This is a genomic window from Rhizobium sp. GR12 (genome assembly GCF_036596185.1).
Classification (GTDB): Bacteria; Pseudomonadota; Alphaproteobacteria; order Rhizobiales; family Rhizobiaceae; genus Agrobacterium; species Agrobacterium nepotum.
In genome coordinates, this window is the sequence record NZ_JASXTH010000015.1 from 55,325 (window position 1) to 112,995 (window position 57,671).

At 59.7% G+C, this 57,671-nt stretch carries 51 protein-coding genes and 1 tRNA gene (2 of these 52 running past the window's edge); 29 read left to right on the forward strand and 23 right to left on the reverse strand.

Annotated features, from left to right (window positions below; translation table 11 throughout):
* The 3 genes from QSK43_RS22630 to dps form a co-directional block, all read left to right on the forward strand.
* On the forward strand, positions 1 to 369 hold the end of the coding sequence (locus QSK43_RS22630) for a tripartite tricarboxylate transporter permease (RefSeq protein ID WP_332305365.1). 1,149 nt of this gene lie to the left of the window's left edge; 369 of the gene's 1,518 nt are visible here — the last part of the coding sequence; its start codon lies off the left edge, out of view; it ends in the stop codon at positions 367 to 369.
* 130 nt (positions 370 to 499) lie between these two features.
* Complete coding sequence (locus tag QSK43_RS22635) at positions 500 to 760, forward strand: hypothetical protein (protein WP_332305366.1); 261 nt, start codon at positions 500 to 502, stop codon at positions 758 to 760.
* A 180-nt stretch (positions 761 to 940) separates the two neighbouring features.
* Positions 941 to 1,429, forward strand: a complete 489-nt coding sequence (gene dps / locus QSK43_RS22640) for a DNA starvation/stationary phase protection protein Dps (RefSeq protein ID WP_045023435.1) — start codon at positions 941 to 943, stop codon at positions 1,427 to 1,429.
* Positions 1,430 to 1,503: 74 nt separating this feature from the next.
* On the opposite strand, the gene QSK43_RS22645 is transcribed toward dps, so the two are convergent.
* A complete protein-coding gene (locus QSK43_RS22645; RefSeq protein ID WP_045023434.1) occupies positions 1,504 to 1,725 on the reverse strand; it encodes a hypothetical protein in 222 nt (73 codons plus the stop codon).
* Positions 1,726 to 2,101: 376 nt separating this feature from the next.
* On the opposite strand from QSK43_RS22645, the gene QSK43_RS22650 reads away from it, so the two are divergent.
* Positions 2,102 to 2,176, forward strand: a tRNA-Gly gene (locus QSK43_RS22650).
* A 155-nt stretch (positions 2,177 to 2,331) separates the two neighbouring features.
* On the opposite strand, the gene QSK43_RS22655 is transcribed toward QSK43_RS22650, so the two are convergent.
* Together QSK43_RS22655 and QSK43_RS22660 are read right to left on the reverse strand one after the other, a co-directional pair.
* On the reverse strand, positions 2,332 to 3,165 hold the full coding sequence (locus QSK43_RS22655; RefSeq protein WP_332305367.1) for an aldo/keto reductase: 834 nt from the start codon (positions 3,163 to 3,165) through the stop codon (positions 2,332 to 2,334).
* A 67-nt stretch (positions 3,166 to 3,232) separates the two neighbouring features.
* The gene (locus tag QSK43_RS22660; protein WP_332305368.1) at positions 3,233 to 4,414 is read right to left on the reverse strand and encodes an MFS transporter; all 1,182 of its coding nucleotides are present in this window, start codon (positions 4,412 to 4,414) and stop codon (positions 3,233 to 3,235) included.
* Positions 4,415 to 4,577: 163 nt separating this feature from the next.
* Between QSK43_RS22660 and QSK43_RS22665 the strand changes: the two genes are divergently transcribed.
* Positions 4,578 to 5,477, forward strand: coding sequence for a LysR family transcriptional regulator (locus tag QSK43_RS22665; protein WP_332305369.1), 900 nt, complete (start codon positions 4,578 to 4,580; stop codon positions 5,475 to 5,477).
* A gap of 21 nt (positions 5,478 to 5,498) precedes the next feature.
* Here the strand turns inward: QSK43_RS22665 and QSK43_RS22670 are convergent, their stop codons facing one another.
* Entirely contained in the window at positions 5,499 to 6,398 is a 900-nt protein-coding gene (locus QSK43_RS22670; protein ID WP_045023431.1) for a LysR family transcriptional regulator, read from the reverse strand.
* 135 nt (positions 6,399 to 6,533) lie between these two features.
* Here QSK43_RS22670 and QSK43_RS22675 point away from each other — a divergent pair, with 135 nt between their 5' ends.
* The 4 genes from QSK43_RS22675 (at position 6,534) to QSK43_RS22690 (ending at position 12,369) form a co-directional block, all read left to right on the forward strand.
* Entirely contained in the window at positions 6,534 to 7,331 is a 798-nt protein-coding gene (locus QSK43_RS22675) for an alpha/beta hydrolase (protein WP_332305370.1), read from the forward strand.
* A gap of 54 nt (positions 7,332 to 7,385) precedes the next feature.
* Positions 7,386 to 8,576, forward strand: a complete 1,191-nt coding sequence (locus QSK43_RS22680) for an efflux RND transporter periplasmic adaptor subunit (RefSeq protein WP_332305371.1) — start codon at positions 7,386 to 7,388, stop codon at positions 8,574 to 8,576.
* Positions 8,577 to 8,690: 114 nt separating this feature from the next.
* Positions 8,691 to 11,885, forward strand: coding sequence for an efflux RND transporter permease subunit (locus QSK43_RS22685; protein WP_332305372.1), 3,195 nt, complete (start codon positions 8,691 to 8,693; stop codon positions 11,883 to 11,885).
* Between the two features lie 292 nt (positions 11,886 to 12,177).
* On the forward strand, positions 12,178 to 12,369 hold the full coding sequence (locus QSK43_RS22690; RefSeq protein ID WP_332305373.1) for a hypothetical protein: 192 nt from the start codon (positions 12,178 to 12,180) through the stop codon (positions 12,367 to 12,369).
* 42 nt (positions 12,370 to 12,411) lie between these two features.
* Here the strand turns inward: QSK43_RS22690 and QSK43_RS22695 are convergent, their stop codons facing one another.
* Together QSK43_RS22695 and QSK43_RS22700 are read right to left on the reverse strand one after the other, a co-directional pair.
* Positions 12,412 to 13,257 carry an endonuclease/exonuclease/phosphatase family protein gene (locus tag QSK43_RS22695; protein ID WP_332305374.1) on the reverse strand — a complete coding sequence of 282 codons (846 nt, stop codon included), beginning with the start codon at positions 13,255 to 13,257 and terminating at the stop codon, positions 12,412 to 12,414.
* A gap of 71 nt (positions 13,258 to 13,328) precedes the next feature.
* Positions 13,329 to 14,789 (reverse strand): phospholipase D-like domain-containing protein, encoded by a 1,461-nt coding sequence (locus QSK43_RS22700; RefSeq protein ID WP_045023622.1) that lies wholly within the window; start codon positions 14,787 to 14,789, stop codon positions 13,329 to 13,331.
* A gap of 268 nt (positions 14,790 to 15,057) precedes the next feature.
* Between QSK43_RS22700 and pdxY the strand changes: the two genes are divergently transcribed.
* Positions 15,058 to 15,933, forward strand: a complete 876-nt coding sequence (gene pdxY / locus QSK43_RS22705; protein WP_045023419.1) for a pyridoxal kinase PdxY — start codon at positions 15,058 to 15,060, stop codon at positions 15,931 to 15,933.
* 76 nt (positions 15,934 to 16,009) lie between these two features.
* Positions 16,010 to 16,651: a carbonic anhydrase gene (locus QSK43_RS22710; protein WP_045023418.1), complete on the forward strand. Its 642-nt coding sequence runs from the start codon at positions 16,010 to 16,012 to the stop codon at positions 16,649 to 16,651.
* Between the two features lie 163 nt (positions 16,652 to 16,814).
* Here QSK43_RS22710 and QSK43_RS22715 read toward each other — a convergent pair whose 3' ends face one another.
* Entirely contained in the window at positions 16,815 to 17,630 is an 816-nt protein-coding gene (locus QSK43_RS22715; protein WP_045023416.1) for a lytic murein transglycosylase, read from the reverse strand.
* Between the two features lie 216 nt (positions 17,631 to 17,846).
* The gene (locus QSK43_RS22720; RefSeq protein WP_045023414.1) at positions 17,847 to 18,881 is read right to left on the reverse strand and encodes an aspartate-semialdehyde dehydrogenase; all 1,035 of its coding nucleotides are present in this window, start codon (positions 18,879 to 18,881) and stop codon (positions 17,847 to 17,849) included.
* 508 nt (positions 18,882 to 19,389) lie between these two features.
* Here QSK43_RS22720 and QSK43_RS22725 point away from each other — a divergent pair.
* The 3 genes from QSK43_RS22725 (at position 19,390) to QSK43_RS22735 (ending at position 24,502) form a co-directional block, all read left to right on the forward strand.
* Positions 19,390 to 21,273, forward strand: coding sequence for an MFS transporter (locus tag QSK43_RS22725; RefSeq protein ID WP_332305375.1), 1,884 nt, complete (start codon positions 19,390 to 19,392; stop codon positions 21,271 to 21,273).
* 189 nt (positions 21,274 to 21,462) lie between these two features.
* Complete coding sequence (locus QSK43_RS22730; RefSeq protein ID WP_332305376.1) at positions 21,463 to 23,037, forward strand: Re/Si-specific NAD(P)(+) transhydrogenase subunit alpha; 1,575 nt, start codon at positions 21,463 to 21,465, stop codon at positions 23,035 to 23,037.
* 19 nt (positions 23,038 to 23,056) lie between these two features.
* Positions 23,057 to 24,502: an NAD(P)(+) transhydrogenase (Re/Si-specific) subunit beta gene (locus QSK43_RS22735; RefSeq protein WP_045023406.1), complete on the forward strand. Its 1,446-nt coding sequence runs from the start codon at positions 23,057 to 23,059 to the stop codon at positions 24,500 to 24,502.
* Between the two features lie 133 nt (positions 24,503 to 24,635).
* Here the strand turns inward: QSK43_RS22735 and rutF are convergent, their stop codons facing one another.
* The 7 genes from rutF to QSK43_RS22770 form a co-directional block, all read right to left on the reverse strand.
* Positions 24,636 to 25,160, reverse strand: coding sequence for an NADH-dependent FMN reductase RutF (gene rutF / locus QSK43_RS22740; protein WP_332305377.1), 525 nt, complete (start codon positions 25,158 to 25,160; stop codon positions 24,636 to 24,638).
* A 26-nt stretch (positions 25,161 to 25,186) separates the two neighbouring features.
* Positions 25,187 to 25,795, reverse strand: a complete 609-nt coding sequence (locus QSK43_RS22745; RefSeq protein ID WP_045023402.1) for a malonic semialdehyde reductase — start codon at positions 25,793 to 25,795, stop codon at positions 25,187 to 25,189.
* 17 nt (positions 25,796 to 25,812) lie between these two features.
* Complete coding sequence (gene rutD, locus QSK43_RS22750) at positions 25,813 to 26,604, reverse strand: pyrimidine utilization protein D (protein WP_332305378.1); 792 nt, start codon at positions 26,602 to 26,604, stop codon at positions 25,813 to 25,815.
* Positions 26,605 to 26,619: 15 nt separating this feature from the next.
* Entirely contained in the window at positions 26,620 to 27,006 is a 387-nt protein-coding gene (gene rutC, locus QSK43_RS22755; protein WP_045023399.1) for a pyrimidine utilization protein C, read from the reverse strand.
* A gap of 26 nt (positions 27,007 to 27,032) precedes the next feature.
* Positions 27,033 to 27,773, reverse strand: a complete 741-nt coding sequence (rutB, locus tag QSK43_RS22760) for a pyrimidine utilization protein B (RefSeq protein WP_045023398.1) — start codon at positions 27,771 to 27,773, stop codon at positions 27,033 to 27,035.
* Positions 27,770 to 28,861 carry a pyrimidine utilization protein A gene (rutA, locus tag QSK43_RS22765; RefSeq protein WP_045023395.1) on the reverse strand — a complete coding sequence of 364 codons (1,092 nt, stop codon included), beginning with the start codon at positions 28,859 to 28,861 and terminating at the stop codon, positions 27,770 to 27,772. The genes rutB and rutA overlap by 4 nt, the downstream gene beginning before the upstream one ends.
* A 464-nt stretch (positions 28,862 to 29,325) precedes the next feature.
* The gene (locus QSK43_RS22770) at positions 29,326 to 29,937 is read right to left on the reverse strand and encodes a biliverdin-producing heme oxygenase (RefSeq protein WP_332305379.1); all 612 of its coding nucleotides are present in this window, start codon (positions 29,935 to 29,937) and stop codon (positions 29,326 to 29,328) included.
* Positions 29,938 to 30,219: 282 nt separating this feature from the next.
* On the opposite strand from QSK43_RS22770, the gene QSK43_RS22775 reads away from it, so the two are divergent.
* From QSK43_RS22775 to QSK43_RS22815, 9 genes are all read left to right on the forward strand, one after another.
* On the forward strand, positions 30,220 to 31,104 hold the full coding sequence (locus QSK43_RS22775) for a dihydrodipicolinate synthase family protein (RefSeq protein WP_332305380.1): 885 nt from the start codon (positions 30,220 to 30,222) through the stop codon (positions 31,102 to 31,104).
* 21 nt (positions 31,105 to 31,125) lie between these two features.
* On the forward strand, positions 31,126 to 31,782 hold the full coding sequence (locus QSK43_RS22780) for a GntR family transcriptional regulator (RefSeq protein ID WP_332305381.1): 657 nt from the start codon (positions 31,126 to 31,128) through the stop codon (positions 31,780 to 31,782).
* Between the two features lie 102 nt (positions 31,783 to 31,884).
* Positions 31,885 to 33,216: an ABC transporter substrate-binding protein gene (locus QSK43_RS22785; protein ID WP_332305382.1), complete on the forward strand. Its 1,332-nt coding sequence runs from the start codon at positions 31,885 to 31,887 to the stop codon at positions 33,214 to 33,216.
* Positions 33,216 to 34,154, forward strand: a complete 939-nt coding sequence (locus tag QSK43_RS22790; RefSeq protein ID WP_045023386.1) for a carbohydrate ABC transporter permease — start codon at positions 33,216 to 33,218, stop codon at positions 34,152 to 34,154. Before QSK43_RS22785 ends, QSK43_RS22790 begins: the two co-directional genes overlap by 1 nt.
* Positions 34,154 to 34,990 carry a carbohydrate ABC transporter permease gene (locus QSK43_RS22795; RefSeq protein WP_003504003.1) on the forward strand — a complete coding sequence of 279 codons (837 nt, stop codon included), beginning with the start codon at positions 34,154 to 34,156 and terminating at the stop codon, positions 34,988 to 34,990. Before QSK43_RS22790 ends, QSK43_RS22795 begins: the two co-directional genes overlap by 1 nt.
* A 29-nt stretch (positions 34,991 to 35,019) precedes the next feature.
* On the forward strand, positions 35,020 to 36,078 hold the full coding sequence (locus QSK43_RS22800; RefSeq protein ID WP_332305383.1) for an ABC transporter ATP-binding protein: 1,059 nt from the start codon (positions 35,020 to 35,022) through the stop codon (positions 36,076 to 36,078).
* Between the two features lie 39 nt (positions 36,079 to 36,117).
* Positions 36,118 to 37,080: a sugar kinase gene (locus tag QSK43_RS22805; RefSeq protein WP_332305384.1), complete on the forward strand. Its 963-nt coding sequence runs from the start codon at positions 36,118 to 36,120 to the stop codon at positions 37,078 to 37,080.
* 144 nt (positions 37,081 to 37,224) lie between these two features.
* Positions 37,225 to 38,283 carry a P1 family peptidase gene (locus QSK43_RS22810; protein ID WP_332305385.1) on the forward strand — a complete coding sequence of 353 codons (1,059 nt, stop codon included), beginning with the start codon at positions 37,225 to 37,227 and terminating at the stop codon, positions 38,281 to 38,283.
* 20 nt (positions 38,284 to 38,303) lie between these two features.
* The gene (locus tag QSK43_RS22815; protein WP_332305386.1) at positions 38,304 to 39,170 is read left to right on the forward strand and encodes a D-amino-acid transaminase; all 867 of its coding nucleotides are present in this window, start codon (positions 38,304 to 38,306) and stop codon (positions 39,168 to 39,170) included.
* Between the two features lie 6 nt (positions 39,171 to 39,176).
* On the opposite strand, the gene QSK43_RS22820 is transcribed toward QSK43_RS22815, so the two are convergent.
* The 7 genes from QSK43_RS22820 to QSK43_RS22850 form a co-directional block, all read right to left on the reverse strand.
* The gene (locus QSK43_RS22820; protein WP_332305387.1) at positions 39,177 to 40,073 is read right to left on the reverse strand and encodes a LysR substrate-binding domain-containing protein; all 897 of its coding nucleotides are present in this window, start codon (positions 40,071 to 40,073) and stop codon (positions 39,177 to 39,179) included.
* A gap of 89 nt (positions 40,074 to 40,162) precedes the next feature.
* On the reverse strand, positions 40,163 to 41,674 hold the full coding sequence (locus QSK43_RS22825; RefSeq protein ID WP_332305388.1) for a serine hydrolase domain-containing protein: 1,512 nt from the start codon (positions 41,672 to 41,674) through the stop codon (positions 40,163 to 40,165).
* 229 nt (positions 41,675 to 41,903) lie between these two features.
* On the reverse strand, positions 41,904 to 42,644 hold the full coding sequence (locus QSK43_RS22830; RefSeq protein ID WP_332305389.1) for an ABC transporter ATP-binding protein: 741 nt from the start codon (positions 42,642 to 42,644) through the stop codon (positions 41,904 to 41,906).
* The gene (locus QSK43_RS22835; RefSeq protein ID WP_332305390.1) at positions 42,641 to 43,471 is read right to left on the reverse strand and encodes an ABC transporter ATP-binding protein; all 831 of its coding nucleotides are present in this window, start codon (positions 43,469 to 43,471) and stop codon (positions 42,641 to 42,643) included. Before QSK43_RS22835 ends, QSK43_RS22830 begins: the two co-directional genes overlap by 4 nt.
* A 3-nt stretch (positions 43,472 to 43,474) precedes the next feature.
* On the reverse strand, positions 43,475 to 44,377 hold the full coding sequence (gene nikC / locus QSK43_RS22840; RefSeq protein ID WP_332305391.1) for a nickel transporter permease: 903 nt from the start codon (positions 44,375 to 44,377) through the stop codon (positions 43,475 to 43,477).
* Positions 44,374 to 45,387 (reverse strand): ABC transporter permease, encoded by a 1,014-nt coding sequence (locus tag QSK43_RS22845; protein WP_332305421.1) that lies wholly within the window; start codon positions 45,385 to 45,387, stop codon positions 44,374 to 44,376. Before QSK43_RS22845 ends, nikC begins: the two co-directional genes overlap by 4 nt.
* A 2-nt stretch (positions 45,388 to 45,389) precedes the next feature.
* Complete coding sequence (locus tag QSK43_RS22850) at positions 45,390 to 46,985, reverse strand: ABC transporter substrate-binding protein (RefSeq protein ID WP_332305392.1); 1,596 nt, start codon at positions 46,983 to 46,985, stop codon at positions 45,390 to 45,392.
* 236 nt (positions 46,986 to 47,221) lie between these two features.
* Here QSK43_RS22850 and QSK43_RS22855 point away from each other — a divergent pair, with 236 nt between their 5' ends.
* Positions 47,222 to 48,262, forward strand: a complete 1,041-nt coding sequence (locus QSK43_RS22855; protein ID WP_332305393.1) for a dipeptidase — start codon at positions 47,222 to 47,224, stop codon at positions 48,260 to 48,262.
* 62 nt (positions 48,263 to 48,324) lie between these two features.
* Here QSK43_RS22855 and QSK43_RS22860 read toward each other — a convergent pair whose 3' ends face one another.
* Complete coding sequence (locus tag QSK43_RS22860; protein ID WP_332305394.1) at positions 48,325 to 48,618, reverse strand: hypothetical protein; 294 nt, start codon at positions 48,616 to 48,618, stop codon at positions 48,325 to 48,327.
* Positions 48,619 to 48,894: 276 nt separating this feature from the next.
* On the opposite strand from QSK43_RS22860, the gene mprF reads away from it, so the two are divergent.
* The 5 genes from mprF to QSK43_RS22885 form a co-directional block, all read left to right on the forward strand.
* The gene (gene mprF, locus QSK43_RS22865; protein WP_332305395.1) at positions 48,895 to 51,495 is read left to right on the forward strand and encodes a bifunctional lysylphosphatidylglycerol flippase/synthetase MprF; all 2,601 of its coding nucleotides are present in this window, start codon (positions 48,895 to 48,897) and stop codon (positions 51,493 to 51,495) included.
* Positions 51,496 to 51,506: 11 nt separating this feature from the next.
* Positions 51,507 to 52,877: a virulence factor gene (locus QSK43_RS22870; RefSeq protein ID WP_332305396.1), complete on the forward strand. Its 1,371-nt coding sequence runs from the start codon at positions 51,507 to 51,509 to the stop codon at positions 52,875 to 52,877.
* Between the two features lie 291 nt (positions 52,878 to 53,168).
* Positions 53,169 to 54,497, forward strand: coding sequence for a telomere resolvase (locus tag QSK43_RS22875; RefSeq protein ID WP_332305397.1), 1,329 nt, complete (start codon positions 53,169 to 53,171; stop codon positions 54,495 to 54,497).
* 384 nt (positions 54,498 to 54,881) lie between these two features.
* Positions 54,882 to 57,206 carry a DUF1217 domain-containing protein gene (locus QSK43_RS22880; RefSeq protein WP_332305398.1) on the forward strand — a complete coding sequence of 775 codons (2,325 nt, stop codon included), beginning with the start codon at positions 54,882 to 54,884 and terminating at the stop codon, positions 57,204 to 57,206.
* A gap of 157 nt (positions 57,207 to 57,363) precedes the next feature.
* Positions 57,364 to 57,671: the 5' portion of a hypothetical protein gene (locus tag QSK43_RS22885; protein ID WP_332305399.1), read on the forward strand. Its footprint extends 79 nt past the window's final position; 308 of the gene's 387 nt are visible here — the first part of the coding sequence; the start codon lies at positions 57,364 to 57,366; its stop codon lies beyond the right edge, outside the window.

Below are 57,671 nucleotides of genomic sequence, written 5' to 3' on the forward strand. Positions count from 1 at the left end.
CTGCTGACCATTCCGAAACCCTGGCTCTACGCGGGTATTCTGCTGTTCGCGACGCTCGGCACCATCGGCGCCAACCCATCCGTGTTCGAACTCGGCATGCTGCTCGCTTTCGGCATCCTCGGCTATATCATGCGCATCTTCGGTTATCCGATCGCGCCTGCCGTGGTCGGCCTCATCCTCGGCCCGCTTGCGGAACAGCAGCTTCGCCGCGCACTCGCCATCGGCCAGGGCGATCCGACGGTGCTGCTCACCTCCCCCATCGCCGTCGGCCTGTTTCTCGTCGCAGCGGCCGCCTTCGTCGTACCCCTCATCATGCGTGTCCGCGGCCGTGGCGAAGTGCTGTCGCAGTTGGCCGCCAACGAGGACTGACACAACACAGCCTCCAAAGGCGACTGGCCCCGTATCCTCGGATGCGGGGCTTTTTTTATTCAACCGCAAAGTGGCGTTATGGCGCAGGCGCTGCCATGATATAATTCCGGTCCAAACGCAGGAGAAAGACATGCGCAAGATCGCGATCATGATGGTTATGGCCCTCGCCGGCTGCACCACCGCCGCACCGGATGTGGAACCCATTCCCGGCAGCATCACCTATGGCGGACAGCCCCGCACCAAACTGACCAAGTCCCCCATCGGCAGCACGCTCAGCAGCGAATTCGTCATGGGCGACGGCCGGCTTGCGATTGAAACCTATCGTGTGCAGCCGGATCGGTCGCTGAAACTGGAAAGACGCCAAATCGTCGGCGACTGGCCGCCAGATTGAGGCAAGTAAGGACGTTGATGCACCCAGCTGCAACTGACTACCCCTTCCGTCATACCGGCCTTGGGCCGCGCAGAATTTTCATCACCACTGTCCCTAGCGTGGAACAGGGCGCGAGGCCCGGGCGTTAAACGACGGACTTTTTCCCAAGCGGCATTCCGTCCGCAACTTCAGGAGACATCGATGAAGACGCACAAGACGAAGAACGACCTGCCTTCCAACGCCAAGTCGACGGTGATCGGCATTCTGAACGAGACGCTGGCTTCGGTGATCGATCTTGCGCTTGCAACCAAGCAGGCGCACTGGAACCTGAAGGGCCCGCAATTCATCGCTGTCCACGAACTTCTCGACGGCTTCCGCACCCAGCTCGATGATCACGGCGATACCATTGCCGAACGTGTCGTGCAGCTTGGCGGCACGGCGCTCGGCAGCCTGCAATCCGTCTCCTCGACGACGAAGCTCAAGGCCTATCCGACCGACATCTACAAGATCCACGACCATCTCGACGCGTTGATCGAACGTTACGGTGACGTGGCGAACATGATACGCAAGGCGATCGACGATTCCGACGAGGCCGGCGACCCGACGACGGCGGACATCTTCACCGCCGCCTCGCGCGATCTCGACAAGGCGCTGTGGTTCCTCGAAGCACATGTTCAGGAAAAGAGCTGAGCCGGAACAGGCTCAACTCACCTGCAAACGACAAAGCGCCCGGACGAACCGGGCGCTTTTATTTTATTCAGCCATCAATGCCGCCGTAAAACGGCAAGCCCGATGTCCCGCAGCATCTCGTGATCGAGAATGCCGCGCTGGGCGCTGCGGATGAGAACCGCAGCGCACTCATTGGCGACATGGCTGCTGCGATCTTGAAGGCACTCGAAACATACGCCGTCGAAAATATTCTGCAGATCGGCGATCTGCTGGGGCGACAATTGCGCGCCGACTCTTTCAAAAGCTGCATACGACAAGGCTCATCCTCCCGATGATGACATGCCAAGTATCGTTTCTTTTTTTCGTGGGCATTAAATTTGTACACCCGAACGAATCACTTGTCGAATCAGATTTTAACCAAATGTAAACAGGTAATTTTCTGGTCTCCCGGCCGGCTGTGATCCCTTTGGGATGGAAATAAAGGTCAGCCGAAACAATGCCTTCGTTCGGCATGCCTCTGCCTTGGGCCACATCGCCCCGGCCGCTTCGCATAAAGCCACGGGGCCAAACCGATTTCCACCGAAACCGCAAAAGAAACTGTTGCATTCCAAAATCGATTGAGCGATATAGCACCCGTCGCCGCACTTCAGGTGACCCGCGGTCCAGCGAACTACCCCGGACCAGCGGTTTTGAGCGGGTGTAGCTCAGGGGTAGAGCACAACCTTGCCAAGGTTGGGGTCGAGGGTTCAAATCCCTTCGCCCGCTCCAGTTTCCCGGATCAGACAGATAAATTTGCGGCGGCGGCTTTTCACAAAAGATTGCCTTCGCAAGATTGACGCGCCTTCCCGTCTCGGAATGCGCTGCGGCGCTCCCGCAAAAACACAAAACCGGGAGAGATTTACCCCTCCCGGCTATCTTTATTGTCAGGCGGCCTCGTCCCACACGGGTGCGAGCCCATCCGGCGAGACGATGCGGCCATCCGGCCTGGCAAGACCACGGATTGCGGCCATTTCATCGGCCGACAGGGTGAAATCGAAGATCGCGATGTTCTCATCGACGCGGGCTTCGCTGACCGTTTTCGAAAGCGCCACCACGCCCTGCTGCTGCACCAGCCAGCGCAGCACCACCTGCGCCACCGACTTGCCCCGGCTTGCGGCGATATCCTTCAGCACCGGATCGGCAAAGACCTTGCCGTCCGCCATGCCGTAATAACCCGTGACCGACATGCCGGCAGCCTTCGCCGCCGCAACGACCGGGTCTTGGTCGATATAGGGATGATATTCGATCTGGTTGGTGACGATCGGCGCGTGTGACAGACTGACCGCCTCGGCCATCAGCGCCGTGTTGAAGTTGGAAACGCCGATATGGCGAACCTTGCCGGCCTGCTGGACCTCGTTCAGCGCACCGATCTGCTCGGCAAGCGTCACCGCCTCGTTCGGCCAGTGCAAAAGCAGGAGATCGACATAATCGGTCTTCAGCTTCGCGAGACTGTCATCGACGGACGCAAGAAACGCATCGTGCCTGTAGTTCTCCACCCAGACCTTGGTGGTCAGGAAGATATCGCCACGCGCCACGCCGGAACTGGCGATGGCCTCGCCCACTTCGGCCTCGTTGCCGTAAATCTGCGCGGTATCGATATGGCGAAAACCGGCTTTCAGCGCATGCGGAACGATCCGCAGAACATCGGGACCGGGAATACGGAATGTGCCGAAGCCGAGCGCCGGGATCGAAGCACCGTTCGCGGTTACATCAAACATATATTTTATCCTTCGTGGGTTGCCCGGCCAGCCTTGCTGGCAATGGCCGGGATTTTATATGGAAAGCTCAGGCGGTTTTCAGCGTGAGCGCGGCGCGGCGGTCGAGCGCGCTGCTCCAGAGGGTGAGCATAAGGGCGATGGTGACGAGGATCGCGCCGACCCAGGGGGTTGCGGCGAGGCCCATCGGCGATTCCACCACCACACCGCCGAGCCATGCGCCGATGGCGATGCCGAGATTGAAGGCGGCGATATTGAGCGCCGATGCGACATCGACAGCGCCGGGGCGGTGTTCCTTGGCCAGCTGCACGACGTAAAGCTGCAGGCCGGGAACATTGGCGAAGGAGAGGAAACCGAGCGCCACCAGCGTGATCAGCGTCAGAACCGGCGAAACGGCGGTGAAGGAAAAGACCAAGAGCACGATGGCCTGCGCCAGGAAAAGGCCGACCAACGCCTTGACCGGGTTATGGTTGGCGATCTTGCCGCCACCGATATTACCGGCAGCGATGGCGATGCCGTAGAGCACAAGGATCAGGCCGACGCTGGATTCAGAGAAGCCGGTGACGTCCTGAAGGATCGGCGCCAGAAAGGTGAAGGCGACGAAGGTGCCGCCGTAGCCGAGCGCGGTCATGGCGAAGACGAGGAGCAGCCGGCCGGAACCCAGCACGCGGAACTGGTCGAGAAGGCTTGCTGGCGGTGCTTTCTTCAGCGTTCCCGGCAACAGGGCCAAGATGCCGGCAAAGGCGACGACACCGAGAGCCGCAACCGCCCAGAAGGTGGCGCGCCAGCCGAAGATCTGCCCGATATAGGTGCCGATCGGCACACCGGTCACGATAGCGACGGTCAGGCCCATGAACATCATGGCGATGGCCGAGCCACGGCGATTTTCCGGCACGAGATCGGCAGCGATGGTGGAGCCAACGGAGAAGAAGACGCCATGGGCGAAGGAGGTAAGCACCCGCGCCACCAGAAGCGCCTCATAGCTCGGCGACACGGCAGCGACGGCATTGCCGACGGTGAACAGCGCCATCAGACCGAGCAGCAGCGGCTTTCTCTCGATCTTGCCGGTCAGCGCAGTCAGGATCGGCGCGCCGAAAGTGACACCCAACGCATAGACGCTGACGATGAGGCCGGCAAGCGGCAGGGTGATATGGAGATCGTTGGCGACCGTCGGCAGAAGGCCGACAATGACGAACTCCGTGGTCCCGATCGCGTAAGCCGCGATCGTCAAGGCAAATATGGCCAATGGCATGATGAATACCTCTTCGCCCGGAGCGGGGTCGCGGGCGTTCTGGGCAGCAGGCGCTGCCCGGTTGGATCAAATGTATGAACGCAATATGGGCGAAGGGGACTTGCATGATAATCGGCAAGATTGGATAAAGGCCTTTGAATTGATTTCACAGGTGGATGCGGCGATGGACAATCGGGCCGGCGAAATGGAAGTCTTCGTGGCGGCGGCGGAACTCGGCAGTTTTTCCGCTGCCGGACGCAGGCTGAAACTTTCACCCTCGGCGGTGAGCAAACTCGTCACCCGCATCGAAGACCGGCTCGGCACCCGCCTTCTTGCCCGCTCCACCCGCCTCGTAAGGCTGACGCCGGAGGGAGAAATCTATCTTTCGCGGGTAAGGCGCATTCTGGCCGACATAGCCGAGACGGAGCAGATCGTGGCGAGCGGCGGCAAGGTGGTGCCGCGCGGCCTGTTGCGCGTCAACGCCACGCTGGGCTTCGGCGAATGTTATCTCCTGCCGCTCGCGCCGGAATTTTTAACGCTTTATCCGGAAATCGAGCTGGATATTTCCCTGACCGACGGCGTCATCAGCCTGATCGAGGAACGCACCGATATCGCGATCCGCTCCGGCGCGATGGGCGATTCGTCCCTGAAGGCGAGAAAGCTGAAAGAGGTCCGCCGGGTCATCGTCGCCTCCCCCGCCTATATCGAAAAACACGGCATGCCGGAAGCGCCGCAGGATCTGGCGCATCACAATTGCTTCAACTTCAATTTCAGCCGCAGCCTCAACGAATGGCCCTTCCGCGACCCCGGCTCGACGGAAATCTACCGCCTTCCCGTGACCGGCAACGTCTCGGTCAATAGCGGCATGGCGATGCGCAGGCTCTGCCTGACCGGCTTTGGGCTGGGCAGGGTCGGCGAGTTTCATATCGAGCAGGATATCAAGGCCGGTTTGCTCGTTCGGGTGCTGGAAGACCATAACCCCGAGGACATGGAGGTTATCCATGCCGTTTATGCCGGCCACGAGCATCTGGCCGCCCGCGTGCGGGCTTTCATCGATTTTGTCGCGGCAAGGGTTGGGCGATAGCCCGGCCGGGGCCGGACCGCATCAGACCGTGCTGTGCACCAGTTTCGCCAGCCAATCGACAAAAACCCGGACCTTGTTGGTGACGTGCCGTGTCTGCGGATAGACCACATAGATCGGCATGGCTTCGCGACGCCATTCGGGCAGAACCGGCACCAGCTCGCCCCGCGCCAAGGCATCCTTGACCATGAAAATCGGCAACTGCACGATGCCCATGCCCGCAAGCGCCGCGTTGAGATAGGTGCGGCTGTCATTGACGGACACGACATAGTTCGGGGTAAGCTCGACGCTGCGAATCCCGTTATCGAAGGAGATCGGCATGATCTGGCCTGAGGTCGCATTGAGATAGCCCACGGAATAATGGCCGTTCTCCAGATCCTCCGGTTTTTCGGGCATGCCGAAGTTTTCAATGTAGAGAGGCGCGGCGAATGTTTCGAACTGAAACTCGCCGACTTTACGAGCGATCAGCGACTGATCGCGCAACACGCCGACCCGGAGCGCGCAGTCGACATTCTCCGCGATATAATCGACCAGACGGTCGCCAACCCCGAGATCGAGACGGATTTGCGGATAGCGCTGGTAAAATTCGCAAAGATGTGGGATAACCACAAGGTCTGCGAAGACCCCGGCCATTTCCACCCGCAACCGGCCGGATGGCTGCACCTGCGCGCTGGACATACTGCCGTCCAGCTCTTCGATTTCCGACAAAATCTGTGAGGCCCGCTCATAATAGAGAGCGCCATCCGTTGTCAGCATCACCCGGCGCGTCGTTCGGTTGAGAAGAGTAGTCTGCAGATGCGCCTCCAGCGCCTGCACCATATTGGTGACTGTGGTCTTTGGCATGTTCAACGTGTTCGCGGCGCGGCTGAAATTGCCGGTTTCGACGACACGCGTGAACACTCGCATGGCAGAAAGCTGATCCATCTATCTATTATCCGTGTTTTTGGAATAGTGTTTTCATTTTGACGTACTTGATCGTTTTCTCCCGAACAATAATATGAATTTCAGATTTTGCAAATATGGTGAGCCGCCTGATGGTGGCGCACGGGACCGGATCAGATGAAAACGCACTGGGAAAATATCGAAAGCTGTGGGGGGTCCGCATCCCAGCTCTCGGTGCGCCGATATGAAAGCTCCGGCCTGTGCAGCCACCCTCCCGTGGTGCTTTATTTGCGTGGCGGCTCGTTTCTGGAAGAGGGCGGCAATTGCCCGGAGCTTCCAGTGGCCCGCGCGCTCGCGGAAAGCGGCGCAATCGTCGTCGAAGCCGACTATAGCAAGTCGTCCGGCAACGAATTCCCGATGGTGATCGATTGCGCCTTCGAAGCGCTCGATCATCTGAGCAGGGATCGAAAGCATTATGGCGGCGCGAAATCGCTGCTGTTCGTGGCCGGCGAAGAGGCTGGCGGCAATGTGGCGGCGGGACTTGCGCTGAAGGCCCGTGACCGCATGCCGGGCAAGCTTGCCGGACAAATACTTCTGTCGCCCATGATCGACCCGATGATGACGACGGAGTCCTTCCGCGACGCGGACAGGATCGGCATGCGTCAGCGCTGGGCGGATGGCTGGAGCCATTACCTAGCTACGGCCTGCGGGTTTTTCCACCCCTATGCCGCGCCGTGTCAGTGCACGCGACTGAACCGGGTGGCGCCGGCGCTGATCTTTACCGCCGAGGACGACCCTCTGCGCGACGAGACGGTCAATTATGCCGGGCGGCTCATCGCCTCCGGTGTCAGCGTCCGGCAGCATGTTTTCCCCGCCAGCGTCGGCTGGACGGGGCTTTATCAAGGAAAGGGCGGCGGATGGGTCTCATCCGTCTGCTCGGAGTTCAAGACCTTCGCTGACCAGTTGAAACACTGAATACCGCATTATTGAGAAACTGACCGGCTCCTGATCCGAGCCAAGGAGAAACCCATGACGCCGAACAACAAGCGCCGGGCCCTGACGGGCGCCGGTATCGGACTTGTCTTGTCCGTTGCAGCTGCCGCGCTGATTTTCGACCTGCCCACCAGCCGCGATGCGACGGCCGCTTCCACGCCGGCCGAAACGCCTGCGATCCCCGTCACCGTCGCCAAGGTGGAAAGCCGCGACGTCATGCGCTGGGAAGAGTTTTCCGGCCGCCTCGAAGCCGTAGACCGGGTGCAGATCCGCTCCCGCGTCGCCGGCCAGATCAAGGCCGTGCATTTCCGCGAAGGCGCGCTGGTGAAGGAAGGCGACGCCCTCTTCACCATCGACCCGGCCCCCTATCAGGCTGCGGTTTTGGGCGCTGAAGCCCAGGTCGCATCCGCCGAAGCCAAGGTTAGCCTTGCCAGGACGGAACTCGACCGTGGCCGCAGGCTTTCCGACAACCGCACGATCTCCCAGAGCGATCTCGACCAGCGTCAAAGCTCGTTTGCGGATGCCGAAGCCCAGCTTCGCGCCGCCCGCGCCGCGCTGACGACGGCCCAGCTCGATCTCGGCTACACCGAAATCATCGCGCCGGTTTCCGGCAAGGTCGGCAGGATCGAAATCACCGCCGGCAACCTCGTCGCGGCCGGCTCGACATCGCCTGCCCTCACGACACTGGTTTCGGTCAACCCGATCTATGCCAGCTTCAACGCCAGCGAAGGAACGGTAGCTAAGGCGCTTTCCGAACTGCCGAAGACGACCGACGCGCTGCCCGCACTCGAACAGATCCCGGTGGAAATCGGCACGCTTTCGGATGAAGGCACGCCGATCAAGGGCACCCTGCACCTGATCGACAACCAGGTCGATTCCGCCAGCGGCACCATTGGTGTGCGCGCAGTCTTCGAGAACCCTGATGGCAGGCTCATTCCCGGCCAGTTCGTGCGGGTGCGCATGGGTGAGCCGAAGCCGGAAAACCGCATCGTCATCAGCGACCGCGCCATCGGCACGGATCAGGACAAGCGGTTCGTCTTCGTGGTCGATGCCGAAAACAAGGTGAGCTACCGCCAGATCAAGCCCGGCGCACCGGCCGACGGCCAACGTATCATCGATAGCGGTCTTGCCGCCGGCGATACGATCGTCGTCAACGGTCTGCAGCGCATTCGTCCCGGTGCGGTCATCGCGCCGCAGGCGGAAGACAAGGTCGCCGCCTCGCAATAGTTCCGTCCCGCCTCCGGCGAGACGCATTTCACACAGAACCGGCCCTGGCCGGCGGCCATGATGCCGCCGGAACGGTCCTTGCATTTCCAAATCTACCCGGAGAGGGGACTGGATATGAATATTTCCAGATTTTTTGTCGATAGGCCGGTGTTCGCCGGTGTTCTTTCGATCCTGATCGTGGTGGCAGGCCTTCTTGGCATGCGCGCCCTGCCGATTTCCGAATATCCGGAAGTCGTTCCGCCATCCGTCGTTGTCCGCGCCACCTATCCCGGCGCGAACCCGGCCGTTATCGCTGAAACCGTCGCCACGCCGCTTGAAGAACAGATCAACGGCGTCGAGGACATGCTCTACATGGGCAGCCAGGCGACATCGGACGGCGTGCTGACGCTGACGGTCACCTTCAAGCTCGGCACCGACCCCGACAAGGCGCAGCAGCTGGTGCAGAACCGCGTTTCGCAGGCCGAACCGCGCCTGCCGGCGGAAGTTCGCGCCCTCGGCATCACCACCGTCAAAAGCTCGCCCGACTTCATCATGGTCGTCAATCTGGTGTCGAAAACCGATGCCTATGACATCACCTATCTGCGCAACTATGCAACGCTGAACGTCAAGGACAGGCTTGCCCGCATCGAAGGTGTGGGCCAGGTGCAGGTCTTCGGCGCCGGTGATTATTCCATGCGCGTCTGGCTCGATCCGCAGAAAGTCGCCGAGCACGATCTCGCCGCCAGCGACGTCTCGGATGCCATCCGCCAGCAGAACGTACAGGCAGCAGCCGGCGTTATCGGCGCCTCGCCGAGCCCCAACGGCGTCGATCTTCAGCTCAACGTCAATGCCCAGGGCCGTCTGACGACGCCGGAGGAATTCGGCAACATCATCGTCAAGAGCGGCGCGAACGGCCAGATCACCCGTCTTCGCGATGTCGCCCGCATCGAACTCGGCGCGGCCGATTACACGCTGCGCTCGCTGCTCGACGGCGAACCCGCAGTGGCGGTCGCCGTATTGCAGGCCCCCGGCTCGAACGCCATCGAAATCGCCGACAATGTCCGTGCCACCATGGACAATCTTCAGTTGGCGATGCCGGATGGCGTGAAATACGAAATCGTCTACGACACGACGAAGTTCGTTCGCTCCTCCATCGAAAAGGTCGTTGATACGCTCCTCGAGGCCGTTGGCCTCGTGGTGCTGGTGGTCATCATCTTCCTCCAGACATGGCGCGCCTCGATCATTCCGCTGATTGCCGTCCCGGTCTCGATCATCGGCACCTTCGCCGTCATGTATGCCTTCGGTTTTTCCATCAACGCGTTGACCCTGTTCGGCCTCGTGCTGGCCATCGGCATCGTGGTGGACGACGCCATCGTGGTGGTGGAAAACGTCGAGCGAAACATCGAAAGCGGGCTATCGCCGCGTGACGCCACCTATAAGGCCATGCGCGAGGTCTCCGGGCCGATCATCGCAATCGCGCTGGTTCTGGTCGCCGTCTTCGTGCCCTTGGCCTTTATCTCCGGCCTTTCCGGCCAGTTCTACCGGCAGTTCGCGCTGACCATCGCCATCTCCACCGTCATTTCGGCGATCAATTCGCTGACGCTTTCGCCAGCCCTTGCAGCCCTGCTGCTGAAGGAACACGGCGCGCCGAAAGACTGGCTGACCCGTTTCATGGACCGGATTTTCGGCTGGTTCTTCCGTGGCTTCAACCGCGCCTTCGGTGCCGCTTCCAACGGCTACGGCAAAACCGTGGGCGGGCTGGTGACGCGCAAGAGCCTGGTGATGATGGTCTATATGGCGTTGGTCGCGGCCACCTACAGCATGTTCAGCATGGTCCCCAGCGGGTTTGTGCCGGCGCAGGACAAGCAGTATCTGATCGGCTTCGCCCAGCTTCCGGACGGCGCAACGCTTGACCGCACGGAAAGCGTCATCAAGCGGATGAGCAAGATCGCCATGGACCAGCCGGGTGTCAGCCACGCCATCGCCTTCCCCGGTCTGTCGATCAACGGCTTCACCATCGGCTCCAATTCCGGCATCGTCTTTGCGGTTCTCGACGACTTCGAAAACCGCAAGACGCCGGAACTGTCAGGCGGCGCCATCGCCATGCAGCTGAACCAGAAGTTTGCCGGCATTCAGGATGCCTTCATCGCCATGTTCCCGCCGCCGCCGGTCAACGGTCTCGGCCAGACGGGCGGCTTCAAGCTGCAAATCGAGGACCGCGCCGGTTACGGCTACCAAGCCCTTGACGAAGCGGCCAAGGCGGTCATCGCCAAGGCATATCAGACGCCGGAGCTGGCAGGCATTTTCTCCAGCTTCCAGATCAACGTGCCGCAGCTCTTCGCCGATGTCGATCGCGCCAAGGCCGAGCAGCTGGGCGTTTCGGTCAGCGACGTCTTCCAGACGCTGCAGATTTATCTGGGCTCGCTTTACGTCAACGACTTCAACGCCTTCGGGCGAACATACAGCGTGCGTGTGCAGGCAGACGCCCAATTCCGCGCCCATGCGGAAGATATCGGCCGCCTGAAGGTACGCTCGTCCACCGGTCAGATGATCCCGCTTTCCACGCTGCTGAAGGTGGATGCGACGACGGGACCGGAGCGCACCAACCGTTATAACGGCTTCCTTGCAGCCGATATCAACGGCGGACCGGCACCGGGTTACTCCTCCGGACAGGCGCAGGCAGCGATCGAGAAAATCCTTGCCGAGAACCTGCCCGCCGGGATCGATTACGAATGGACGGACCTGACCTACCAGCAGATCCTCGCCGGCAATTCCAGCCTCGTGGTCTTCCCGCTGGCGCTGCTATTGGTCTATCTCGTGCTGGCTGCGCAATATGAAAGCCTCACATTGCCGATCGCCATCATTCTGATCGTGCCACTTGGTGTATTGGCGGCCCTGACAGGCGTATGGCTGACAGGAGGGGACAACAACATCTTTACGCAGATCGGCCTTGTCGTCCTTGTCGGCCTCTCGGCGAAGAACGCGATCCTGATCGTGGAATTCGCCCGAGAGCTGGAATTCGAGGGACGAACGCCGCTTCAGGCGGCAGTCGAGGCAAGCCGCCTTCGCCTTCGCCCGATCCTGATGACCTCCCTCGCCTTCATCATGGGCGTGGTGCCGCTGGTCGTCTCCACCGGAGCGGGTGCGGAAATGCGTGCGGCCATGGGTGTCGCAGTATTCTCCGGCATGATCGGGGTGACGTTCTTCGGCATCTTCATGACACCGGTGTTCTACGTGCTGGTGCGCAAGCTGTCGGGCAACCGTCCCCTCATCCAGCACAAGCAGGAAGAACCGGCCAATTCGGACTACAAGCTCGAAAAGGCCGGCTGAAACCACTACTCCCATCCACCGCAACCTTCGACGCAAGCCCGCCGCGCATCACCCGATGCGCGGCGTTTTTGTTGGGAAAAACATCGATGTGCATCGCCTGAAATAGAATCCGTTTCAATGACTTAAGCGCCAACAACATAGATGTTTCGTCGCAATAAATGCATTTGATATGAACTATATCTTCATAGACTAATAGAAACGCAAAGAAACAATGCTATTTTATGCTTTATATTTTGTGGTAGCTTCAATCACAAGGTGATTCGGACTAAATGATTTAGTTCAGGGGTGGCATATGGAGCAGGAATACGAAAACTGGGCAACAACCGTTGCCTATTCGATAGTGATGCATGAAGGTCTGGATCTGGCGCTTGCCGCGCAAAATCTGGACAGGGGCAAGACCAGAAACAACCGTGAGCGGCTGATGGAAGCCATTCGCACGTCGTTGCTGGAGGCCCGTTCGCGCAGCCATCTGGTGGCGGCGTAGCAGCTATCAACTCTGTCTGCCGTGTCCGATGCTGCCGGAGGATCAGGCCGGAAGCAGATCGGTCCGGATTGCGGCTTTCAGCGGCAGGTGGTCCGAGGCGATACGCGCCAGCGCACTGTCATGCGCTTCCACCTGCTCGATCAGCCCCTCGCGATTGGCGATGATCCTGTCCAGCGCCAGCACCGGCAGGTTGGATGGAAAACTTGGCACTGCGGGCGGCAAGACGCCGAAAGCGTCCCTCAGTGTATTGAGCGACGAGCCGTTGCCGAGACGCCATTCGTTGAGGTCTCCCATAAGGATGGTCGCGCATTCGTTACGCGCTTCCAGGAGGCCGATAAGCGCCTTTGCCTGCTGGGCACGGGAATGTCTCAAAAGACCGAAATGCGCGGCGATGATGCGCAGCGTGCCGCCGCTTTTCAGATCCAGTTCCACGACGAGCGCGCCGCGCGGCTCCAGCCCCGGCAATTTCAGCGTATGGACGTCGCGCACCGCGCCTTCCCTAAACAGCACGACATTGCCGTGCCATCCATGCGCCTTCACGCCCGCCTGCACCGGCACGGGAATGAGCCCGCTTTCCCGCTCCAGCCGGGTCAGATCGAGCAAGCCCGTGCGCTCGCCGAAACGGCTGTCCGCCTCCTGCAACGCGATGATATCCGCGCCGATTTCCTGAATGACGCGGCTGGTGCGGTCCGGATCGAACTTGCGGTCGCGGCCCACGCATTTATGCACATTATAGGAAGCGATAACGGGAAAGGAATGTTCTCTCTTCGCCTGCTCCGCATTCTGCCGTTGACGACGGTCGCGCAGCGACTGCATGACGAAGGCGGGCAGACTGCTGTTCTTCGCCAGGGCCGTTTTTTCGCTGTCCAGCAAGCCGTTTTTCTTCACGCTGCAATGTCTCCGGTCAGATTAAAACTGGCAGAGCGTCGTTCAATGCGTCCTTTCGGAAGCACGGCGCTCTAAAGATAGGGCGAAGCAAGCCACAGGACACGCTCCACGAAACGGACAACGAATGGCCGCGCATTCAGTTCGCTAAGCCGGACGGGCAAGGCGGTTGCACGCGCATCCCGGATGCGGTCCCCGATCGTGGCGGCGAATTCATGATCCATAACTTCAAGGTCGATCTCGAAGTTCAGCCGCAGCGAACGCGGATCGAGATTGGAAGAACCGATATAGCTCCAGCATCCGTCGATCACCAGAAGCTTGGAATGGTTGAAAGCCCCTGTCGCCCGCCAGATGCGGCAGTAGTTCTTCAGCATCTGGTCGAATTGCGCCGTCATCGCCCTGTCCACGAGCACCAGATTGTTGCTTTGCGGCACGATGATATCCACCACGACCCCGCGCCTCGCTGCGGTAATGAGTGCCGAAATAAGCTCTCGATCAGGGAGAAAATAGGGCGACATGATGAGAATGGAGGAACGGGCGATGGAAAACGCACCCATCAGCATCTTGTGACTGGTCTCGATGCTCCTGTCCGGTCCCGAGGATGAAACGCGCGCGACGATCTGCGAGCCCGGCACGCCATCGGGAATGGCGATATCCCAAACCGGCGTATCCAGAAGCTCCCCGGTCGTGAAACGCCAGTCCTCCGCCGCTATGGAGAAAAAATCCGACACCACCGGTCCGGTGATCTTGAAATGGGTGTCGTGCGACTGTTTTTCCGCGTCGAATTCCAGGCAGAAACCCTCGCGGATATTCATGCCGCCGCTAAAGGCGATGCGCCCGTCCACCACCAGGATCTTGCGGTGAGTGCGCAAATTCGCATAGGGCAGCCGCAGCCCCATGATGACATTGCCGTTGAAGACATCTGCAATGATGCCCTTTTCCCTGAGCGTCGGCAGGATGCTCGGCACGGAGTAACGCGCGCCCACCGCATCCACCAGCACCCGCACCTCCACACCCCGGAATTTCGCGCTTTCGAGTGCCTTAACGAAGCGGGCGCCGATCCTGTCATTGTCGAAAATATATGTTTCGAGGATGATCGACCGCTTCGCCTCCCCGATCGCCTCCAGCATGGCGGCATAGGCCACGTCGCCGGTGACAAGCGGCTCGATGCCGTTTCCTGTTGTCAGCGCATGGCGCGTCACCCGGTCGCCCAGCGTCTTCATCGCCTCGAAACGGCGTCCGAACCGCTCGGCGATCACCTCGCCGCTCGCATCCAGACGCGCCACGCGATCCATGATCTCGTCCTGCATGAAGGAGCGCTGCTGCGTGATGTTGGACCGGCGAATGCGGTTGATGCCGGCAATGGCATAGATGACCGCGCCGACGATGGGCGAAAGAACGATGACGCCCACCCAGCCAAGTGCGGAGCGGACCTCCTCCTTCGTCATCGTGGCATGCACGGCCGCCACGGTTCCCATCAAAATGGAAAGGACGGCAAGGATATGAGGCCAATAGGCAATGACGAGATCGAGCATGGTGCAACTATAGGGCATCGGGCCGAAAAGTGTAACGCGGTTTTCGGAAAACCCGATGCGTAAACAAAAAGCTAGGGCAGTCCGCCGATCCCGCCATGACGCCCGCCACCGGGGAAGAACGGCCCACGCGCTGCCCTTCCTCTTGCGGGACGGACCCTTGCGGGATTAACGGTGGAAAGTGACGGTGCGATATGTCATGAGAGCGCATCTTGATCTTTAGGCAGGGGCACTTGCGGCTTCTGCGGCGTTTGAAAGCAAGAAGGCCGTGATGCAGGAAAATACACAGGGCGCCGTCATCGTCATTTCCAGCCACGTCATGCGTGGATCGGTCGGCAACAGGGCCGCGGTCTTCGCGCTGGAGACCCTCGGTTATCCGGTATGGGCGGTGCCCACCATCGTTTTGCCCTGGCACCCCGGCCATGGCCCATCCACGCGGATGCGCTTTCAGGACGACGACTTCGACAAGGCCATGACCGACCTTGAAAACGCGAAGTGGATCGGTGAGGTCAAAGCCGTTCTGACCGGTTATTTCGGCAGCGCCGCACAGGTCCGTTCTGTCGCAAGGCTGATCCGCAATCTCAGAGAGAAAAACCCGGCGCTCGTTTACGCCTGCGATCCTGTCATGGGCGACATGGGCGGGCTATACATTCCGGTCGAGACCGCCGAAGCCATCCGCGACGAACTCATTCCGCTCGCCTCGGTCGCGACGCCGAACCGTTACGAACTGGCATGGATGAGCGGCGCGGAGCTTGAGACCAACAACGCCATCATGGACGCCGCGCTCTCCCTCGGCCCCTCGAAAATGCTGGTCACATCAGCCGTGCCGATGATGGCGGGCGGCACCGGCAATCTTTATCTGAGCGGCCGGCACGCGCTGCTTGCGGAACACCGCGCCATAGACGACGCACCGAACGGTCTCGGCGACCTGATGGCGGCGCTGTTCCTCGCCCGGCTGCTGGAAGGCCTGGACGACGAAAAGGCGCTGCAACTGGCCACCGCCAGCGTGTTCGAAATTCTGGCGCGAACCAAAAAACGCGGCAAGAACGAATTGACGCTGGAGACCGACGCTTCAAGTCTCTCCACACCTATGGCCATGGTGCAGATGCGTCATCTCTTGCATCCTTCACGCAGCAAGCGCAAATAGCGCCTTTAAGGAATGGTCTTCAACGCGCCAGGTTCGCTTCCTGATCTTGGTCCAAGCATGACGGTACTGCGATATCATGAAAGATTTTCCAGAAACCCTTTTGAACGGCTACAAGAACTTCATGAGCGGTCGCTATGTCGACGAACGCGAAAGATACCGTGTTCTGGCCGATACAGGACAGAAACCGCAAACCCTGTTCATTGCCTGTTGCGACTCCCGTTCGGCGCCGGAAACGATTTTCGACTGCGGACCGGGAGAACTTTTCGTCATGCGAAACGTCGCCAACATGGTGCCGCCCTACGAGCCGGACGGTCAGTACCATGCCACCTCGGCCGCCATCGAATATGCCGTGCAGGTTCTGAAGGTGAAGGACATCGTGGTCATGGGCCACGGCCGCTGCGGCGGCATTCAGGCGGCACTCGACCCAAACCTTGAACCCCTGTCGCCGGGAGATTTCATCGGCAAATGGATGAACATGGTCAAGTCGGCGGCCGAGCAGATTCAGAGCAACGATATCATGACCGCCTCCGAGCGCCAGACGGCGCTGGAACGTGTTTCCATCCGCAACTCCATCGCCAACCTGCGCGCCTTCCCCTTCGTCAAGGCGCAGGAAGTCGCCGGCAAGGTAAAGCTGCATGGCGCCTGGTTCGATATCTCGACCGGCGAATTGTGGGTGATGGACAGCAAAACGGGCGACTTTCGCCGCCCGGATCTGTGATTGAGGCAGGAGATTGTCGCTAAAGCGTCTCTCCGTCATCCTTGGGCTTGTCCCAAGGATCTAAGCACAGCAACAAAATCAATACGTCGCAGATCCTCGGGACAGGCCCGAGGATGACGTAGCGTGCGTGGTGGGCCTGTCAAACCCACTCAGACCCAAGACCCTATTGGCCGTCGATCGCCTTGCCGATGAAGGCGATGGCCTGCTGATAGACGCTTGCGGCGTTCCAGCCCTGGATGGCCGCGTAGTTTGCCTGCCCCTGCTGATAACCCGCACCGCGCTGCCAGCCATGGCCGACGAGGAAATTGGCCGTGGAGGCCAGCGCATCGGCGCGCGAGCCGACAAGGTCGATCCTGCCGTCACGGTCGAAATCCACGCCGTAGCGCACGACGTTCAAAGGCAGGAACTGCGTCTGGCCGATTTCGCCATGGGCGGCGCCCTTGGCGTTGACGTTCAGCGAACCGCTGCCGACGAGCTTCAGGGCCGCATAAAGCTGCTCCGTGAAGTAATCCGAACGGCGGCAGTCGAAGGAGAGCGTCGCCACGGCAGAAAGCGTGTGCTGGTTGCCCATGAAGCCGCCAAAGCCGGTCTCCATGCCCCAGATGGCCAGAAGCGGGCCGGCCGGCACACCATAGGCCTTTTCGATCGAGGCGAAGAGAGAGGCGTTATTCTTCTTCATGGTCTTGCCGCGCGAGATGATCGTCTGGCCGCCACGCTTCTGCATGAACTGTTCAAAGGACAGCTTGAAGCTGTGCTGGCCGCGATCGGCGCTGATGGTGGCCCGGTTGTAGGAAACACCCGAAAAAGCGCGATCGAGCACCGAGGCGCTGACGCCGCGGCCCGCCGCTTCCTGCTTGAACGCTCCGACCCAGGCCTCGAACCCTGCCGAAGTGTTGCCGCATTGCGCAGCCATAACCGGCGTCGCTACCAAAACCGAGACCATGGCCACACCAGCCAGGATTGTCTTCATTGCCCGCATCAAAATCTGCCTTCGATATCCTTTGGGGAATTCATCCCGAGAACAAAAACGTCACCGCTGTATGAATTCAGGTGCCAAACTGCCTCTTTGACGGCCCAAACTGCCTTTCGGCAGCAAGGCCTGCAAATAAACTGGCCGTGATCGTCGCCAATCAGGAAACCCGCCTGCCCCACACAGAACAGACGGGTTATACTTAACGAACCTTAAAAAATCGTATCAGGCAGCCGCCTTGCGGGGCTTGATAAGACCACGGTTGACCAGAAGTTCGGCGATCTGGATGGCATTGAGGGCGGCACCCTTGCGCAGATTGTCCGAAACGATCCAGATGTTAAGGCCGTTTTCGACGGTCGCATCCTCGCGGATACGCGAAATATAGGTCGCATCTTCACCGGCGGATTCAACCGGGGTGATGTAACCGCCATCCTCGCGCTTGTCGATGACGAGGCAACCCGGCGCTTCGCGCAGGATGTCACGCGCCTGATCGGCGGTGATCTCGTTTTCGAACTCGATATTGACCGATTCCGAATGGCCGATGAAGACCGGAACGCGCACGGCCGTGCAGGTTACCTTGATCTTCGGATCGAGCATCTTCTTGGTTTCGGCCAGAACCTTCCACTCTTCCTTCGTATATCCGTCTTCCATGAAGACATCGATATGCGGGATGACGTTGAAGGCGATGCGCTTGGTGAACTTCTTCGTTTCGACCGGATCGGCCACGAAGACGGCGCGGGTCTGCTGGAACAGTTCGTCCATGCCTTCCTTACCGGCGCCGGAAACCGACTGGTAGGTAGAGACGACGATACGCTTGATCTTGGCGAAATCATGCAGCGGCTTCAGCGCGACGACGAGCTGGGCCGTGGAGCAATTCGGGTTGGCGATGATGTTCCTGCGGGTAAAGCCCACGATCGCATCGGCATTGACTTCCGGAACGATCAGCGGAACGTCCTGATCGTAACGCCAGGCGGAGGAGTTGTCGATGACGACGCAGCCCTGCTGGCCGATCTTCGGCGACCACTTCTTGGAAACCTCGCCGCCGGCCGACATCAGGCAAATATCCGTGTCGGAAAAATCGTAATTTTCGAGGTTGGCAACCTTCAGCGTGCGGTCGCCGTAGGAGACTTCCGTACCCTGCGAGCGGGAGGAAGCAAGCGGCACGACTTCATCTGCGGGGAAACCGCGTTCGGCCAGAATATTGAGCATTTCGCGACCGACGTTGCCGGTGGCGCCTGCAATTGCAACTTTGAAACCCATGATCAAGCTCTCTTTCTGTCTCTCCTCTTTTGGGTGAGGTGGGGAACCCGCATCGCATTGCGGCTTCCTCGATCCCCAGCCAAACCGGGGAGAGAGCGGTGGCCAGAGACGTCAGACGGTTTTAATCGTCGTTTTGGCCGTAATTCGGATGGAATAAGAAAGGCGCGGATCATCGCCGGCGGATTGTGCCGGTCCTTCCATGACAATCATGTCTGCAACATGCCTGCGCAAGGTGATGCTCCTTCTTCGCGAGAAGCTATTAGAAGGTTTGGTGTTCCTGTCAAGGAAAAAGGCGGGATCGGACCCACCACGCGCATGCCGGCAAACGCCGCCTCGCGACATTTTTGCACGTTATACATTAGACTAAAGTCATAATCCGAAAGCATCGCTCTTATTGGGGTTAATTTTCTGTCACTCTGACACCATGCGCATTGCACCCTCATAGGGGAGTCCGGAGGAGAGACAGGGCTCTGCAGTGCGTTCATTTGACATCTGTGGAGGACAGACAATGGCAAACGTAGCAGCCGTAAGCGGCGCCGCCCGTCCCATGACGGGTGAAGAGAAGAAGGTGATTTTCGCCTCTTCTCTCGGAACAGTCTTCGAATGGTACGATTTTTATCTGTACGGCTCGCTCGCGATCTATATCGGCGCGAACTTCTTCAGCCAATATCCCGAAACGACACGCAACATCTTCGCGCTTCTGGCATTTGCTGCGGGCTTCCTCGTGCGCCCCTTCGGCGCTCTGGTATTCGGCCGTCTGGGCGACATCGTCGGCCGTAAATACACCTTCCTGATCACCATTATCATCATGGGTATTTCGACCTTCCTCGTCGGCGTCCTGCCCGGCGCATCCCAGATCGGCATCGCGGCCCCCGTCATCCTCGTCATCCTGCGCATGCTGCAGGGTCTGGCGCTTGGCGGCGAATATGGCGGCGCTGCAACCTATGTAGCCGAACACGCGCCCAACGGTCGCAGAGGCTATTACACCTCGTGGATCCAGACGACGGCGACGCTCGGCCTGTTCCTGTCGCTGGTGGTCATTCTCGGCGTGCAGTTCGCGCTTGGCAAGGAAGCCTTCGCCGCCTGGGGCTGGCGCATTCCCTTCCTCGTTTCTGTTCTGCTGCTTGGCGTGTCGGTCTGGATTCGTCTGAAAATGAACGAATCCCCTGCCTTCAAGAAGATGAAGGAAGAGGGCAAGACGTCCAAAGCCCCGCTCAGCGAAGCTTTCGGCCAGTGGAAAAACGCAAAGATCGCCCTGCTCGCCCTCGTCGGCGCCGTTATCGGTCAGGCCGTCGTCTGGTATACGGGCCAGTTCTATGCGCTGTTCTTCCTGCAAAGCATTCTGAAGGTGGACGGCCAGTCGGCCAACATCATGGTCGCGGTGGCCCTCATCCTCGGCACGGGCTTCTTCGTGTTCTTCGGCTGGCTTTCCGACAAGATCGGCCGCAAGCCGATCATCATGGCCGGTCTCGTTCTGGCGATGCTGACCTACTTCCCGCTGTTCAAGGCGCTCACATGGGCGGGCAACCCGGCACTCGCGCAGGCGCAATCCACCGTTCGCGCCACCGTGACCGCCGCTCCGGGCGACTGCAAATTCCAGTTCAACCCGACAGGCACGGCGAAATTCACCACATCCTGCGATATCGCCACCTCGTTCCTGACGCGCAACTCCGTCCCCTATGACGTCGTTGCGGGAACGGCCGGCGAACCGGCGAGCGTCAAGATCGGCGACGCCACCATTGCCAGCTACGACGCCATCGCAGCCGGTGCGGATGCGTCGGCGAAGGACAGGGCCTTCCAGAAGCAGATCAACATCGCGCTGCACGACGGCGGTTACCCGCTGGTGCGCAGTGCAGCACAGGTGCCGGACGCCAAGCTGGACGCCTTCATTGCCGCCAACCCGGAACTCAACCTCAATGCGGAAGCCGTTCGCGCCACCGACAAGAAGATGGTGGCGACCGACAAGCTGGTGGCGGACAAGCTGCTGACGCCGGCCGAGACCGCAGGAGCCGCGGAAATGGCCGTCTACAGCATTGCCGGTGGCGGCGCCTTCACCATGGTCGCCGATCCGGCTGCCGTGAACTGGATTGCCATCATCGCCGTCCTGACCGTCCTCGTGATCTATGTGACGATGGTCTACGGCCCGATCGCCGCCCTGCTGGTCGAACTGTTCCCGACCCGCATCCGCTACTCCGGCATGTCGCTGCCCTACCATATCGGTAACGGCTGGTTCGGCGGCCTTCTGCCAGCCACCGCTTTTGCGATGAGCGCGGCGAAGGGCGATATCTACTACGGCCTCTGGTATCCGATCGTTTTCGCAGGCATCACGCTGGTCATCGGCCTGCTGTTCCTGCCGGAAACCAAGGATCGCGACATCCACACCATGGAATGATCGACCCAGCTTTCAAAAATACAGCCCGGCGCCAACGCGCCGGGTTTTTTTGTTGCCGCCGTACCGCCAGTGCCCGAACTGGCCTTTCCGCGCTGGTCATTCCGCCGCAGGTAGAAAAACATCAAAAACGGGACAAAAACGTCCGAAATAGGCTATGAGGCCTATCGTGCGGAAAAAGGGAGAGGCATTTTGAGAATCGGGACGCCCAAGGAACTTTATGATGGCGAGGCGCGCGTCGGCATGACGCCCGACAGCGCGCAAGGCCTGCAGAAACTCGGATATGATTGCATCCTCGAGACAGGTGCTGGCAAGGCGGCGGGATTTTCCGACGACGCCTATCGCGCAGCGGGTGTGACGATCGTCGATAACGCCGATGCGCTTTACGCCGACGCCGACATCATCGCCAAGGTTCGTCCGCCGGAAACGTCGGAGATTGATCGCCTGTCTTCGGACAAGACGCTGATCTCGTTCTTCTACCCCGCCCAGAACAAGGACCTTCTGGAGCAGGCGAAGGAAAAGGGCGCAAATGTCATCGCCATGGACATGGTGCCGCGCATTTCCCGCGCCCAGAAGATGGATGCGCTGTCCTCCATGGCCAACATCGCCGGTTATCGCGCCGTCATCGAGGCGGGCAATAATTTCGGCCGCTTCTTCACCGGTCAGGTAACCGCCGCCGGCAAGGTGCCGCCCGCCAGGGTTCTGGTGATCGGCGCAGGCGTCGCCGGTCTTGCCGCCATCGGCACGGCCACCTCGCTCGGCGCAATCACCTATGCCTTCGACGTTCGCCCGGAAGTGGCCGAACAGATCGAATCCATGGGCGCTGAATTCGTCTATCTCGATTTCGCCGACCAGAGCCAGGACGGCGCGGCCACCGGCGGTTATGCCGCCCCCTCCTCGCCGGAATTCCGCGAAAAGCAGCTCGAGAAATTCCGCGAGCTGGCACCGCAGATCGATATCGTCATCACCACGGCGCTCATTCCCGGCCGCGACGCGCCGAAATTGTGGCTCGCCGACATGGTGGCGGCAATGAAGCCGGGTTCGGTCATCATCGACCTCGCGGCTGAGCGCGGCGGCAATTGCGACCTGACGGTTCCCGACAGCCGTGTCGTTTCCGACAATGGCGTCATCGTCATCGGCTATACGGATTTCCCGAGCCGCATGGCGACGCAGGCCTCGACGCTCTATTCCACCAACATCCGTCACATGATGACCGACCTGACGCCCGCAAAGGACGGCAAGCCGGTTCACAACATGGAAGACGACGTCATCCGCGGCGCGACCGTCACCTATCAGGGCGAGGTCACTTTTCCGCCGCCGCCCCCGAAAATCAAGGCGATCGCCGCGCAGAAGCCCAAGGAAAAAGTAAAAGAGCTTACGCCCGAGGAAAAGCACGCCAAGGAGCGGGCCGAGTTCAAGGCGCAGACGAAAAACCAGGTCGGCCTGCTCGCCATCGGCACTGCGGTCCTGCTTCTCGTCGGCCTTTATGCGCCGGCTAGCTTCATGAGCCACTTCATTGTGTTCGTGCTGGCCTGCTTCATCGGTTTCCAGGTCATCTGGAACGTCAGCCACTCGCTGCACACGCCGCTGATGGCGGTGACGAATGCCATTTCCGGCATCGTCATCATCGGCGCGCTTTTGCAGATCGGTTCCGGCAACTGGCTGGTGGTGATCCTCGCCTCGCTTTCCGTCCTGATCGCGACCATCAATATCGTCGGCGGTTTCCTCGTGACACGGCGCATGCTCGCCATGTTCCAGAAATCCTGAGCCGTGTAGGGGACACTCAATGACCATTGGTATCGTTTCCGCGGCCTATGTTGCCGCAGCCGTTCTCTTCATCCTTTCCCTCGGCGGCCTTTCCGGACAGGAAAGCGCCAAACGCGCTGTCTGGTACGGCATAACAGGCATGGGCCTGGCCGTTGTCGCCACCGTTTTCGGCCCTGAGATCAGCAAGGGCGTCGGGCAGTGGCTCGTCGTGCTTCTGATGCTGGCGGGTGGCGCCGTTCTCGGCTACTTCGTCGCAAGCCGCGTGCAGATGACCGAGATGCCGCAGCTGGTTGCCGCACTTCACTCCTTCGTCGGTCTTGCCGCCGTCTTCATCGGCTTCAACGCCCATATCGAGGAAGCGCATGTCGCCTCGCTCGATGAGACGGCGCGTTCGCTGCTAACCGGCTTTTCCGCCATCCTCGCCCACAAGACGCCGGTGGAACTGGCGATCATGAAGGTCGAGGTTTTCCTCGGCGTCTTCATCGGGGCCGTCACCTTCACCGGTTCCGTCGTCGCCTTCGGCAAGCTCGCCGGCAAGGTGGACGGCAAGGCGAAGAAACTGCCGGGCGGACATGTGCTCAATGCAAGCGCCGCGATCCTGTCGCTCGTCCTGCTCATTATGTATTGCAACGGTGCCGGCGCATGGACGCTGGTGCTGATGACGCTGGCCGCCTTCTTCATCGGCTATCACCTGATCATGGGCATCGGCGGCGCCGACATGCCCGTCGTCGTCTCGATGCTGAACAGCTATTCCGGCTGGGCCGCCGCCGCGATCGGCTTCACGCTCGGCAACGATCTGCTGATCGTCACCGGCGCACTGGTCGGCTCCTCGGGTGCGATCCTGTCCTACATCATGTGCAAGGCGATGAACCGCTCCTTCGTCTCCGTCATCCTCGGCGGCTTTGGCGGCACGACGGGTCCGGCAATGGAAATCGAGGGCGAGCAGGTGGCGATCGATGCCGAAGGTGTCGCAGCAGCGCTGAACGACGCCGACAGCATCGTCATCGTGCCCGGTTACGGCATGGCGGTGGCGCAGGCTCAAAGTGCGGTTTCCGAACTGACCCGCAAGCTGCGCGCCGACGGCAAGACCGTGCGTTTCGCCATCCATCCGGTGGCCGGCCGCCTTCCCGGCCACATGAACGTGTTGCTCGCCGAGGCCAAGGTGCCTTACGACATCGTGCTGGAAATGGACGAGATCAACGACGATTTCCCAAGCACCGACGTCGTCATCGTCATCGGCTCCAACGACATCGTCAACCCGGCGGCCCAGGACGATCCGAACTCGCCCATCGCTGGCATGCCGGTTCTGGAAGTGTGGAAATCAAAGCTGGTCATCGTCTCCAAGCGCGGTCAGGGAACCGGCTATTCCGGCATCGAAAACCCGCTGTTCTACAAGGACAATACCCGCATGTTCTATGGTGACGCCAAGAAGTCGATCAACGAGCTTCTGCCGTTCATCAAGTAACAAAAAGGGCGTTTCCGGAGACCGGAAACGCCCTTCTTTGCTGACGAAATACACCAATTTCTCTTCGGTCATGCCGGACTAGATCCGGCATCCAGCCATGGCGCGTCTGCGTCGTGAGAGGAGTCCAGCACGATCAAAGCACCCGGTAGCGCCGGTTGAAATACATCAGCGCTTCTTCGCCCTCGTTGATCCGCATGTCGACGACATCGCAGATCAGAATATCGTGTGTGCCGCCATTATGCGCCTCGCGGATGCGGCAGTCGAAGGAGACCAGCGCGTCCTCCAGAACCGGAGCGCCGGTTTGGAGAACGTCCCAGCTGCCGGCAGCAAAACGTTCCTCCGCCGGTGTCTTGCCGCCGAACAGGGTGCTCAGCACCTCATGTTTCGAGGCAAGCGTGTTGACGCAGATGACGCCGTTTTCCTTCACCACCTTGTAGGCGGAAGAATTGCGATTGAGGCAGACGAGCAAGGTGGGCGGATTATCGGAAACGCTGCAAACCGCCGTCGCTGCAAACCCCGCCCTGCCGGCCGCACCGTCCGTGGTGACGATGTTGACCGCAGCACCCAGCCGCGCCATGGCGTTTCTATAGTCGAGGCTGCGCTGCTCAGCAGTCTTCGTCTCCATTTCCGCTTCCTTTTTTAGAGACATCATCTGCATCTAAACCATCCTTCCTTAACAGGCCCTCAAGCCAGAACACAGGCGTCTTCGAATGTGAGGCGCGGCAGGCGGCCGAAAAGCTTCGACGGATCGCCGTAACCGAGATTGATCAGGAAGTTGGATTTCCACGTCGTACCCGCAAAAAACGCCGCATCCACCTTGCCCTTGTCGAAACCGGACATGGCCCCGGTATCCAGCCCCAGAGCGCGAGCCGCAAGGATCAGATAACCCGCCTGCAAGGTCGCATTGCGGAAGGCCGTTTCCTCGGCCACCGCGGGGCTGGACGTGAACCACGAACGCGCATCCGCATGGGGAAACAGGGCCGGCAGCTTTTCATAAAATTCGCTGTCGATGGCGGCGATGACAGTGACGGGCGCCGCCATGGTCTTTTCGAGATTGCCCGAAGAAAGCGCTGGCCTCAACTTTTCCTTGGCCTCCGGGCTGCGCACGAACACGAAGCGCGCCGGCGAGCAATTGGCCGAGGTCGGCCCCATCTTCGTCAGGTCGTAAAGTGCTGTCAGCGTCTCGTCGCCGACCGGCTTGTCCGTCCAGCCATTGTGGGTGCGGGCCTCGGTGAAAAGTGTTGCCAGTGCCTTAGTGTCCAGGGGGGCAGCGTCGTCCAGTGCTCTCGTCATTTTACTCTAAAATCCCGTCAGAATGTTTGTGTTGCCGGTAGCAGAAACTGCAAAAGCCGCGCGTTGAAAAGGTCAGACTCGGTGATATTGACCGCATGCGCTCCAAAATCGAGGAGGCAAAGCTCGCTTTGCGGCAAACCCTCCGCAAGACGCAGCGACCGCGTATAGGGCACCAGGAGATCGTCCTTGGTTGCCACCACCAGAAGCGGATTGCCGATCTCGCCGAGACGGGCGTCGACATCGAAGGCCCTGAGCGCCGCGATGCGCCGAAGCACATTCTCCCTGCCCTGAAAATGCGCGACGCCATGCGCATCATCGCGCGCCAGGCGGTCCTGATTTTCCGACATCCATGCCGCCGGATAAAGAAACAGCGGCTGGGCTTTCACGAAAGCCTCAACACCGGATTTCTCCAGAAGCTCGATCCGCACGTCAAAGCAGCGTCCGGAATGCGGATCGGCCTTGCTCCAGGCGTTGATAAGAACAAGCCTGTCGATAAGGCCGGGCTGGCGAAGCGCGATATCGAGACCGATCAGACCGCCGAGCGCATGACCCATGAAGTGAAACTTTTCGAGGTTCAGCGCCGAGACCATCTCCAGCACATCGTCCGCCATCGCCGATATGCCGCCATCCGCCGGCACCTCGCCGCCCGTCCGGCCGGTTCCGCGATGGTCGTAGGTGACAATCCGGAAATGACTGGAAAGGGCCTCGATCTGCGGCGTCCAATAGGCGCCGGATCCACCCAATCCCGATGAGAGCAGGATGGTGGGCGCCTCGGGATCTGCCCGGCCATGAACCTCGAAATGCATCATCTTGCCGTTTCGCCCCTATTTGCCGATATGGGCGACGGTGGCGATTTCCACCAGTGCATCAGGCTTTACGAGACCGCACTGGATGCAATAACGCGCCGGCTTGTCACCGGGGAAATATTCGGCATAGACCGTATTGACCGCCTGATAATTCGCCCAGTCGGTGATGAAGATGTGGTTCATCGTCACATCCTCCATCGTGCCACCGGCGGTCTCGATGACCGACTTGATGGTCTCCAGAACATGGCGTGTCTGGGCGCTGGCATCGCCCACATGCACGACATTATTGTCCTTGTCGAAGGGCAGCGTGCCGGAAACATAAACCACGCCATCGGCAAGGGTTCCCGGCGAAAAGGGAGCGATGGGCTTGCTGGTGCCGGCAGGCACGATGATCTTTTTCGGCATTTCGTTCTCCTCTTTGTGGTTCTCAATCAATCGGCAACGGGTGCGGCCTGCGAAATCACGCCGCAGAAATCATTGACGGTGGCGACCCAGCCGAAAAATTTCTCGACATTGTAGACCGTCGCCTGCTGAATAAAGTCTGGACCCAGATGATGCGTGGCATCCTCCAGCATCACCCCGAAATATTCGAGATGGAAGGCGTCGCGCAGCGAGCTTTCCACACAGACATTGGTGGCGATGCCGACGAACACCAGATTGCGGATGCCGCGGGCGCGCAGGACGCTGTCCATATTGGTGTTGAAGAAACCGCTGTAACGCGTCTTCGGCACCAGAATATCGCCGGGCTGCGGCTGCAACTCGTCAACGATGGCATAATCCCACGTCCCCTTGGCCAGCAGCTGACCCTGCAATTCCGGCCTTTTGCGCATCGTCTTCAGCGCATTGGACTTGTGCCAGTTGGGCGAACCCGGCCCACCCGCCTCGACATAATCCTTGTCCCAGCCGTTCTGGAAATAGATGACCTGAACACCTGCCGCCCGCGCCGCATCCAGCGTCTTCTTGATATTGGCGATAGTGCCCTTGGCCCCGGAAATATCGAACCCGGCAAGGTCGACATAACCGCCCTCGGTCGAATAGGCGTTCTGCATATCGACCACGACAACGGCGGTCTCGCTGGGTTTCAGGGTAATCGGCTCCGGCCTTGCGGGAAGTGTGACACTTTCCGAACGGCTTTCCGGCCCCTTGTAACCCGCCACGACGGCTTCACTCATTCCGCTGCCTCCAGTTCGGCCAGCACATGCTGGCGGCTCTTCATCAGCGGCTGCACATATTTGCCGAATTTTTCGACGCCCTCGAGGAAATCGTCAAAGGTCAGCATCACGCCGCCCGTTCCCGGCACTTCGCTCATTTCATCCAGCATCGCCGCCACCTCCTCATAGGAGCCGATCAGCGTTCCCATGTTGATGTTGACCGCCGAGACAGGGTTGGACATGTGCCGGACATTGGTGTCGGAGCCGGATTTGGTGTCGACAGAACTCTGCAGGCCGAGCCACTTGATCGCCTCCTCATCCGCACCCGCCTTGTAATGCTCCCACTTCGCCCAGGCATCCTCGGATTTTTCCTCCGCAAGGATCATGGTCAGCACGACGGATTTAACCTCGCGGCCGGACTTTTCCGTCGCCGCCAGAAGTCGCTCATTGGTGGGCGCGAAGGCCTTGGGCGTGTTGACGCCGACGCCGAAGCAGAAGCTGTAATCGGCGAACTTGGCCGAAAACGCCATGCCGGAATTGGAGGAACCGGCGCAGATGAGTTTCACGTCACCCTGCGGCACCGGCTTCATGCGGCAATCATCCATCTGGAAGAACTTGCCCTTGAAGTCCGACTGCCCTTCCGTCAGCAGCTCTTTCAGAACGGAGGTGTATTCGCCGAGATATTCGTAGCGGTCACCGAAATAATCGTCGCCCGGCCAAAGCCCCATCTGGCTATATTCGGGACGCTGCCAGCCGGTGATAAGATTGATACCGAAACGTCCGCCGGAAATGGAATCGATCGTCGTCGCCATACGCGCAACGATGGCCGGCGGCATGACCAGCGTGGCGGCGGTGCCGAACAGCTTGATCTTGGAGGTGACGGCCGCAAGGCCCGCCATCAGTGTGAAGGATTCCAGATTATAGTCCCAGAACTCGGTCTTGCCGCCGAAGCCGCGCAGCTTGATCATCGACAGCGCGAAGTCGAAACCGTATTTCTCCGCCTTCAGCGTGATTTCCTTGTTCAGGTCGAAGCTTGGCTTGTATTGCGGCGCATTCTCGGAAATGAGCCAGCCATTGTTCCCGATCGGTATAAAAACACCAACTTCCATCTTGCTGTTCCCTTTTTTGGCATCAGGCGTTTTCCTGATTTGAAGAAAGAGTAGCAGGTTCCGTGCCAGACGAAAAAAAATAATTTTATCAAATGGATAATTTTTCGGAGCTGGATTTCTTTTTACCAAAAGATAAAAATTTTATCATTTGGTAAAAATATATGCCTGTTTATTCGGCAAATATCGAACGCAACATGCGGGAATTGAGCGGCTCTCACAACGGCTGTAGAGCGTCGCACGACATCCGAAAACCTCTCCTCCGTCATGCCGGACTAGATCCGGCATCCAGCCACGGCGCGTCTGCGCCGTGAATAGAGTCTCACGCGATCAAGGACTTGATCGCACTAGACCTCGGATCGGGCTGCGGGGTGACGACGTGAGATGCTACGACTCAGTCAAATACGCACGCGCGACGAGGCATTTCTGCGTTATGAGGACAACCATCGCAAAGCTATGCCAAAACCTCAGACGAGGCGTTGCTGCGCGTAAGCATGCACGGCCCGGAATGCAGCCTCGGCGCCGGCGACAACCCGTTCTTCCTCTTCGACCGTGAGCGCGATTTCATCGAGCGCGGCCGTGAAGGTGCGCCAATGCAGGCCACGTCCTTCCGGAGCGCCGGCCAGATGGCGCGCACCGAATTCTTCGGTGAGGCCAAGTTTGGCCGCATCTTTCAGAAGGAAAGCCGCGCCGAGATTGGAGCCTTCGACCACGTAAAGCCAGCCCATGGCCTCCGGCAGATCGAACGGTGTTTCGCCGGTAAAGCGCGGCTCGTCGGTTTCGGGAATTGCGTGACCGAGATCGGCAAGGTCCTGCTCGATCATGGAGAGACGCCGACGGCCCTTGAGATCGGGCAGCAGGCCATCAAGCGTTGCATTGGAGAAGAAGGCGTCGAGGTCGCGATGGAAAAGATATTGCGCTTCCACGAACTTGCCGAAGTTCTCCCGGCTCTCGAACGGCTTGGCGGCCATGATGAAAGTATCGAGATCGCCATGCGCGCCGCGCGTCGCAGCCCTCAGGCGCTTCACTCGGCTCTGCTCGATCTCTTCCACAGGCGCTGACGGCTCCACAACGGTCATGACACTTCCCTTTATCCCACAATCAGATTGCCTGATAAAAATCTTTACTAAAATAGTCAAATTTTATTTTTGGATTTTTCCGGTACGCCACGGAAAAATGGCATCCATGTAAACCGCCGCAAACACTCAATGCTCCACCCGACCCAACGCAGCTCCTCAAGCAGCCTCCGGAACCAATTCTCCGCCATTCCCGCCTCCTGCACAATCATCTTGCAATTACCTCTTTACAACTAACATGTCAGAGCGCTATCAATCTGCAGTCACCTTGGAGGAGCATCTTAATTGACCCAGAAATTCGGCCTTTCGGCAGCCCTGACGACCCCTTTCAAAACTGACGGAACCGTCGATATCGATGCCATGATCGCGCATGCCCGCCGTTGCCTTAAAAATGGCTGCGACAGCGTGACACTCTTCGGCACCACCGGCGAAGGATGCTCCGTCGGCAGCCGCGAACGGCAGGTCATTCTCTCCCGCTTCATCGAGGCAGGCATTGAGCCATCCCGTCTGGTCACCGGCGTTCTCGTGGATTCCATCGAGGACGCGGCCGACCAATCGGCTGAGGCGTTGAGCGCGGGCGCCCGCAATATTCTTCTCGCCCCGCCCTCCTATTTCAAGAATGTCAGCGACGACGGCCTGTTTGCCTGGTTCTCGGCCGTTTTCGAAAAGATCGGCAAGGGCGCGCGTGACGTCCTCGTCTACAACATCCCTTCCGTGACCATGGTGACGCTGTCGGTCGAGCTGGTGGGACGGCTGAGACAAGCATTTCCGGGCGTCGTCACCGGCGTGAAGGACTCCTCCGGCAATTGGGGCCATACCGAGCGCCTGCTGAAAGAGCATGGCGATCTCGTCATCCTGATCGGTGATGAGCGCGATCTGGCCAAGGGCGTTCGCCTCGGCGGCCAGGGCGCCATCTCGGGCGTTGCCAATTTCCTGACGCAGGAAGTCCGCGCCATGGCCGTTGACGGCAAGGACGACAGCCGCATCGTCGATCTTGTTGTGGAACTTCTGAAATTTCCGGTTACGCCCGCCGTCAAGGTGCTGGTATCACACACGACAGGGGAAAATATCTGGTCCGACGTGCGCGCGCCGCTCGTCGCCATTTCAGCCGAAGACCGGCGGCGGATCGAAGGCGCATTCGACGCGCTGTTTCGTAAACAGGCCGCCTGAACAGACCTTGAAAGGTTGAGCATGGACGATACCGGCGAACAGACATTGCGGGAACGGGCGTATGAAAGCTTTACGCACCACCTTCTCTCGCGCGACGTTCGCCCGGGGCAATTCATCTCGCAACGCCGCCTCGTGGAATTGACGGGTCTGCCATTAGGCGCGATCCGGGAGGCAATTCCGAGGCTGGAGGCGGAAGGTCTTATCAAGACCGTGCCGCAGCGGGGATTGCAGGTCGCCCATATCGACATCAACCTCATCCGCGAAGCGTTCCAGTTCCGTATCTTTCTCGAAAAGGAGGCCGTGGCGCTCTTTACCCGTTCAGCCTCGGACGAGACCATCGCCAGGCTGTTGAAGCAGCACCGCGATATTGCCGAAGCGGCTGAAATCGGCGGTGAATCGCCGGAACTGGACCAGCACGCACAGCAGGTGGACTGGGGCATGCACGACGCCTTCATCGATAGTCTCGGCAATTCGATCATCTCGAACGCCTACAGGGTCAATTCCATCAAGATGCGCCTCATCAATCAGGAGCGCTTTCGCATCGCTGGTCACGTCAAATCGGTGATGAAGGAACATCTCGCCATTCTCGAAGCTATCGAGAGGCGATCCGTCGAAGACGCCGTGGAGCGGCTGACCGCCCACATCCGCAATGCAAGGGACAGGGCGCTGGCGGTATAGGGCAATTCCGGCAGGGACGCAGAGGGTCCTGCGTCGGAATTGCGTGAAAATAAGCAACAAGCCGGGGTGAGGAGATTTCCGGCTAACTGGAGGAGAACTGACATGAAGCATTCATTGCTCAACCCCACACGTCGCGCCTTTCTGGCAGGCACGGCAGCGATCGGTGGCAGCGCGGCGCTCGGCATTCGCCCGGCATCGGCGGCGGTGAACTGGAAGAAACACGCCGGCACCACGCTTGAAGTCAATCTGGTCAAAAGCCCGCGCAGCGAAACGCTGATCAAGTATCTCGGCGAATTCGAAGAACTGACCGGCATCAAGGTCAATGCCGAAGCAACGCCTGAGCAGCAGCAGCGCCAGAAGGTGGTGATCGAGCTTTCCTCCGGCAAGCCGAGCTTCGATGTGGTGCATCTGAGCTACCATGTTCAGAAACGCCAGTTCGAAAAGGGCAAGTGGCTGGCCGATATCAGCGGCTTCCTGAAGGATCCGTCGCTGACCGATCCGTCCCTCGTCGAGAAGGACTTTGCCGAAGCCGGCATGCTGTTTGCCAAGGATAGCGACGGCGTGCTGCGTTCGCTGCCCTTCTCGGTGGATTACTGGATCGTCTACTGGAACAAGGAACTCTTCGAAGCGAAGGGCCTGAAATACCCTGAGACCTTCGAGGAACTGGCAACGGCGGCGGAGAAGATCACCGACCCCTCCACCAACACCTACGGTTTCGTCGCGCGTGGCCTGAAGAACGCCAATACCCCGGTCTGGACATCGCTGATGCTGGGTTACGGCGCAAAGCCGATCGGCGCGGACGGAAAGATCGCCAGCGAGTCCAAGGAAGCGGTCGAGGCCGCGAAACTCTATCAGCGCCTGATGACCAAAGCCGCACCTCCCGGCGTCTCCGGCTTCAACTGGGCGGAAGCACAGTCTGCCTTCCTACAGGGTAAGATCGGCATGTGGTTCGATGGCGTCGGTTTCGCTCCACCGATCGAGAACCCGGAAAAATCCCGCGTGGTCGGCAAGGTCGGTTACGGCGTCATGCCAAAGGGTCCGGCAGCACAGGCCGCAGGCACCTTCGGCGATGGTCTTGGCGTCGTCGAAGCCAGCAGCAAGAAGGAAGCAGCCTACCTCTTCTGCCAATGGGCGATCTCGCACGACATGGGCGCGCGCCTCTTGCAGGCGGGTGCAGGCGTTCCGTTCCGCCAGTCCATCCTCGAAGACCAGAAGGTGCGTGAAGGCGTGAAGATGCCGGCCGCCTGGCTGGATGCGGTTGTCGGTTCCGGCAAGGTCTCGCAGCTTGCCCTCCCCGTCATCATTCCGGTCACGGAATTCCGCGACATCTACGGCGTCGGCCTCACCAACATGATCGGCGGGGCGGACCCGGCGGCGGAACTTAAAAAGGCGACGGAACAGTTCGCACCCGTTCTGGCGCGTAGCGAGGGATAATGGCCTCTGTGAGCATCGAAAACACCAAAACAGGCGTCAGTCGTAGAGAAGGGAGCAGGCCGGCAAGGCTTGCTCCCAACTACTGGCCCTTTGTCATCCCGGCACTTGTCGTCATCTCGGCGGTTATCGTTTTTCCGTGGGTATTCACCCTGTGGATGAGCGTGCATCGCTGGACGCTCGGACAGGAGCAGAGCTTTATCGGTTTCGATAACTATATAAGGCTCGCAAGCGACATGAGGTTCTGGGAGTCGCTCTGGCACACGCTCATCTACACCGTGCTGTCGGTCGTCGCCCCGCTGTTCCTAGGAACCTTGGCGGCACTGGTTTTCGATGCGCAATTTCCGCTGCGCGGTTTTCTGCGCGGCGTCTTCGTGATGCCGATGATGGCGACCCCGGTCGCCATCGCACTCGTCTGGACCATGATGTTCCATCCGCAGCTCGGCGTCCTGAACTATCTCCTGTCCTTGATCGGCATCGGCCCGCTGGAATGGATCTACAACCAGTCCACCGTCATTCCCTCGCTGGTGCTGGTGGAAACGTGGCAATGGACGCCGCTTGTCATGCTGATCGTGCTCGGCGGCCTCGCCGCCGTGCCGCGCGAACCCTATGAGAGCGCCGAAATAGACGGCGCCAACGCCTGGCAGAAGTTTCGTTACCTCACCATGCCGATGATCGCGCCGTTCCTGATGATCGCCGTCATCATCCGCTCCATCGATGCCGTCAAAAGCTTCGACATCATCTATGCGATGACTCAAGGCGGACCCGGCACGGCCTCGGAAACGATCAACATCTACCTCTACAATACGGCGTTTTCCTATTACGACATCGGTTACGGCTCGGCCATGGCCGTCGTCTTCTTCATCATCATCGTGGCGCTGTCCTTTGTGCTTTTGATGGTGCGCCAGCGCGCGCAGTGGAACGAGATGGAGGATCGCTGATGGCTCGCCAATTGCTCAAACGTAAAAACCTCGACCGCATCGGCCTGTTCTTTGTGGCGCTGGTGATGATTTCGCCTGTTATCCTGTTCTTCATCTGGATGATCTCGCTGTCGCTGAAATACGAAATCGACAATGGCGCCTATCCGCCGATCCTGATCCCCGAACGTTTCGCCTGGTCGAATTATGTGAAGGTGTTCGAGGAAAACAATTTCTTCCTCTATTTCTGGAACTCGGTGCTCGTCACCGGGGCAGCCACCATTCTGGCGCTTGTCATCGGCGTGCCCGCCGGTTACGGCATCGCCCGGCTGAAGGCGGAAAAATCGGCGGTCGTCATCATGATCGCCCGCATGACACCCGGCCTCTCCTTCCTCATCCCGCTGTTCCTGCTGTTCCAATGGCTGAACCTCTTGGGCACGCTCTGGCCGCAGATCATCATCCATCTGGTGGTGACGGTTCCGATCGTCGTCTGGATCATGATCGGTTATTTCGAGACCACGCCGAAGGAGCTGGAAGAGGCAGCAAGCATCGATGGCGCATCCTCCTGGCAGGTGTTCCGGCTGGTGGCGCTGCCGATTGCCAAGCCCGGCATCGTTGTCTCCTTCATTCTGGCGGTGATCTTCTCGTGGAACAACTTCGTGTTCGGCATCGTGCTGGCCAGCCGTGAAACGCGCACCCTGCCGGTCGCGGTCTACAACATGTTGTCCTTCGAACAGGTCAGCTGGGGACCGCTTGCCGCAGCCGCGCTGATCGTGACGCTGCCGGTGCTGCTGCTCACCATGTTCGCACAGAAACAGATCGTGGCGGGCCTGACCGCTGGCGCCGTCAAGGGCGGCTGATCTCTCAAATTATAACGGGAACCAAAAACATGGCACCGGTCAATATTCTAAACGTCCAGAAGCGCTTCGGCGCAGTCAACATCATCCACGGCATCGATATCGATATCAAGGATGGCGAATTCGTCGTGCTGGTCGGCCCGTCCGGCTGCGGCAAATCCACCCTGCTGCGCATGATTGCAGGCCTGGAAGAAGTGAGCGACGGCGAAATCCACATCGGCGCACGCGAGGTCAGCAACCTGCCCGCCCGCGACCGCGATATCGCCATGGTCTTCCAGAACTACGCCCTTTATCCGCACATGACGGTGAAGGACAATATGGGCTTCGCGCTGAAGCTGAAGAAGGTGAGCGCGGGCGAGACCAAGGCCAAGGTCGATAAGGCCGCCGCCATTCTGGGTCTCGACAAGCTGCTCGATCGTTATCCGCGCCAGCTTTCCGGCGGTCAGCGCCAGCGTGTCGCCATGGGCCGCGCACTGGTGCGCGATCCGCAGGTCTTCCTGTTCGATGAGCCCCTTTCCAATCTCGACGCCAAGCTGCGTGTGCAGATGCGCGGCGAGATCAAGGCCATGCATCAGCGCATCGGCACCACCACCATCTATGTCACCCACGACCAGGTGGAAGCCATGACCATGGCCGACAAGATCGTGGTGCTGCATGACGGCGTGATCGAACAGATCGGCGCACCGCTGGAGCTCTACGACCGCCCGGCCAACCTGTTCGTCGCCGGTTTCATCGGTTCGCCCGCCATGAACTTCATTCGTGGACGCGTCGAAGAAGGCGTGTTCCGCACCGTGAAGGGCTTAAGCCTTCCCTTGCCCGCCAATACCGATCTTTCCGCACTGGGTGGCCGTGACCTCGTTTACGGCGTACGCCCGGAACATATCCGCGCGGCAAGCGGCGGTATCGAAGGCCGGGTCGAACTGGTCGAAGGCACCGGCTCGGAAATCTACGCCAAGCTGAACTGCAAGGGCGACGAGATCGCCTGCCTGTTCCGCGAGCGGCTGGATGTGCGGTTCGGCGATACGATCCATATCGCCATCGACCCGGAAATGGTGCATCTCTTCGACAAGGAAAGCGGCAAGCGTATCTGAGATGCATTTCCAGTAAGAGCATGAAGAAGGGTGACGGGCATGGACAGCCAACACGAGAGCCGCAAACATGTGCTGTGCGTGGGTGCAGCCGTGCTCGACACCCTGTTTCGCGTCCATGACATGCCAAAGGGCGAAGGCAAGCTCCTGCCCTATGAGATGTTGCAGATCGCCGAAGGCATGGCATCCAGCGCAGCCTATGCGGTGCATCGCATGGGCGGCCGCGCCAGCCTTTGGGGTGCGGTGGGCGACGACGAGACCGGCACCCGCATCCTGCGCGATCTTGCCGAAAGCGGTATAGACGTTGCCGGCGTGACGGTAGCCCCCGGCGCGCGCTCCGCACTGTCCACGATCATTATCGATGATCGCGGCGAACGGCTGATCATACCTTTCTATGATCACAGGCTGCATGAAAAGAAGCGCTCCTGCACGCCAGCAGACCTCGCCCCTTTCGACGCCGTTCTGGTGGATGTGCGCTGGCCGGAACTGGCGCTCGATGTTCTTGATGTGGCGCGTGCGCTCGGCAAACACGCCATTCTCGACGGCGACGTCGCGCCGGTCGAAATCCTCGAAAAACTCGCACCCGCAGCAACTCACATCGTTTTTTCAGAACCCGCCGCCGCGCGGCTGACGGGACTTGAAACGGTACAAGACATGCTGCCGGTGCTGCATGCCCGCTATCCGCAGACCTTCATCGCCGTCACCGCCGGACCGGCGGGCTGCTACTGGACGGAGGCGGGCGATCCGACTGTCCATTTTCAGGAAACGATGCAGGTCGAGGCGGTAGATACGCTCGCGGCAGGCGATATTTTCCACGGCACATTCGCGCTTGCGATCGCCGAAGGCATGGAAAGCCGCGCGGCCATCCGGCTCTCCTCCGTTGCAGCTGCACTCAAATGCACCGTCTTCGGCGGCCGCATCGGCGCGCCCTTGAGAAGCGAGACCGAAGACGCGATGCGGCAATGGCTGGAAGACCGGGACGGACCGGCGTTACGCGCCTCCTGAGCACATACATTGTCCGCATAAAACTATTCCATTTTTGCGATGCCGTTTCGCGGCGAACTAGGCTAACGTTCGGATAGGCAAAGCTTTTCGCAAGCCGCGCTCGCCCCTGATATCAGCCCGAATTCCGCAAAAGTGACCGACCCGATGCATGAGACGACCCGCCCGCGACTGCGCGATATCGGCTTGCCCCCCGGCCATTTCGAGACCGGCCCGCTCAACGCCATTACCGATGTCGAAGGCGTGCGCGTCGGCCATTCAACGGTAATCGAAGGCGATACGATCCGCACCGGCGCGACCGCGATCTTGGCCCATGGCGGCAACATCTTTCAGGACAAGGTGCCCGCGGGTTTTGCGGTCTATAACGGCTTCGGCAAATTTGCCGGCTCAACCCAGATCGAGGAACTGGGCGAACTTGAAACGCCTGTTATCCTCACCAACACACTCGCGACCGGCAGGGCAATCGAGGCGATCAACCGTCATACGCTGTCGCAGTCAGGCAATGAGAAAGTGGTGTCCATCAACGCGGTCGTCGGAGAGACCAACGATTCCCGCCTCAATGATATCCGCGCCGGGCGCCCCACTGTCGATGAAATCTCCGCCGCGCTGAAAAACGCAACCACAGGCCCGGTGACCGAGGGTGGCGTTGGCGCTGGAACCGGCACCGTGGCCTTCGGCATGAAGGGCGGTATCGGAACCGCATCGCGCGTCGTCCCAATTTTCGGAGAAACCTATACGCTCGGCGTTCTGGTGCAGTCCAATTACGGCGGCCACCTCCTCGTCTGCGGCAAGCCTTATGTAAGCCCGGAGCACAAGGACAAGGACGGCTCGATCGTCATCATCATCGCAACCGACGCGCCACTGTCGTCACGCAATCTGAAACGTCTGGCGGCCAGAAGCTTCGGCGGCCTCTCACGCACCGGTGCGGCACTCAGCAACGGTTCCGGCGATTATGCGCTGGCATTTTCAACCAATGAACGGCTTCGCAAAACACCCGCGCGCCGCAAGGCCGTGGCCGATTTCCCTGAACTTTCCAACGACGCGATTTCGCCGCTGTTCGAGGCCGCGATAGAGGCGACCGAAGAGGCGATCCTCAATTCGCTCTGCGCGGCAACGACGACAACCGGCTTCAATGCCACAGCCGCCAAGGTCTCCACGATCGAGGCCATTTCCATCGACACAATTAAAACCCTTCTTTCAGCCTGACCTTTCCAGACGGAGTTTTCATGACTAGCCAACCCGGTCGCATCGTTTACCTCAACGGCGAATTCCTGCCCGAGGCGGAAGCCCGCCTTTCCATCTTCGACCGCGGTTTCCTGTTCGGCGACGGCATCTATGAAGTCACCTCCGTTCTGGAAGGCAAGCTGATCGACAGCGACCTGCACATGGCGCGGCTGGAACGCAGCGCCCGCGAAATCGACGTGCCGTTGCCGGTCACAACCAAGGAAATCGTCGAGGCCGAACGCCGCCTGATCGCCGACAATAACCTTGTCGAAGGCATGATCTACCTGCAGCTGACGCGTGGCGCGGAAGATCGCAACTTCCTGTTTTCCGCCGATCTGAAGCCGACGCTTGTCATGTTCACCCAGGCCAAGAAGCTCATCGGCACCGCCGTGGAAGAGGCCGGCATCGCGGTCAAATCCGTTCCCGACCAGCGTTGGGCGCGCCGTGATATCAAAACCGTCTGTCTCCTGCCGCAGGTCATGGCAAAACGCATCGCCAAGGCCGAAGGCTGCGATGAAGCGTGGATGATCGAGGATGGGTTCGTCACCGAAGGCGCGTCCTCCACCGCCTATATCATCACCGGCGACAGGAAGATCATCACCCGCGGTAACAGCAACAAGACCCTGCCCGGTTGCACCCGCCTCGCCGCCCTGCAACTGGCCAAGGAAGCCGGTTTCACGCTGGAAGAACGGCCTTTCACGCTGGAAGAGGCGCTGAATGCCGATGAGGCCTGCCTGACCAGCGCCTCCAACTTCGTGGTTTCCGTCACGAAGATCGACGGCAAGCCGGTGGGCAATGGCAAGCCCGGCCCGATGGTAAGCCGCCTGCGTGCGCTTTATCTCGAAAACGCCCACCGCACCGCGATCTGACCAAGATCAATCTTCGAGAACCGCCCATATCCGCTCGACAACGGGACGGCGGTTCTCCTTCGAACGATAAAGCCGGATATCGACGGCAATATCGAAACTGTGACCGGCGGCGCGCACCAAAGCGCCGCTATCCAGCTCGTGCCGCATCAGGCTTTCCGGCACCCAGGCGACGCCCCAGCCCGCCATTGCCATGGCTTTCAGCCCCACCGACATGCTGCCTTCATGCACACGCTCGAATTTCGGCAGGCGCGCGCTCAGGAGATCGCGCAACAGCGGCCCGAAGAACGAGGATTTTTCGTAATCCAGACAGGCGAAGGGCTTTTTCGCGTTTTCCGTCAGGCTGTGCAAAGGTGCGCCATTCTCAGCCGGCGCGGAGACGGGGATGATGTTTTCCGCGCCGAGCACGCGGAATTCGAAGGTCTGCGCATCAAGCAGCATCGGCACTTCAGGGTGGGCATAGGTCAGAAGAAAATCGCTTTGCCCGTCCACCAGCGAATTGAGGTTTTCCTCCATGCTGCCGGAGTCGGGCCGCAACACGGAAAACAGCGGCCCCGCCGTCTCGTTTACCCGTTTCAGCCAGTCCGGAAAGAAGGTGAAGGACAGCGTGTGCAGCGCAGTCAACCGCACCGTTCTCGCATCCGCGCCGTCTTCCTGCAACAAAGTGCGCCGGGCATGATAAAGCTGTTTCAGCGTTTCCTGCGCCACCGGAACGAACTTGACGCCAGCCTCAGTCAGCCGGGAAGGATAGGAAGCGCGGTCGACCAGCGTCGCGCCCACCCAGGCTTCCAGCTGCTTGATCCTTCGGCTGAAAGCGGATTGCGTGACGTGCCGCTCCTCCGCCGCCTTCGAGAAATTGAGCGTTCCGGCCAGCGCCAGAAAATCCTCAAGCCATTTGACTTCCAAGGGCCTGCTCTCCCCACAAAGATATTGAACCGGCCTTCAGCTGGAACATGGGCCTTTATTAGGAGCAATAGGAGCTGATTGAAACCCTCTTAACGGCTTCTGGAATATTCGATCATCCGCGCACGGCTGGACACCAGCTCTATCCGGTTGTCGCCCAGCCGGTTCAGGCAGATGCGTTTTGTCCACGGCCCATCCGAGAGCGTGAACAGGAAACGGCCATTGCCAAGCGCCGTCAGCGGCATGGAGCGGCGCGTGGGGCCGATGCCCATGGTCAGCGACGAACCGGAAATCGTGAATTCCGCCCCTTCGGGAGAGCGCCACGACCCGGAAAGCTCATCGGGGATGGCATGGTCACCAACCGGCAGGAACCGACGAGCGGCATGGCCTGCCTCGCCGACGATCGCATCGCCCTCGAGCCTCAGACGCATCGGAGAGGATGCGGAGCGCGACGATACCCAGCCATCGGCATCTTCATAAAGCGTGTCGTCGCCATCGATGAAGGTGGAGGTACTGCCCCTGATCTCCAGCCACCATGGTCCGCTTTCGGTGACGTAGAGGCCTTCCGGAAGGCTAGTCGCAGGTTTGGGCAAGGGCAGGCCGGTCAGAGCGGCCATGCTTTCGAGCGCAATCTTGAAACCGTTGGTATCCTCGCTGTTGGACACCACGACGAAACCCGTGCCGTTTTCCGGATCGAGCAGGAAATAGGTCTTATATCCCGGATGTGAGCCGCCGTGGCCGACGAAACGCCTGTCGCCAAGGTGCGACCAGCGCAGGCCAAGGCCATATTCGCTCATCCGTCCATCTGCCAGGGTGCGCTCGGCGGAAAGTCCGTCCAGAACGCCCGCAAAGCTGCCTTCCCCACGCATCAAGCCCTGCAACCAGCGGGTAAGCGCTTCGGCACTGCCGGCAAGACTGCCCGACGCAGAAATATGGAGGCCGGCCGCCGAAAGCTGCCAGTTGCTTTCCGCCTTCCAGTAACCCGGCACCAATCCGTCAACCGGATCGTTCCAGACATCCGGCGCCTTGAGGAAAACGCCGAACGGACCGGCAATTTGTCCCTGCACGAAATCGTCAAAACGGAAGCCGTGGCGCTCCAGCGCCGCCTCCACCAGACGATAGCCGGTATTCGAATAGGAAACCTCGCTGCCGGCATCAAAGTTCAGCCGGGTCAGCCGCGACAGATAGTCGAGAAGCGGGCCGGCCTTCGTTTCGGTGTAGACGGACAGACCAAGCAGCGAGAGGCATTCGCGCGTGTCCGGCAAGCCGCCGCTCATATCCAGCGCCTGCCCGACCGTGACCTCACTCAGTGGTGATTGCAGCTCGGCCAAATGCTTGCCAAGCGGATCGTCAAGCCCGATCAGATCGGAATGGGCAAGCACCATGGCGCAGAAGGCGTGTTTGGTGACGGAGGCATAACGCACCACGCTTTTCGGCGTAAAGGGCGCAAAGGTTGAAAGACTTTCAACGCCGCCCGCATGGGCAAACCGGATGCCGCTGAGATCGAAACCGATAACCGCCCCGCCCGGCTCATTGCCCGCCCATTGCGAGACGAAGCTTTGGGCGAGCGTTGAAGCGGCGTTCCAGTCGAATTGCTGTGACATTGTTCGGTCTCGTATTTTTGTGGGTCTTTGCAGGAAGCCTCGGCATCGCGGCTCGTTTCTTCTCCCCGCCGGGGAGAAGGTGGCCCGAAGGGTCGGATGAGGGGGCGGGGTCAGAGGGTAAACTGAGAGCTTGCCCCCTCATCCCGCTGCCGCGACCTTCTCCCCGGCGGGGAGAAGAAGCGAGCACACCCGCTCGATCTATGCGCAACGTAGGCTACGCGGCCGGCACTCAGGCTGGCTCTTCCAGCTTGATGCTCAGGCTGCGCAACTCTTCCGTATGCGGATGTTTGATGCGGCCCTCGCGCAGATCGCCCGCGCTCAGCTGCTCCACCATGTCGCCGTTCAGCATCACGCCCACCTGTGGGCACAGATGCGCGATGACCGCCAGATTGTGGCTGACGAGGATATAGGTGAGGTTGCGCGCCGCGCGCAGATCTTGCAACAGGTTCAGGATTTCCGCCTGCACCGAAACGTCGAGCGCCGAAGTCGGCTCATCGAGCAGCAGAACCTGCGGATCGGCAATCAACGCACGCGCAATCGCCACGCGCTGGCGCTGGCCACCGGAAAGCTGGTGTGGATAACGGAAGCGCACCGCCTGCGGCAGGGCCACATCCGACAAGGCCTGCTGGATGCGTTTTTCGATATTGTCCATGCCGTGAACCAGCGGCAATTCGCTGAGGATACGGTCGATGGTCTGGCGCGGGTGCAGCGAGCCGTAAGGGTCCTGAAACACCATCTGCACCTGCCGGAAGAAGTCAGGCGCGCGCTTCAGCGGTGCGTCCTTGCCGGCAAAAGCGATGCGGCCTTCCCAGCTTTCATTAAGGCCGGCCATGGCGCGCAGAATGGTGGACTTGCCCGAGCCGCTTTCGCCGACGATGCCGAAGCTGCCGCCCTTTTCCACCGAAAAGGACACGCCCTTCACCACTTCGCGGTCGCCGAACTTGATACGGAGGTTTTCGACGTCGATCATTGGCTGGACCACGCTGCATCACGGTTGAGAACGGGAAGACGCTCGCGCGGATGCGTCAGCGAGGGGATGCAGTTCAAAAGACCCTGCGTGTAAGGATGCTGGGCTTTCAGGAGTTCGGAAGCCTTCAGCTCCTCCATCACCCGGCCGGAATACATGACAGCCACGCGGTCGCAGAAATGCGAGACGAGCGGCAGATCGTGGCTGATGAGGATGAGACCCATGCCGCGTTCCGACACCAGCTCCTCGATCAGCCGCAGGATTTCCGCCTGCACCGTGGCGTCGAGAGCGCTGGTCGGTTCGTCGGCGATCAGAAGCTCGGGATCGGGCGCGAGCATCATGGCGATCATCACGCGCTGGCCCATGCCGCCGGAAACCTCGTGCGCGTAGGACAAAGCGACCTGGCGCGGATTGCGGATTTTCACCTGATCGAGCAGCGCAATCGCTGCTTCCATGGCCGCGCGCTTGCCGCCACCCTTATGGGCGCGCCAGGCTTCCGCGATTTGTGCACCCATGGTCTTGACCGGGTTCAGCGAATATTTCGGATCCTGAAGGATGAAACCCGCCCGCTTGCCCCGAATCTGGCGCATCTGCTTTTCACTGGCGGAAAGCACGTCGATACCGTCGAAGGAGAGCTTGTCGGCCCTGATATCGGCGTTGGAGGGCAGAAGCTTCATCAGCGCGCGGGCCGTGAGGCTCTTGCCGGAACCGGATTCACCGACGATGCCGAGCTTTTCGGTTCCGAGCTTCATGGAAACACCGCGCACTGCCTCGAAACGGCTGGTGCGGGTTTGAAATGCGATCTTCAGATTTTCGATTTCGACCAGCATGGCTCAATGTCCCTTCGGGTCGAGCACGTCGCGCAGACCATCGCCAAGGAAGTTGAAGGCGAGCGAAACGAGGAAGATGGCGATGCCCGGAATGGTGGCGACCCACCATTGTTCGAAGATGAAGCGCTTGGCGGTGGCAATCATCGCGCCCCATTCCGGCGACGGCGGCTGCGCGCCCATGCCGAGGAAGCCGAGGCTGGCTGCCGTGATGATGATCGAGCTCATGTCGAGCGTGATGCGCACGATAAGGCTCGGCACGCAAAGCGGCGCGATGTGGCGGGCGATGATCCGCCAGGCGGAGGCCCCCGTCAGCCGATAGGCAGCGACGAAATCGCTGCCGCGAACCGTCATGGTTTCGGCGCGTGCGAGACGCGCATAGGGCGGCCAAGCGGTGAGCGCGATGGCGAGAATGGCGCTTTCGACGCCCGGCTTCAGCGCCGCGACGAAGGCCAGCGCCAGAATGAGACGCGGGAAGGCCAGAAACACGTCCGTCACCCGCATCAGCACCGTATCGACGATGCCGCCGAAATAACCGGCGATGCAGCCGATGGCGAGCCCGATCGGTGCGACCAGAACAACAACGGCGATGACCATGCCGAGCGTGACGCGGCCGCCGTAAAGGATGCGCGAAAGAATGTCGCGGCCCAGCTCATCCGTGCCGAACCAGTGCTCGGCACTTGGGAAGGCAAGGCGATTGCCGAGGTTCTGCGCGGCCGGATCATAAGGCGCGATGGCCGGCGCCAGCAGCGACAACGCGATGAAGACGATGATGATCGTGAGACCGACCACCGCCAGCGGATTGGACTTGAGGTTCAGCCAGATGCGGTACCGGTTTCCCCAGGCAGCCTGGCTGCGGGAATGCGGCGTCTCATCCAGAGCCCAGTTTCTGAAATTAGCTAACATCATCGAACGCGCGGATCCATTACTCGGTAAAGTACGTCTGCAAGCAGGTTGAGGCCGACATAGATCAGGCCAATCAACAGGGTTGCTCCGACGACGGGGTTCATGTCCGCGTTCATGAGCGAGACGGTGAGGTATTGGCCAAGGCCCGGCCAGCTGAAGACGGTTTCCGTCACCACGGCACCTTCGAGAAGACCGGCATAGGTGAGTGCGAGAACCGTGACGAGCTGCACGGCGACCGTCGGAAAGGCATGTCCCCAGATGACGGTCATGGCAGAAAGCCCCTTGGCGCGGGCGGTAATGACATATTCGCCCTTCAGCGCATCGATCATGAAGGCGCGCGTCATGCGGGTGATATAGGCCATGCTGAAATAGGCAAGGATGCAGACCGGCTGCACCATATGGGCAAGCGCATCGTAAAACGCGCCCCAGTCGCCGGCAAGCAACGTGTCGACAGTCATCAGGCCTGTAACCTGCGTGATCATGCCGTCATAGATGATGTCCTGCCGGCCCGGTCCGGGTGCGACGCCGAGTGTGGCGTAGAACACCAGCAGCGAAATCAGCGCCAGCATGAAGACCGGCACGGAATGGCCGGCAAGGCAGACGACGCGGATGACCTGATCGGTCACCTTGCCCTGCTTCACGGCGGCCCAGACGCCGAGCGGGATGCCGATGAGGGCGGCGAGAATGAGCGCGGCCGTGGCAAGCTCGAAGGTGGCAGGGAAAACGCGCTTGATATCGATCCAGACCGGATTGCGGGTCAGGATGGAGTTGCCGAAATCACCGTGCAGCACCTGCGAGACATAATGGAAGAACTGTACGACCAGCGGCTGATCGAGACCCATTTCGGCCCGCACCCGCACGATGACGTCTTCGGGCGCATTATCGCCGACCGCCGCGATGACGGGATCGACGGGCATGACACGCCCGATCAGGAAGGTGACGACCATCAACCCGAACAGCGTCAGAATGACGCTGCTCAGTGTCGACGATATGCTTTTAACGCGCTTGTTCAATGTCACGCTTTCTTCGCATCGTGGTAGGAATTGCCCTCGGAGAGAACGCCGAGTTCGAAACCGGAGACGCCCTTGCGGAAGGCGGCCGTCTTGGTCGTCTGGAACATGAAGACGAACGGGCTGTTTTCCATATGCTCGCGCTGCAGGGCTTCATAAAGCTCGATACGCTTTGCCGGATCCTGCTCGTCGCGGGCCGCTTCCGCCTTGGCGGCGAAATCGTCGTTCTTGAAACGCGAACGCCACAGGAACGGCTTGGACTTCACATCGTCGCCATTGTCCTTGTTGATGTTGAAGACATCGGCATTGGAATGCGGATCGAAATAATCCGTACCCCAGGCGGAAAGCGCCATCTGGTGTTCGCGGCCGCGCATCTTGGTCAGAACCTGACGGTTCTCGGCCGATTGCAGACGCACCTTGATGCCGATATCGGCAAGGTTGGCCTGGATTGCCTGCGCCAGGTCAGGGTAAGGCTGGGCCGAATAGTGATCCATGGTGATTTCGAAACCATCGGCAAGGCCGGCTTCCGCCATCAGCGCCTTGGCCTTTGCGACATCACGCTGGTACGGCGTGTCGTTGACGGCGCCGGGGAAGCCCTTGGGCTCGAAGCTCTGGTGGATCTCGTGCGTCAACGGCACGATGTTTTCCTGCATGCCCTTATAGTCCAGCGCCCATTTGATGGCCTGCCAGACCTGCGGCTTGGCAAGGTTCTCATTGCCCTGATTGAGCGAGATCAGCACCAGCGAGGCGATGCTCTTGCGCTCCAGCTCGATGTTGGCATCGTTCTGGACGGTGCGCAGCTGTTCCGAGGTCAGGTCGCGGGCAATGTCGATATCGCCCTTCTGCAACATCAGAAGCTGGGAAGACGGATCGGTGACATGGCGCAGCACGACGCGCTTGATGTTGCCCTTATAGGGGCCATTCGGGTTGACGGTCAGCGCGACGCTTTCGCTCGGCTTCCAGGCCTGCAACATGAAATCGCCGGAGCCGGCGCTGTTCTTCTGCAACCAGCCATTGCCGAGGTCTTCGCCCGAGGCATTTGCCAGCACGGCCTTCTTTTCGACGATCGCGCCGATATTGGCGGAGAGGCAATAGAGCAGGAACGAGATGGCGGTCGGCTTTGCCGTCGTCAGCTTCACCGTCTTGTCGTCGGCGGCAACGATGGTCGTTTCGGCATTGTCAGGCGTGAAGCCGAACTGGCCGATGATGAAGGCCGGGCTCTTGTTCATCTTGATGGCGCGTTGCAGCGAGAAGGCCACGTCTTCCGCGGTCACTTTCGCACCGCTGGAGAAGGTGGCGTCGTCGGAGATCGTGAAGGTGAAGACCTTGCCTTCGGCATCGGCTTCCCAGGATTTCGCGATGACCGGATCGACCTTGGTGGAATCCTCACGGTTGGCGCGCACCAGCTTCTGATACATGTTGGAGATGATTTCACCGCCGACGGCTTCGAAACCTTCATGCGGGTCAAGGCTCGTCATATTGTCCAGCTGCTGGGCAACGACCAGAATATCCTTCGGCGTAGCGGCAAATGCCGGAATGCGCGCATAGGACAGGAACGGCACGGCAGCGCCAGCGATCAGCAGGTTGCGTCTTGAAATCATCGAAAATCCCCTTTCGGATCTTATTTTTCGGGAATGGAACGGGTTTGCCCCAATCCAGTCATTTTTTTTATGTTTTCCCGCGATTACCACGAGCAAACGAGGCGCGACCAATTCCAAATTTGGCAGAGCCTATGCACGGATTGCATTTGCTCCGGCCTTGACGTTTCCTCTACCAATTCTCAAAAGTCTGACGGACGCGCGCCCGCGCGCCTCTCCATATCCAAAGGTGAATGACGATGACCGATGAAAAAACCGTACCCGTCTTCGACGGCCACAACGATGTGCTTCTGCGGTTATGGCGATCGGGCAACGCTTCTCCCGAAACGCTTCTCATCGAAGGCGACACGGTTGGCCATATCGATCTGCCGCGCGCGAAGAAGGGCGGTCTGGCCGGCGGTCTCTGCGCCATCTATGTGCCCTCGCCCAGCATGGAAAAGGACGCCAACGGCGACTACCCGACACCGGCAGAGGCGGACGCGCTGAAGGCGACGCTCGGCATGGCGGCTCTGCTGTTCCGCGCCGAGAAACAATCCGACGGTGCGCTGAAAGTCTGCCGCACGGCAGCCGATATCCGCAGCGCCATGGCTGAAGGCGCCTTCGCCTCCGTCTTCCATATCGAGGGCGCGGAAGCGATCGGTGCCGATCTCGATGCGCTGCACGTTCTCCACGAAGCCGGTCTGCGCACGCTCGGGCCGGTCTGGAGCCGCCCGAACATCTTCGCTTACGGCGTCCCCTTCCGTTTCCCGTCGACGCCGGATATCGGCCCCGGCCTTACCGATGCCGGCAAACGGCTGGTGAAAACGTGCAACGAACTGAAGATCATGGTCGACCTGTCGCACATGAACGAGCAGGGTTTCTGGGACATCGCGAAGATTTCCGATGCGCCGCTGGTGGCGTCGCATTCCAACGCCTATGCGCTGTGCAACCACAGCCGCAACCTGACGGACCGCCAGCTGGACGCAATCCGCGACACGGGCGGCCTTGCCGGCATCAATTTCGGTGTTCTGTTCCTGCGCCAGGACGGTGTGAAGAACCCGCAGACCGATCTCGGCGAACTCGTCCGCCATGTCGACTATATCGTCAACCGCATCGGCATCGATCATGTGGCGCTCGGTTCGGACTTCGACGGCACGACGATTCCCGCCGCCATGAAGGATGCGGCCGATCTGCAATTGCTGGTCGAAGCCCTGCGCAAGGGCGGTTATGACGACGCAACGCTTGCCAAGATCTGCCACGGCAACTGGGTGCGCGTGCTGGAGAAGACCTGGGGCGCATAAAGCGCCCCCGACTTCAACTTCTCCCCCGCCGCATCCGCGCCGGAGATATGAAGCGGCAGGCCTCAGGCCTTTGCCGCTTTTTTTCTGCCCGTGGCACGAAACGCCAGAAGACCGCCGACGACGGCAATCATCGCCCACTTGACCGGCAGCGCATCCGCCGTTTCGCTGCGGATCGGCAGAACCGTCACCGTTCCCGGACGCGATTCATATCCGGCTTGCCCGCTGGCCTTGGCGTCAGCGATCTGCTGCGGCGAAACGACCCATTCCGCGCGCCGCATCTTGTCATAGGCCATGTAGCCGCCACCCGCCAAAACGGCGATAACGAGCGAAAGTACGATCCTTGTAGGCATGTTCATTTGCATCTCCTTCAATTGAAAGGAGCGTGTAGTCGCATCAAACACCATCACCAAGCAACCGTTACGGTCAATTTGGCGCGTTTTGGAGCAATCTCGAAAATCCCGCATTCCCCAGTTGCATTTTTACCTTTAGACTTGGCGGGCTTTGCGAAGAACCGCGCATAAACTTCACATCGACACTTCATGCTTTTCTGCTAATCACATTTCCGAAACCGAAACGAATTGGCGACACATTCCTGTGGTTCGCCAACCGGGAAACGGGCGCTGGATAATCAAATGGCAGACAAGAGCGAAATCATACAAACCGATGTCACGGAATCTGCGGTTGAGAGCTTTTTCGCAAGAAACCGTTCCTACCTGACCGCGATCGCCATCACGCTGGTCTTCGTGATGATGACCTTCGCCATATATCACCTGACCTCCGAAGTCCGCTATGACGACGTCATCGAAGCGCTGATGCAAACTTCGGCCTCGGCGGTTCTGCTCGCCATCGTCTTCACCGCGCTCAGCTTTCTGGCGCTGATCTTCTACGACGCCAATGCAATCGAATTTATCGGCCGCAAGCTTCCGTTTCCGCCCATGGCGGCAACGGCCTTCGCCGCCTATGCCATTGGCAATACCGCCGGTTTCGGGCCGTTGAGCGGCGGTGCGATCCGCTTTCGCGCCTATTCCCGGCTTGGGCTGTCGCCCGGCGAAATCGCTCGCGTCATCGCCTTCGTCACGCTTTCCTTCGGGCTTGGCCTGCTTTCGGTCAGCGCCATCTCCACCCTGATCGTCGCGCCGCGCATCGCCGCCATCATAGGCATCGACCCCCTGGTTCTCAGAACCGCCGCGCTGGCCGTCATCGCGGCTCTTGTCGTTGCCGCCTATGTCGGACGCAACGGCCGCGCCATCCGGCTCGGCGCCTGGCGACTTCGCCTTCCCGACAGCCGCACATCCTCGCGTCAGTTCCTGGTTTCCGCCTTCGATATCGCCGCTTCCGCCTCCGTGCTCTACGTGCTGCTGCCCGACACGCATCTCGGCTGGCCGACATTCTTCGCAATCTACGCCACCGCCGTCGGCCTCGGCGTCCTCAGCCACGTGCCGGCCGGTCTCGGTGTTTTCGAAACCGTGATGGTCGCGGGCCTCGGCAATGCGATCAGCGTCGACCAATTGCTCGGAAGCCTCGTCCTTTACCGCGTGATCTATCACGTCCTGCCGCTGGTGGTCGCCATTCTGGTGATGCTCGTCTCCGAGATGAAGCAGTTCGCGGCAAAGCCGGTGGTTTCCGATATCAGCCAGCTTGCCGTCCGGCTCGCGCCGCCGCTTTTGTCGACCTTCGCGATGATCCTCGGCACCATGCTGATCTTTTCGAGCGTGACGCCGACACCCGACGGCAATCTGGATTTCCTGTCCAATTTCGTGCCGTTGCCTATCATCGAGGCGGCGCATTTTCTCACCAGCATTCTCGGCCTCGTTCTGGTCGTCGCCTCGCGCGGCCTCGGGCAGCGGCTGGACGGCGCCTGGTGGATCGCCCTCGTCGCCGCCTCGCTGGCGCTGGTTCTCTCCCTCCTCAAGGCCATAGCGGTTTTCGAAGCCGCAATCCTCGGCATCTTCATCGCAGCCCTTGCCGCCAATATGCGCAGCTTCAACCGCCATGCTTCACTGGTGAAGCAGGCGCTGGGCCCAAGCTGGCTCGCCGCCATGGCCGTCATCGTGGCGGGCGCGGCAACCATTCTGCTTTTCGTGTATCGCGATACGGATTACAGCCAGACATTGTGGTGGCAGTTCGAATTCTCCGAGGAAGCCCCACGCGGATTGCGCGCCCTTCTCGGCCTCGTACTCGCCTCGTCCACCATCGCCATCTTCAGCCTCATGCGGCCGGTGGCCTTCCGGCCGGATGCGATCGAGGCCGACGATGTCGCAAATGCCACCACCATCGTGATGACGCAGGATTCGGCCGACGCCAATCTGGTGCGCATGGGTGACAAGCACGTAATGTTCTCCGAAAGCGGCAGCGCCTTCATCATGTACGGCATTCAGGGCCGGTCCTGGATCGCCTTCGCCGACCCCGTCGGCGACGAGGAGGATTTCCCCGATCTCGTCTGGCAATTCGTGGAAGCCGCCCGCGCGGCGGGCGCACGCGCCGCCTTTTACCAGATCTCGCCTTTCCTCCTGTCCCATTGCGCCGATGCGGGCCTGCGCGCCTTCAAACTCGGCGAACTGGCGCTGGTGGACCTCACGGCATTCGAACTGAAGGGTGGCAAACTCGCCAATCTCCGCCAGTCGCTGAGCCGCGGCGCGCGCGACGGGCTGACCTTCGAGGTCGTCGAACGATCGCATGTCGCAGATATTCTGGACGAGCTGAAGCAGGTCTCCGACGGCTGGCTCGCGCACCACAATACGCGGGAAAAGCGCTTTTCACTCGGTGCTTTCGAGCCGGATTACATTCTGTCCCAGCCCGTCGCCGTGCTGCGCAAGGATGACAAGATTACCGCCTTCGCCAATCTGATGGTGACGGATACGAAAAAGGAAGCCACTGTCGATCTCATGCGCTTTTCACCGGATGCGCCGCGCGGCTCGATGGACTTCCTCTTCGTCAGCATCATGCAGCATCTGCGCGAGGCGGGATATGAAAGCTTCAATCTCGGCATGGCGCCCATGTCCGGCATGTCGAAACGCGATGCGGCGCCCGTCTGGGACCGCATCGGCAGCACGCTTTTCGAACATGGCGAACGTTTTTACAACTTTAAGGGGCTTCGTGCGTTCAAGACGAAGTTCCACCCGAAATGGGAACCGCGTTACCTTGCCGTGCAGAACGGCGCAGACGCCGCTCTGGCGCTGATGGACGCGACGGTTCTGATCAGTGGCGGTGTCAGAGGAGTGATCGGAAAATGAGAAAATACAGCATGTTGAAGACGGTCCTTGCCGCTTCCGCCCTGTTCGCTTCCCCCTTGTTTGCTTCCAGCGCCGCCTTTTCGCAGGACAAACCGGCCTATGAGACCGGCATGATCCCCGCCGAGCACATCATGGTGCCGGACGGTGATATTCTCGCCAGCGTCTTCCTGATTTCCGACGCGGACGGATGGACAAATACCGACGAAGAGCGCGCCAAGGCGCTGGTGGAAAAAGGTGCCGCCGTGGTCGGCATCGACTTCAAGGAATATCTGAAGGCGCTTGAGGCCGATGACGACGACTGCATCTACATGATCTCGGACATCGAGTCGCTGTCGCAGCAGATCCAGCGCACCGCCGGCACCAGCAGCTATCGTCAGCCCATCCTCACCGGCATCGGCAAGGGCGGAACGCTGGCGCTGGCCATGATCGCGCAAAGCCCGGTTTCTACTGTCCGGGAAGCCATTGCCGTCGACCCAAAGGCCGGCCTGCCGCTTGAGAAGATACTCTGCACCCCCGCCACCAAGGACAAGGTGGATGGCGAGACGGTCTATGGTCTGACCGATGGCCCGCTGCCCGCGCCGGTCAGCGTGCTGTTCACGCCCGATGCGGACCAGAAAGGCCGCGACCACGTCAACGCGCTGGTAAAACTTCATCCCGATATCGACGTGACGGATGTGACCGACAAGGCGGACGAGGTTCTGACCCAGACCCTGTCCGATCAGTTTGATGCCGCCGGCGATGCGGACAGCCCACTCGGCCTGCCAATCAAGGTTCTGGAAACCAGCCCGGTGATGGACACCATGGCGGTGATCTATTCCGGCGACGGCGGCTGGCGCGATCTCGACGAGGAAGTGGGCGGCGCGCTGCAAAAACAGGGCATACCCGTGATCGGCGTCGATGCGCTGCGTTATTTCTGGAAAGAAAAGCAGCCTCAGGAAGTGGCGGGCGATCTCGCACGCATCATCGACACCTACCGCAAGGAATGGAAGGTTCGAAACGTGGTGCTGATCGGCTACTCCTTCGGTGCCGATATCATTCCCGCCACCTATAATCTTCTGCCGGAACGCGCAAAATCGCATGTCGTACAGCTAACCCTCATGGGGCTGTCGACCGAAGTGGATTTCGAAATTTCCGTCGAAGGCTGGCTGGGTGTCGCCGGCGAGGGCAAGGGCGGCAAGACCATCGACGACATCGCCAAAATAGACCCGAAGCTGGTGCAATGCATCTATGGAACGGAGGAAGAGGATGAAGATCCCTGCCCCGGACTGAAGGCGAAAGGCGTGGAGGCGGTCGGCATCGAGGGCGGCCATCATTTCGATGAGGATTATGAAGGGCTGGCCAAGCGTATCGTGACATCGCTGAAGACCCGGCTGCCGAAATAGGCAGTCACGACCTGATGGGCTTCGGGAAAACTCCCGAAGCCGCAATGCCGCTGGTCTTCAACCACCGCAAATAGTGGCATCGGCAGCATGCAGCTTCCGAAATGACCGATTGCAGCCCGGAAACCTTCCTTGAAAGTTCCTCGGCACAACGGCGATGCTTGCGGAATCGGTTAAAGTATTATTCAAAAGAAATATGCTGGCGGCGGATGTCCATGGCATTTCCGCAACCATGCCTCTGTTGATTGCCAATCATAGATTTTATATTTCCGGACCGGTTCAGGGAGCCGCCGCATGCTCGCACGAAAGACAAAAACGCCAGTTCTCGTGGAACGCATCGACCAGTTCGTCGGCCGGGTGCGGGAGGCGATGAAAAGCAGCGACGCGTTGCGAAACAAGAAGATCCGCGATCTGTGGGACGCCGAGGTCCGCTACCATTTCGACAATGGTCGCACGGAAAAGACGCTCGAACTTTACATCATGAAATATCGCTATGCCCTGAAGGCCGAATTCGGCGCCAAGAGCACCCCGCTTGCCATCTGCAACATGAAAAAGCTGCGGGAGCGGCTGAAGACCTATATCGAGCGGGCCGACTATCCGAAAACCGGCGTGGCGACATCCATCGTCGAAAAAATCGAACGGGCGGAACTCAACACCGCCGGCCGCAAGCCGACCGTTCTTTTACGGATCGCCGATTTCATTGCCGCGATGAACGGCATCGGCTCGAAAGACGAGATGCAGGCTTTGTGGAACGCCGAAATAGGCATCATGAAGGGCAGAGCCCAGACAACGATCATCTCCTACATCACGAAATACCGCAACGCCGTCCGCGAAGCCTTCGGCGACGATCATCCGATGCTGAAGATCGCAACCGGCGATGCCGCGATGTATGACGAAGCGCGCCGGGTCAAGATGGAGAAGATCGCCAACAAGCACGGCGCGCTGATCACATTCGAAAACTACCGGCAGGTCCTGAAAATCTGCGCCGATTGCCTCCAGTCCGCCGATCCCCTGATGATCGGTATCGGCCTGATCGGCATGACGGGACGACGCCCCTATGAGGTCTTCACTCAGGCGGAATTTTCCCCTGCCCCCTATGGCAAGGGCGTCTCCAAATGGAGCATCCTGTTTAACGGTCAGGCCAAGACGAAACAGGGCGAAGGAACGAAATTCGGGATTACCTACGAAATTCCCGTCCTTGCCCGCTCCGCCACGATCCTGTCCGCCTATCAACGCCTGCGCGAAAGCGGGCAGGGAAAATTGTGGCTCGGCATGTCGATCGACGATTTTTCGTCGGAAACCCGCCTGCTGCTCAGGGACACGGTCTTTAATCTGTTCGAGGATCTCTGGCCGAAGCAGGAACTGCCCAAGCCCTATGGCCTGCGGCACCTTTACGCCGAGGTGGCCTATCACAATTTCGCCCCGCCACACGTCACGAAGAACAGCTATTTCGCGGCCATCCTCGGCCATAACAACAACGACCTCGAAACCTCGCTGTCCTACATGACCTATACGCTGCCGGAAGATCGCGACGATGCGTTGGCGCGGGCCAAACGCACGAACGAACGGACATTGCTGCAAATGGCGACCGTCATGCCGGTCTCCGGCAAAAACCCCCGGTAGCACCTGCAACCGCTCCGGAAAAAGCGACCGGTACCCTTTATCATAGGAATTGCGCTGATGCAGCAGCCGGCGGTATTTTCGCGTGCCGGTTCCGGCGGTCTCCACGGGTAGGCCTACGCGATTTTGACAAGCCCCCGGCCCGATTATCAACCGACGCATGCAGGGTGTCGGGGCTCGGTCCGCTTTTACCTGCGCACCTCCAAACGCGGCAACACCAAGTAAAAATTCGATTTTATTAACATATATTCCTTCTAATTTAACAACATAGAATACATTATTTAGAAAATTCTTCCAATAATACAGCTAAAGGCAAGACTATAACGCAATAGTTCAAAGTATTACTGGCGAGAACGAATATTTCGGCCACAGTTTTTCCGGAGACACATGGTGCTGTCCGCCTATACGACCTACGCTCTCTACAATCGTGATTTGGGATTGTCGCTGAAACGCGTCGCGAGCGACCCGGTCGTATCGCGTGATGCCAAATATTATGCGGACAATATCGGCAACGTCAAAAGCCTCGACGAGTTCCTGAAGGATTACAGGCTCTACTCCTACGCCATGAAAGCCCACGGCCTGGAAGACATGACCTATGCCACTGCCTTCATGAAGAAGGTGCTGGAAAGCGATCTCAACGACCCGAACAGTTTCGCCAACAAACTGAAGGATACACGATACCGCGACTTCGCGACGGCGTTCGATTTCGGCAACATCAAAGCGGAAAAATCAGTTCAGACGAAATCACAGCAGGACCGGCTGATTGCCACCTATCACGATACGATTGAACAGGAAGCCGAGGAGCTAAAGGAAGAGACGCGGTTTTATAACATAGCCATCGAAAAGGTCGGCCATGTCGACGATATCTTCAAGAACACGCGGCTTCGGGATTATATCTTCAAATCCTTCACTATCGACGCCGAAACCTTCAGCTACCAGCACGTCAAAGACGTTCTCACCAGCGATATCAGCAACGCCGATAGCTATATCAACAAGACCTACAAGCCATTGATTCCGGACTGGAAGGAAAAGGCGGCCGACCTGCGCATAGAACGCGCGAAGATCGCATCCACCGACAAGGTGGCGCTCGCAAAGATCGACTACCTGATCAGCCAGTATAACAAGCGTATCAACGATGCGAACAAGTTGTTCGAGATGGCGGCGGCGTTCAATTTCCAGGGTGATGGCCGGGTGGATGACGGCATGCCGGCGCAGACGGCGGCCCAAAGGCGACTGGTCAACGAAACCTACGTTCTCTCAAATCCTCGCCTGACGCAGGCCGGAGCGGTTCTCAACCGTGATTATTTCACCGACAAGATGAAAACCATCACCGAGGCCAGCCAGATGACCCAATTTGTGCGCCTGAGAACGATGCTGATCGTCAGTTTCAATCTGATGGACAATGACGAGACCGACGAGAAAATCGGGTGGGCTCTTTTACAGGACCCGGATGATCCGCAAAGTCCTGTCCACAAAGAGAAAGACAAGGGTCTCGTCGATCTGGCACGGGCCTTCAATTTCGGTGCGGACGGGAAGATCGAGACCGGAAAGGCGGCCCAGAGCACCGAACAGCTCAACACCATGATGAATCTCTATTTCAGCCGCTACAATGACAAGGACGAAGTGGCGGACGAGAAGGCGATCAAGGACTACCGGCGCTACATCGGCCTGACGAAAAATCTCGCGGATTTTCTGTCCGACGCGCAGGCGGCGGTTATCATTCGAAACTTCGCCCTGAAGGCGTTTGATATTTCCGCTGGAGAAGCGTCGTCCTTCACACTCAAACGGGTGTTCACCAGCGATCTATCGGACCCGAAAAGCTACGTTTACACCTTGAAGGACGATCGCTTTGTCCGGCTTGCCAAGGCCTTTAACTTTGATTCCGAAGGCAAGATCGGCTCGCCACGGCTCGCCCAGGCGGAAAACGAGATCACCCGGATATCGCGGAGTTACCTGACGGAAATCACCCGTTGGGACAAGGACAAGAAGGTCAAGGAGAAGGCGGAGAAAGAGATCACCTATTATCGCCAGCGCATGGAAACGCTCGAAACCGCCGATCAACTGCTTGCCGATCGTCGCCTGCTCGATTTCATGCTGGTTGCGCAGCGTATCGACCCCAAATCGGTCACCACCGATTATCTGAAGAAGATTTTCAAATCCGATCTTCAGGACCCCAAAAGCTTCGCCAACACCGAAACCGATGCCCGTTTCCGGGCTCTTGCCGGTTCCTTCAATTTCGACGCTAAGGGAAAGATCAACACAAAGGCCGGCCAGAACGTGCAGAACACCCGCAGCCTTATGGAGATGCGCGACAAATATGTTCGCCAGACGCTGGAGGAACAGGCTGGCGAAGAAAATTCCGGGGTCCGCCTTGCCCTTTACTTCAAGCGAATGGCCGGCGGCATTTCCAACTCCTATGACATATTGGCCGATAATGCGCTTGCTGAGTTCACCCGCACCGCCCTTGGAATTCCTGCCGAAACCGCAAATTCCAAGCTGGACGCACAGGTGAAGATGATCGAGAAAAAACTGAAGATAAAGGACCTGCAGGACCCCAAGAAGGTCGAAAAACTGGTCAACCGTTTTCTGGTCATGTTCGAAGCCAACAATTCAGCGCCCGATCCTCTCCTGACATTATTGGGCGGCAGTTCCTCGATCAGCGGCAATACGCTCGCGACGTTGGCACAGCTGCGCGGCGGTCGCAGAGGCTAGAATACGCCTGGCTTGATCGGCGACGTCGCCGACGCACCCGACCGCCAGCGAAAGCTGATACCCACGACGCCCACCTTGCGATCTTCGCGTGCAATGTACTTGCAATGGCCGGTTCCTATGCCTGCGGAAACTTAACCGCAGCTGAGAGGAACTACCCATGTCCGAGAGATCGTTACCTGCAATCCGGGCCGCGATCGCCGTCACCGCCGCATCGATCCTGCTTACGGCCTGCGCCTCGACAGTCATGAAAAGCTACATCGGCGCGCCCATCACCAGCGTGATGCTGGACTATGGACCGCCGGACAATATTTACAGCCTAGGCGCTGGCCAACAGGCCTACCAGTGGCGGAAAAACAAGACGCAGGTCGTCGCCGGATCGTCGAGCGGTGAGGTACGGACAACACGGCGGGGCGAGCGTTACGAAGTGTCCGAAACGCCGGGCTATGTCGAGCGCATCGATTGCTT

Coding starts and splice junctions, on each gene's coding strand:
- QSK43_RS22635 (WP_332305366.1), top strand. CDS start 500: ATGCGCAAGATCGCGATCATGATGGTTATGGCCCTCGCCGGCTGCACC.
- dps (WP_045023435.1), top strand. CDS start 941: ATGAAGACGCACAAGACGAAGAACGACCTGCCTTCCAACGCCAAGTCG.
- QSK43_RS22655 (WP_332305367.1), bottom strand. CDS start 3,165: ATGTTTGATGTAACCGCGAACGGTGCTTCGATCCCGGCGCTCGGCTTC.
- QSK43_RS22660 (WP_332305368.1), bottom strand. CDS start 4,414: ATGCCATTGGCCATATTTGCCTTGACGATCGCGGCTTACGCGATCGGG.
- QSK43_RS22665 (WP_332305369.1), top strand. CDS start 4,578: ATGGACAATCGGGCCGGCGAAATGGAAGTCTTCGTGGCGGCGGCGGAA.
- QSK43_RS22670 (WP_045023431.1), bottom strand. CDS start 6,398: ATGGATCAGCTTTCTGCCATGCGAGTGTTCACGCGTGTCGTCGAAACC.
- QSK43_RS22675 (WP_332305370.1), top strand. CDS start 6,534: ATGAAAACGCACTGGGAAAATATCGAAAGCTGTGGGGGGTCCGCATCC.
- QSK43_RS22680 (WP_332305371.1), top strand. CDS start 7,386: ATGACGCCGAACAACAAGCGCCGGGCCCTGACGGGCGCCGGTATCGGA.
- QSK43_RS22685 (WP_332305372.1), top strand. CDS start 8,691: ATGAATATTTCCAGATTTTTTGTCGATAGGCCGGTGTTCGCCGGTGTT.
- QSK43_RS22690 (WP_332305373.1), top strand. CDS start 12,178: ATGGAGCAGGAATACGAAAACTGGGCAACAACCGTTGCCTATTCGATA.
- QSK43_RS22700 (WP_045023622.1), bottom strand. CDS start 14,789: ATGCTCGATCTCGTCATTGCCTATTGGCCTCATATCCTTGCCGTCCTT.
- pdxY (WP_045023419.1), top strand. CDS start 15,058: ATGCAGGAAAATACACAGGGCGCCGTCATCGTCATTTCCAGCCACGTC.
- QSK43_RS22710 (WP_045023418.1), top strand. CDS start 16,010: ATGAAAGATTTTCCAGAAACCCTTTTGAACGGCTACAAGAACTTCATG.
- QSK43_RS22715 (WP_045023416.1), bottom strand. CDS start 17,630: ATGCGGGCAATGAAGACAATCCTGGCTGGTGTGGCCATGGTCTCGGTT.
- QSK43_RS22720 (WP_045023414.1), bottom strand. CDS start 18,881: ATGGGTTTCAAAGTTGCAATTGCAGGCGCCACCGGCAACGTCGGTCGC.
- QSK43_RS22725 (WP_332305375.1), top strand. CDS start 19,390: ATGGCAAACGTAGCAGCCGTAAGCGGCGCCGCCCGTCCCATGACGGGT.
- QSK43_RS22735 (WP_045023406.1), top strand. CDS start 23,057: ATGACCATTGGTATCGTTTCCGCGGCCTATGTTGCCGCAGCCGTTCTC.
- rutF (WP_332305377.1), bottom strand. CDS start 25,160: ATGCAGATGATGTCTCTAAAAAAGGAAGCGGAAATGGAGACGAAGACT.
- QSK43_RS22745 (WP_045023402.1), bottom strand. CDS start 25,795: ATGACGAGAGCACTGGACGACGCTGCCCCCCTGGACACTAAGGCACTG.
- rutD (WP_332305378.1), bottom strand. CDS start 26,604: ATGATGCATTTCGAGGTTCATGGCCGGGCAGATCCCGAGGCGCCCACC.
- rutC (WP_045023399.1), bottom strand. CDS start 27,006: ATGCCGAAAAAGATCATCGTGCCTGCCGGCACCAGCAAGCCCATCGCT.
- rutB (WP_045023398.1), bottom strand. CDS start 27,773: ATGAGTGAAGCCGTCGTGGCGGGTTACAAGGGGCCGGAAAGCCGTTCG.
- rutA (WP_045023395.1), bottom strand. CDS start 28,861: ATGGAAGTTGGTGTTTTTATACCGATCGGGAACAATGGCTGGCTCATT.
- QSK43_RS22770 (WP_332305379.1), bottom strand. CDS start 29,937: ATGACCGTTGTGGAGCCGTCAGCGCCTGTGGAAGAGATCGAGCAGAGC.
- QSK43_RS22780 (WP_332305381.1), top strand. CDS start 31,126: ATGGACGATACCGGCGAACAGACATTGCGGGAACGGGCGTATGAAAGC.
- QSK43_RS22785 (WP_332305382.1), top strand. CDS start 31,885: ATGAAGCATTCATTGCTCAACCCCACACGTCGCGCCTTTCTGGCAGGC.
- QSK43_RS22790 (WP_045023386.1), top strand. CDS start 33,216: ATGGCCTCTGTGAGCATCGAAAACACCAAAACAGGCGTCAGTCGTAGA.
- QSK43_RS22795 (WP_003504003.1), top strand. CDS start 34,154: ATGGCTCGCCAATTGCTCAAACGTAAAAACCTCGACCGCATCGGCCTG.
- QSK43_RS22800 (WP_332305383.1), top strand. CDS start 35,020: ATGGCACCGGTCAATATTCTAAACGTCCAGAAGCGCTTCGGCGCAGTC.
- QSK43_RS22805 (WP_332305384.1), top strand. CDS start 36,118: ATGGACAGCCAACACGAGAGCCGCAAACATGTGCTGTGCGTGGGTGCA.
- QSK43_RS22810 (WP_332305385.1), top strand. CDS start 37,225: ATGCATGAGACGACCCGCCCGCGACTGCGCGATATCGGCTTGCCCCCC.
- QSK43_RS22815 (WP_332305386.1), top strand. CDS start 38,304: ATGACTAGCCAACCCGGTCGCATCGTTTACCTCAACGGCGAATTCCTG.
- QSK43_RS22825 (WP_332305388.1), bottom strand. CDS start 41,674: ATGTCACAGCAATTCGACTGGAACGCCGCTTCAACGCTCGCCCAAAGC.
- QSK43_RS22830 (WP_332305389.1), bottom strand. CDS start 42,644: ATGATCGACGTCGAAAACCTCCGTATCAAGTTCGGCGACCGCGAAGTG.
- QSK43_RS22835 (WP_332305390.1), bottom strand. CDS start 43,471: ATGCTGGTCGAAATCGAAAATCTGAAGATCGCATTTCAAACCCGCACC.
- nikC (WP_332305391.1), bottom strand. CDS start 44,377: ATGATGTTAGCTAATTTCAGAAACTGGGCTCTGGATGAGACGCCGCAT.
- QSK43_RS22850 (WP_332305392.1), bottom strand. CDS start 46,985: ATGATTTCAAGACGCAACCTGCTGATCGCTGGCGCTGCCGTGCCGTTC.
- QSK43_RS22855 (WP_332305393.1), top strand. CDS start 47,222: ATGACCGATGAAAAAACCGTACCCGTCTTCGACGGCCACAACGATGTG.
- QSK43_RS22860 (WP_332305394.1), bottom strand. CDS start 48,618: ATGAACATGCCTACAAGGATCGTACTTTCGCTCGTTATCGCCGTTTTG.
- mprF (WP_332305395.1), top strand. CDS start 48,895: ATGGCAGACAAGAGCGAAATCATACAAACCGATGTCACGGAATCTGCG.
- QSK43_RS22870 (WP_332305396.1), top strand. CDS start 51,507: ATGTTGAAGACGGTCCTTGCCGCTTCCGCCCTGTTCGCTTCCCCCTTG.
- QSK43_RS22875 (WP_332305397.1), top strand. CDS start 53,169: ATGCTCGCACGAAAGACAAAAACGCCAGTTCTCGTGGAACGCATCGAC.
- QSK43_RS22880 (WP_332305398.1), top strand. CDS start 54,882: ATGGTGCTGTCCGCCTATACGACCTACGCTCTCTACAATCGTGATTTG.